The following is a 57,671-nucleotide window of genomic DNA, read 5'->3' on the forward strand; positions in this document are numbered from 1 at the left end:
TTCTACTTGCCCTTCTCATGGATCCTGACCGTTATTCTCATGTTCACTTACTTCGTCCAGAAGCTTTACGATTACGAGAGGAAAAAATCCCTTTTCGATGAGCTCACCACTATTTTCACCGGGACGGCCACCGGTGTCCTCATTTTGGTGGCTATTTTCTTTTTCTACCGTCCCTTTTTCTATTCCCGCCTCCTTCTCATCTACGCTTTCGCCTTCACCGTTGTGCTTCTGAGTCTGATGCGGTTTACTAGGAACTTTGTACTTAAACTGCTCCGGAAAAAAGGCATAGGGGTCACTCGGGTTCTCATAGTGGGGGCAGGGGACATAGGGCGAAAAGTCATGCGCAATATACTGGCCCAGCCTCACCTTGGATACAAAATAGTGGGGTTTGTGGATGATAATCCTGAAAAGGGACATGGCTACATAGGGCGTTTCAAGGGGCTGGGGGAGCTGGATAAAATACCCCAGATCATCCAGGAGGAAGGGGTAGACGAGGTCATAATAACGCTACCATGGATGTATCACCGGAAGATTCTGGGAATTATGGAACAGTGCGAGCGGTACAACGTCAAAGCCAAGATTGTCCCTGACCTTTTTCAGATGAGCCTGAGCCAGATAGAGGTGGATGACCTGAGCGGCCTGCCTCTTATCAGCGTGAGGCCCTTAGCATTCAGGCGCTGGGAGCAATTCATTAAAAGGGCGATGGACCTGGTTATAGCTTCAGTGGCTCTGGTTGTGTTCACTCCTCTCATGCTCATTATAGCTCTGGCTATCAAGCTGGACTCCCCAGGCCCTGTTTTGTTCAAGCAAGTGCGGGTTGGGAAAGGGGGGAAAGAGTTTGTGATGTATAAATTCCGGTCCATGAGGGGAGGAGCTGAGGAGGAACAAGAACAATTAAAAGAACTGAGCGAGGTTGATGGCCCTATATTTAAGATCAAAAACGACCCCCGCTGCACGAGGGTGGGAAAGGTAATAAGACGCCTGAGTCTGGACGAATTACCTCAACTTTACAACGTATTGAAAGGGGAGATGAGCGTTGTGGGACCAAGGCCACCTCTTCCTTCGGAGGTAGCTCAATATAAGGAGTGGCACAAAAGGCGCCTTGCTGTTTCCCCGGGGATGACAGGGCTGTGGCAAGTAAGCGGAAGGAGCCTCCTGTCCTTTGATGAGATGGTTCTCCTGGACCTTTATTATATTGAAAATTGGTCTCCCCTCCTGGACCTTAAAATTCTCCTTCGCACCATACCCAAAGTTATCATCAGTGAAGGAGCTTACTGAAGGAGGTAAAATGCCCTGGCTTTCGCCTTCAGACCAAAAGGCTTTAACGAAATTCCTTCAAGAGTTAGTAATGATCCCAAGCCCTTCCGGCCAGGAGGGTCCCCTGGCTCGGAGGATAGCTGAGGAGATGGAAAATCTCGGTTTCCCCGAGGTAAGGATAGATAAGGTGGGCAATGTAATAGGCAAGATTGGCTCGGGGAAGAGGCCTATCCTCTTGCTGGATGGACATATGGATACTGTAGAGGTCGGGGATCTTTCCCGCTGGACTCATGCTCCTTACGGAGGAGAAATAGAGGGAGGTTTCCTCTATGGGCTTGGAGCTGCTGATATGAAGGGGGGATTGGCCTCCATGGTCTACGGCCTGGGGGCTCTCCTAAAGGCAGGTGTTGAAATCCCCGGCACCGTATACTTTGCAGGAGTAGTTCAAGAGGAGCCTTCTGAAGGCACAGCCCTTAAGATTTTCCTAGAAGAAGAGGGGATCAAACCCGATTACGCTATAATTGGTGAGCCTTCTTCCCTGCGGATAATCCAGGGGCATAGAGGGCGTATGGGAATAATCGTCACTACCAAAGGAAAAGCCTGTCATGCTTCTTCTCCTGAATTGGGTGAAAATGCTATCTACTCCGCTGCCAGGATAATCTTTGGGATAGAGCTCATGTCCTCCCGTTTCCTGAACGACGCTTTCTTGGGGAGAGGCTCCGCCGCCGTGACTTGGATAAAGAGCGAATCCCCAAGCCGCAATGCGGTCCCTTACTTGTGCTCTTTCTATGTAGACCGGAGGCTCACTCTGGGCGAAACGGAGGCTAAAGCTCTGGCTGAAATTCGAAGCATTATCCTAAGAGAAGGGGTGGAGGCGGAAATAGCGGTAAACGAATATGAAGCCTGTAGTTATACCGGCTATACCTGGAAAGTCCGGGAGTATTATCCTGCTTGGCTTATACCTCAGACCCACCCTTTGGTACAGGCAGGCCTCCGGGCTGTAGAGAAAGTCCTTGGTCTCAGTCCTGCCATTGGGCGCTGGAAGTTCTCTACCGATGGAGCCTACACCATGGGCGAAGCTGGTATCCCTACTATAGGATTCGGTCCAGGGGATGAACAATGGGCTCACTCTCCTGATGAGCGGGTTCGGATAGAGGACGTCTTAGTGGCCGCTGAAATATATGCAGAGATGGTCCTGGAAGTGATGAAGATTTAGCAATTGCTACCGTGTTTACCGCAGGCGGGGTTGAGCGACCCCTCGTCCATACAGTGGCTGGAAATGGAGAAGGGCGAAGCCCCATTCCGGGAGCTTGGGGGTGTCCCCCAAAACCTTAAAAAGGGAGCGATCAGCCAACCTTTGCACTTTGCCCACGAGTGGGACCCTGAACCGTGGCGAACCTTAGGCCCACGAGTGGGACCCTGAACCGTGGCGAACCTTAGGCCCACGAGGGTGGGGAAAATTGGGTGGTCCAGGGGGCGAAGCCCCATGGCAGGGGGCCTGGGGGATGTGCCCCCAGAAACCTTAGAGAAGAACAACCACCTGCTTCACTGCCCTGCTACAGGGGTAAAAGAGAGCTTTCTTGAGGCATAAAGCCATGGGGAAAATTTACGCAACTCTTTTCTTTGTATCTGCCGGCTCGTTAGCTTTTCAAGCAACCCTGATCAGGATCTTCTCGCTGGCCCAGTGGTATCATTTCGCCTTCATGGCCATAAGCTTAGCTCTTCTGGGGATAGGCGCCAGCGGTTCTTTCCTGCACGTCGCCCCCTGGCCGGTTAAGAAGCGCCTGGCGGAACTTATCCCCTGGTCAGGCCTAGCTTTCTCTCTGAGTGTTCTGTTCTCTTACCTCGCAGCCAATTTTATACCTTTTGATTCTTACCGCATCGCCTGGGACCCCTTCCAGTATCTCTACCTCCTGGCCTACTTCCTGGCTATATCCCTGCCCTTTTTCTGGAGTGGGCTTCTAGTGGGAGCCAGCTTAACAGCTTTTCCTGCATATTCTGCCACCCTATATGCAGCAAGCCTTGGAGGTTCAGCTTTCGGTTGCCTGTTGCCCCTGGTGACAATGCCAGCGGTAGGTGGGGAAGGCTCGGTAGCAATCTGCGCTCTCCTGGGAATACCGGGATGGTTAACAGGTCTGAGAAAAGGACGCAAAATTCTCGCTTTCCTCTCAGGATTGGCGCTTTTTCTCCTGGCGATCGCTCCTCCCCCCTTCTTTGAAGTTAAACTTTCACCTTACAAAGAGCTATCTCAAGCCCTTAACCAGAAAGGCACGCAGCTTCTTGCGCGCCGCTGGAACGCTTTCTCCAGAGTTGACGTTGTGGAGATGCCCACCCTTCATTCGGCCCCAGGCTTAAGCCTTTCATTTCAGGGCAAACTTCCACCTCAAAAAGCTATTTTTGTTGACGGGAGCGACCCCTCCCCCGTCACTGCTCTGTCAGAATTGAACTTTCTGGAGCATACCCCTTCGGCTTTGCCCCACATCCTTCGGCCTCGGTCCAAAGTCCTTGTTCTGGAATCAAGGGGTGGATTTGAAGTTCTTACGGCCCTCAAAAAGGGAGCCTCTCACATTACAGCGGTGGAAGGGAATCCCCTGGTGATATGGGCTGTTCAGGAGCTCCTTGGAGACTTTTCGGGAAGGATTTATTCTCACCCTTCAGTTAAAGTTGTAAGCGTAGAGGGGAGGAGTTTCCTCAAAGGCACTGAGGAAAAATTTGACCTTATAATCCTGAGCCTGGCTGATAGCCGCAGGGTGATAACCTCGGGGGCTTTCAGCCTTTCGGAAAGCTACATTTACACCCTGGAAGCTTTTGAAGATTACCTCGATCACCTTACAGACACGGGCATTCTGGTGATCCACCGATGGCTTCAGGTCCCTCCCAGCGAGTGCTTGAAGGTTGCAGCACTGGCCGTTAAAGCCCTGGAGAGAGCCGGCATAGAAGACCCTGCATCCCATTTGGTAGCCTTGAGGAGCTGGTCAACGGTTTTGATCCTTGTCAGCAAAAGGCCTTTTACACCGGAGGAAATTGAACAGGTCAAAGCCTTCTGTCAGGGCAGGTTTGATCTGGTCTATTACCAGGGGGTAGAGGAAGAAGAAACCAACATCTACAATGTGCTTCCTGAACCCTACCACTATCGGGCTTTTACTGAGCTAATGCAGAAGGGGGAAGCCTTCATCAAGGCCTATCCCTTTGAAATTTCACCTCCCACCGACGACCGCCCTTTCTTTTTCCATTTCTTCCGGTGGGTTCAAATCCCTTATATCCTCAGAATGATGGGCAAGGTCTGGATGCCTTTTGGGGGGAGTGGCTATCTGGTTCTCCTGATCCTTCTGGGGGTGGCAACTCTGGCGGCGTTTTCCCTGATAATTTTCCCCCTGAGACTGGCTCCTCTACCGGGTAAAATCCCGCCTCAAATATGGGCTGGGGTCTTTTCCTATTTCGGGTCCCTGGGGTTGGGTTACATCCTGGTGGAGGTGCCGTTGATTCAGAAATTTATACTTTTTTTGGACCGCCCCGTTTATGCCTTCTCTATAGTAATTGCTTCTCTCCTGGTTTCATCGGGAGCGGGAAGCCTCCTTTCGAGGAAAGCGCCGTGGGGTTTATCCCTCTTGACGGTCTCAATCCTGGCCTTTATCTATCCCTGGGGGCTTGCAAAAGTGCTCCCCAATCTTATAGGATTGCCTCTGCCTCTGAGGCTTCTCCTGGCAGGTCTGATTCTATCGCCCCTCGGTTTCTTCATGGGCATACCTTTCCCTAGAGGGGTAGGGGAGTTGGGCAAACGCTGGCCTCACCTTGTGCCCTGGGCCTGGGGAGTCAATGGATGCCTCTCAGTTATAGGTTCAATTGTGGCGGCAATGCTGGCGCTCTCTTTTGGCTTCCGATGGGTGCTTACGGCAGGAAGCTTGGCTTACCTGGTGGCCCTTTTAGCTCAGAGACTCCTTAAGAGCCGTTAAAGTCAAAATCCCTGCTGAGATTACCCCCAGAGCCGCCAGAATAAAGACCGTCCTAACATCCATAGCAGCTCCCAGGAGTCCTGAAAGGCCCATGGCTAAGGTAGTTGAGAAGCTTATGGAGGTATTAACGGTGCTTTCTACCCTTCCCCTCTTCTCATTCGGGACTGTCGCTTGGAGGAGGGCGGCCAGAGTTGCCCTGGCAACCACCACACATACTCCTATTAGAGTGGCCAGAATTAAAGCCATTTCAAAGCGGGAAGAGAAAGCAAAGGAAATAATAGCCGCTCCCAGGGCTATCATGGCTGTCCCTGCCAGATAGTGGGGAGAAGCAAAGCGGGAGAAGAAGCCCAGGGAAAGTCCTCCTATCACCATTCCAACCCCCTGAATGGAGTTGAGAAATCCGAAGCTTTCCGCACTCACCCCCAGGTATTTTTCCACATACGCCACTCCCAGGACAGCGATGCTTCCCAGGCTGAGAGTTGCCACCGAAGCTGCCACCATGATTATCAGTATAGGCCTTTTCTTCTTTATGTAACCAAGCCCCTCTTTGAGCTGGGGCCATATTATGCCCTCTCTGGGGGTAGAGTTATTTACTGGAGGGATTTTAAGGGTGAAGATGAGCCAGGCGGAAAGGAAAAACGTGAGGCTATCCAGAATGAATGCGGAAGCCGGTCCCAGGGTAGCGATGATCAAGCTTGCCAGGGAAGAGCCCACAATGATTGCCAGCATCTGGCTGGCTTGGAGAAGCCCATTAGCGGTGAGGAGCATCTCTCTGGAAACAATGCTGGGGATAACGGCATTGCGAGCTGGGCCAAAGAAAACTCCAGCGATAGACATGAAACAGCCCACCAGGGGAAAAAGGTAAAGCTGTTGAGGACTCCTTGCCCCGATCAAAAAGAGGATGGCTATTCCTCTCAGAATGTCCGAAATTATCATAACCTTCTTGCGGTCAAAGCGGTCCGCCATCACTCCTCCCACAAGGCCCAGGAGGAGTGGGGGAAAGGCTATGGCCATGGCTGTAAAACCAAGCCACAGGGTAGAACCTGAAAGCTTCTGAATTACCACCAGAGCGGCTATAAGGGCTAAAGAATCCCCGATCTGGGAGATAAATTGCCCGATCCAGAGGATTCTGAAATCCCTTATCTTGAAAGCCTCTAAAAAGCCCACTGATTATTTTCCTTTTCCTTTCAGGCGGCGTTTCTTACCCTCTTGATTCTGGAGGATGGGTGGAGGGGCTATTGGTTCCGAAGCCAGGGCCACCGGGAGTACCTCTTCCATCCTTTCCACGAAGATGAATTTAAGTTGCCTACGGATCTTGGGAGGTATCTCCACCAGATCCTTCTTGTTTTTCTTGGGCAGGACAATGGTCTTAACGCCGGCACGATGGGCAGCCAGAACTTTCTCCTTTACCCCTCCTATGGGCAGAATCCTCCCCCTCAAGGTTATCTCACCCGTCATTGCTACATCTTTGTGGACTGGCCTGTTGGAGAGGGCGGAGATGAGAGCGGTGGCAATAGTCACCCCGGCCGATGGCCCATCCTTGGGGATAGCGCCCTCGGGCACGTGGATGTGGATGTCCAGGCGGTCAAAATTCCAGTTAGGAATGCCCAGCTCCCGAGCTTTAGAGCGCGCATAGGAGAGGGCCGCTTGAGCTGATTCTTGCATTACCTCTCCGAGCTGACCGGTGAGGATGAGGGTACCCTTACCCTCCATAAGGGTTACTTCCACGGGCATGATATCACCACCCGCCTCTGTCCAGGCGATTCCTGTGGCCACCCCCACTTCATCCTTCTCTTCAGCCATCCCGTAGGAATACTGCGGTGGTCCCAGGTATTTGGGGAGAGAATTAGCCGTTATGTGGAGGGGAATCTTTTTGCCCTCGGCCACCTTGCGGGCCAGCTTGCGACAGATAGAAGCTATACACCTTTCCAGGTTCCGAACCCCAGCCTCGTAGGTATATTCCCGGATGATGCGGCGGAGAGCCGTTTCCGAAAATTTGATCTGTTCTTTGCTCAGGCCATGCTCCTCCAGCTGGCGGGGGATGAGGAAGTAGCGGGCTATGTGCACCTTTTCTTCCTCCACATATCCGGGGAACTCTATAACTTCCATCCGGTCCCGCAGAGCCGGAGGGACGGTATCCAGAATATTGGCAGTGGTGATGAAAAGCACCTTGGAAAGGTCGTAAGGGACTTCAAGATAGTGATCGTAAAAAGCATGGTTCTGTTCTGGGTCCAGGACTTCCAGCAGGGCAGCAGCCGGGTCGCCTCTGAAATCCAGACCGATCTTGTCCACCTCATCCAGCATAAAGACAGGGTTTATAGTTCCAGCCTGGCGCATGGTCTGGATTATCCTTCCGGGCATAGCTCCTATGTAAGTGCGGCGGTGCCCCCGGATTTCGGCCTCATCCCTTACACCTCCGAGGGACATCCTTACAAACTTGCGCCCCAGAGCTTCAGCTATGGAACGGCCCATAGAGGTCTTGCCGGTTCCAGGAGGCCCAAGGAAGCAGAGGATGGGGCTTCGCATCTTGTTGGAAGCCAGCTTCTTTACAGCGATGTATTCAAGAATACGTTCCTTAGCCTTTTCCAGCCCGTAGTGTCTGGAATTGAGGATGCGGGCAGCTTTCTCCAGATCAATTTCATCCTCGGTAGCCTTGGTCCAGGGCAGCTCCAGCAACCAGTCCAGGTAGGTTTGAATTATCCCGATTTCCGGGGAAGCTGGGGGCATTGAAGCGAGCCTCTCCAGCTCTTTACGGGCTTTCTCCTTTACTTCTGGAGGCATATCGGAATTTTCAATTTTACTTTCCAGTTCAGCTATGAGTCTGGATTGGGAATCCAGCTCCCCCAGCTCATCCTGGATGATCCTCATCTGCTCGCGGAGGAAATATTCCCTCTGGGCCCTATCCATTTCCTCCTGGACTTTAATCTTGATCCTGCTTTCCAGCTCCAGGATGTCCAGTTCCCGGGCGAGGAAGATGCTGAGCTTCTGAAGGCGCTCCAGAGGGTTAAAGGTCTCCAGAAGCTCCTGGCGTCGGGCATTATCCAGCTTTACCGAAGAGGCGATGATATCGGCAAGCCAGCCTGGCTCATCAATGTTCATGGCCGCCACATAGGATTCTTCCGGTATCCCCTCATCCAGCTGGACAATTTTCTCAAAGAGGGCCAGGACAGCCCTCATTAGGGCTTCCGTCTGGATGTCCTTTTCCACGGGTTCTTCCTGGATTGGGACAGCCCTTGCTTTAAGGTAAGGGTAAGTTTGGATAAACTCCAGAAGGCGAACTCTTTTCTGGGCCTGGAAAATTACACTGGCAGCCCCATCGGGTAACCTTATGGGGCGGCCTGGGGTAACCTCAACCCCTATTTCGTAGAGGTCTTGAGGAGATGGGTCATCAACGTTAGGGTCCCTCTGGGCAACAGCAATTATTGTGGAACCAGCCTGAACAGCTGCTTCCACCGCCCGGAGGGACTTGTCCCTCCCCAAATACACCGGAGTTACGGTGTTGGGGAAAATGACCTGGTCTCTTATAGCTACAACGGGGCAAACTAATTCTTCCAGCTCTAAAAGTTCCGGCGCACTCAAACCAGGACCTCCGTTTATTTTATTCCCAAAAAATTTTAACCTAAAAGCCAGCGCTCGTCAAAATGCCTGAAAGCCGCTTGAAGGAAAGCCAGAACTGGGCCTTATGTTATTGACTTGCACCCTGTTTTATGCTATCCTATTTCCCAAGGAGGGGCGATATGGGGGAGCGAGTTCTTGTGTGTGTAGCTTGGCCTTACTGCAATGGGGACCTGCATGTTGGGCACATCGCCGGGGCTTACCTCCCTGCCGATATCTTTGCCCGCTACAACCGCCTCAAGGGAAGGGAAGTCCTTATGGTTTCCGGATCCGATACCCACGGAACTCCCATTACCGTCAAAGCCGAGGAGGAAGGAATAACCCCCAGGGAGGTAGTGGATAAGTACCATCCCCGTTTCATTGAAACTTTCCAGCGCCTGGGGATAACCTTTGATATTTTTACCGAAACCGACACCGAAAACCACTGGCGCGTAACTCAGGAAATGTTCCTGAAGCTTCTGCAAAAGGGATACATCTTCAAAGATTGGATGCAGGCCCTCTATTGCCCTTCCTGCCGGAAATTCCTGGCGGATCGCTATGTGGAAGGGACGTGCCCCTACTGCGGTTACCCTGGAGCCAGAGGAGACCAGTGCGATGCTTGTGGCCGAACTCTTGACGCCATTGAGCTCATAAATCCAAGGTGCAAGTTCTGCAGTGGAACTCCTGAAGTCCGACAAACAGAGCATTTCTTCCTGGATCTACCAAAGCTCAATGAGCCCCTCCTCAAATGGGTTGAGGAAGACAAAGAACACTGGCGCCCCAATGTCCTCAACCTTACTCTCACAACTCTGAGAAGTGGAGAACTTCGCCCCCGCCCCATCACCCGGGATATTGAGTGGGGGATACCGGTTCCTGTCAAGGGCTACGAGCACAAGCGAATTTATGTGTGGTTCGATGCGGTAATAGGCTACTGGGCAGCGACTATTGAGTGGGCAAGCATAGTGGGAAGACCGGAGGCTTGGAGGGAATGGTGGCAGGATCCATCGGTCCGAAGCTATTACTTCATCGGTAAAGATAACATCCCCTTCCACACTATAATTTGGCCGGGCATGTTGATAGGCTATGGCGGCCTCAATCTGCCCTATGACGTCCCGGCGAACGAATATTTGAACGTAGAAAGAAGGAAACTTTCCAAGAGCCGCCGGTGGGTGATTGAAATACCGGACTTCCTTTCCCGCTACGATCCCGACCCCCTTCGTTATGCTTTGACAATAAACGCTCCGGAAACCAGCGATGCTGATTTCACCTGGGAGGAATTCCTGCGGCGCAACAACAATGAACTTGTGGCTACCTGGGGCAATCTGTGCTATCGTCTTATAACCTTTGCCCACCGTTACTTTGACGGCAGAGTTCCGGAGCCCGGAGAGCTCGGGGCCAGGGAAAAAGAATTACTTCAGGCTATGGAGCAGGGCTTCCACAAAGTGGGAGAGCTTCTGGACGCCTGCAGGTTCAGGGCGGCTCTCTCCGAAACTATGACCCTTGCCCAGTTAGTAAACCGCTATCTCAACGAGAAGGAGCCGTGGAAACTGGTGAAAGAGGACAGACCTTCCGCCGCTTCGGTGATTTATACAGGCCTCAAGGCGATAGACTCCCTCAAGACGATGTTCTATCCATTTCTGCCTTTCTCTAGCCAGGAAATACACCGGATGCTGGGTTACCAGGATGATCTTCTGGGCAAACAGTACGTTGAAACCATACAGGAAGAACGCAAGTCTCACCTTGTCCTCCGCTACGATTTCAGCAATGTTAAACTTCGCTGGGAACCCGGGAAACTGGAGCCTGGCCAGCCCCTCGGGGAACCACACATACCCTTTAAGAAGCTGGATGAAAAAATAGCCGAAGAAGAGTTAAAGAGGATGCTGGCTTTAGCTGGTGAAGCGGTTTAAAAGGAGCTTCTGGCTTATAATCCTGGCCGCTTTCGCCCTCAGGTTTCTTCCCCTCCGGTGGCATTCCTTCCACCCAGATGAAGCCCTTTATTCCTGGTGGGCCTCCCTGATAGCCAGATGGGAAGATCCTTTCCTTCTTTCACCCTGGGTGGACAAGCCACCGCTGTATCTTTACCTCCTGGCTTTTTCCTTCAAAGTTTTCGGCATTTCGGAGTTTTCTGCCCGTTTCACAGGAATTTTTGCCGGAACTCTTTCCGTAGCTTTCCTCAGGGCGTGGCTGAAAGCTCTCTATGGAGAGAAAGTTTCCGCCATCAGCGCAACCCTTTTCGCTTTCCTCCCCCTACCGGTGCTTTTTTCCCCCACAGCCCTCACTGACCCCTGGCTCTCCATGTTGATTTTAGCATCCATGTGGATGGCCTGCTACGATAAAAAGCCTTCTCTCACAGCCTTCCTGGCGGGCCTCGGGGCAGGCTTGGCCTTAGGAACTAAACAGCAGGGCCTTTTCTTGGCCCCTTTCTCTCTCTTCCTCACTTCCCACTGCAAGAGGAAGGGTTTCCCCCGCTTTTTCTGGCTTTCAGGCTTTCTAATAATTCTTGTCCTTGTTGGGTGGTGGGATTCGCTCCGGTGGGAAACCCGCCCCAGCTTTTGGGACCGCAGTTTTACAACCTACGGTGGACTCAGCCTCGTCCCCTGGCAGGAACTTGGTTGTAGATTTTTAAAGTGGCTTGAGCTTTTGAGCTGGACCGCCGGGGGACCATTTCCAGCGGCTATCCTTACCATTCTGCTCGCTCTATCCTGGCGGGCTGACCCTCTGCGGGCTAAATTTGACCGGATACTCCTGGGATTTGTGGCGTTCTGGTTTGTGCCGCATTGGCTCTTCAATTTTCAAATCTGGGACCGATACGTCTTGCCTGTAACACCACTCCTCGCTGCCCTCTGGGGACGTGGGCTTACTGCCCTCAATAAGCCGGGATGGAAAATTTTCGCTATCGCTTTAATTCTGAGTTTTAGCCTCTTATCCCTCAGGCCCGACGGTCTTCCCGCTGGAAGCAATTATAGCCTCTACGATGGGATCGAAGAATTGGTCTGCTATCTCCGCGAGAACGCCAAACCGATGACTATCCTCTACCACCGTTACCTTGGATGGCATCTTAACTTCTATTTACACAATACAGGGGTGGAAATCCGCTGGTATCCTTCTCCCGAAGGCTTGGTGAGGGACCTGGAAACTCAAGGTGCGGAAGAGAAACTCCTGGCCTTCACTCCTTTTGAAGAGTATGAACCTGTCCTTCAAGCCCTTAAGCAAGCAGACTATTCTCTGGAAAAGACAGCGGAATTTTCCCGTTCGGATGGCAAAACCTTTAAAGTTTACAGGATATTAACACGGCCGGGAAGTTGGGCTCCTCGCTTGCTCAAGCCTTCGCATGGATTGTATAATTAACTCTGGGCAAGAGGGAGGCGATGGGGGATAAAAGGACCGTTGATGAGCTTTCCATAGAAGAGCTGGAGCGCATCCTCCTTCTCAAAAAGATGGAAGCTCGAGCCAGACAGAGGGAACGGCTGGCTCTGGAGGGAAGGCTTGTGCTCCGAAGCGAACAGAATGCGGGGGCGGCCACTTCCCTGCAGCCCAGACCAAAGGCGCTGAAGCGCTGGCAGGAAAACCTCCTTCTTTCTCTGGAAATTATCGCCTTGATAGGCCTGCTGGCCGTGGTTATTATATCTTTCATCAACATCCATTCCCTGAACCAGGAAGTAGCGCAGGCTCTGGGCGCTCCACCCCCAACCCCAACTCCCATCATTGACGTGGTAATCCTGCCGGGGAGGCCACCTCAGCCTTCGGGAGACCTGCCTGCCCGTTACAGGGACATGGTTAAGCCAGCTCCACCTGTAGTTATCCCCACTCCCAGTCCCGGCGCCCCCACGCGCATTGTTATACCCAAAATAGGCGTTGATGCCCCGGTGGTGGAAGGAGACGGTTGGGAAGAATTAAAGCGGGGGGTCGGACACCACATAGGCTCCGCTAACCCCGGAGAAAGGGGCAACATGGTGCTTTCCGGCCACAATGACATCTTCGGGGAAGTATTCAGGGACCTGCACAAGCTTGATCTTGGAGACGAGATAATAGTTTATGCCGGAGAAGTGCCCTATAGATACATAGTTAAAGCCAAAAAGATAGTGGAGCCAACAGATGTCAGCGTTATGGCTCCCACCACAACCCCCATTGTAACCCTGATAACCTGTTATCCCTATCGGATTGACACCCACCGCCTGATTATAGTGGGAGAGCTTTCTCAGTGAGGTTCCGCTTAGCTTTCCTGCTCATGGGTTTTACTTTTACCATTACCCAGGCCATAATGGTCCGGGAACTGCTGGTAGCTTTTCTGGGGAACGAGCTGTCCATTGGCCTCGTTTTAGGATGCTGGCTTATCCTGGAAGCGCTTGGTAGCCTGATAATGGCCCGTTTCATCCTTCGCTTCAGTTCTCCGCTCCTTTACCCTCTCCTTCAGGTCTTCCTGGCTCTGGCTTTACCTCTTTCCCTGGTCTTGGCTTTTTCGGTGCGAACCCTGCTTGGAGCTGTGCCTGGCCAGGGATTGGGTATAGGGGTTATGTCTCTCACCTCCTTTCTTATCCTTTTGCCCATCGGTATAGTTGACGGAGCCATGTTCACTGCAGCTTCTGAAGCTTTCACCCATTCCACACGGAAGGGGATCCCGGCAGTAGGGGAGGTTTACGTTCTAGAAGCGATTGGAGGGATAGCAGGAGGAGTCCTTTTCACATCCTTTTTTTCCAGTCTCCTTTCTCCTCGGACAATCCTGTTTCTTGTGTTGCTTAACCTCATTTCGGCTTTATCTCTGAGCGTAACTGCGGGAAGAAAGGCTTCAGCGGTTATTGGAATCTTTTTATTAGCCACTCTGACTCTCATGTTGCCGGGCCCAGGTTCAGCAATAGAGCGTATCATCATCGGGACGCAATGGAAAGGATACGAGGTGGCCTTCTACGGAAACTCCGTCTACGGCAATGTAACCGTCATCCGCCTGGGGGAGCAGTATACCCTCTTCTCAAACGGCATTCCCATCGTCACTACCCCTTTCCCCGATCTGAACTTTGTCCAGGATTTAGCTCACCTTCCCCTCCTCTTTGTTCAGGAGACGAAGCAATGTCTTATCGTAAGTGGAGGGGCGGGTGGCTTGATCCGGGAACTCCTCAAATACCCGTGGGAACGGATTGATTACGCCGAACTTGACCCTCTCCTCCTCAGGGCACTGCGGTTTATCCGCACCCCCCTTACTGAAGAAGAGCTGGGCAATCCGGCGGTGGAAGTGCACTACCTTGATGGCCGCTTCCTTATTCGGAAAAGGGCCCGCCTTGAGGGTTCGCCCCCATATAACCTTGTAATCATCAACTTACCATACCCTTCAACGCTCCAGCTCAATCGCTTTTACACCCATGAGTTTTTCCTCCTCGTTCGGGAAGTTTTAGCGAAAGAAGGTGTTCTTGTGGTTATGGCCCCAGGCTCGCTTACCTATCTGAGCCCGGCCATGCGTAACCTTAACCTCTCCCTTTATGCCACTCTGAAGGGGGCCTTCCCTTATGTTTTCCCCATCCCTGGCGATGGAGTTAATCTGTGGTTGGCTTCCGAAGGCATTGATTTTGAAAAGATTGGGGTAGAGGAGCTCGTAAGGCGTGCTCAGGAGCGACCCCTCCAGGGGACTGTGGTGGGGGAAAGGTATTTGAGGTTGCGCTTCGATCCAGGTAAACTTTCATGGTTCAGGAGAGAGCTTGAAGGCGGCGAGGCTTCTGTGAACTTTGACTTGAAGCCCCTGGGTCTTTTGCACGGTCTTGCTTACTGGAACGAGGTGTTTTCCCCCGCTTTTGCGAAATACTTTGAAACTCTTCTCCGGTTGCGGTTCTGGCACTTTGTCATTTTTATAACCCCCTTGGCCTTGGTGTTTCTCTCCCTCCTCTTCTTGCGGAAGTTGAAATCCACTGTTCTTCTTCCGCTGGTGGTGGCTTCTACGGGCTTTGGTGGCATGTGTTACGACCTTGCGGTTATCTTTGCCTTCCAGATTTTCTATGGCTACGTTTACCGTGAAATAGCTCTTCTGGTAGCGGCCTTTATGGCTGGCCTGAGCTTTGGGGGATGGTTCATGAGCAGGAGGGCTGAAAGAGTAGGTAAATGGAGCAAGCTGGTGGAGGTAGAAGGAGGGCTGGTAGCTCTTTGGTTCTTTTTCCCGTTGATCCTGGTGGCTATCTACCGTTGGGGAGGGGAAGCCAGCGTGCCGTTGCTCCTGGCCCTTAATGCTCTGGGTGGGTTTATGGTGGGAATAGAGTTCCCTCTGGCCAGCAAGATCTATTCAGAAAGGCACAGGCTAAGCGAGGCAGCTGGTGTTATGTATGGAATGGACCTGGCAGGGGCATTTCTGGGGTCAATTTTGTTCTCGGTAACCCTTCTGCCTTCTCTGGGCCTTGTGGGAAGCTGCTGGCTTGTGGGTGTGATAAAGTTAGTGAGCTTCACTGTAGTCCTGTTAAGCCGGAGTTTAATGAATCAGCAAGCATAAAAGCCAGGGCTATTGTGCTCCAGGGGATACCTTTGAGGACCATTCCGAAAGCCCCGGGCGAGAGGGTAATTTACCAGCTGATGTTTGTTCAAGGGATTCTTCAGGCTCTTCCTGGCGAAAAATGCGCCGGACGCCGGTTGCAGTGCTTAGGTACAATCTGGCACGGAAGCTCCCGCTCTTTGCTTTCTTTGCGCTCCTGTGGTATAATTTTTTGGGTATAAAGGAAAGCTCTTTAAAAGGTTAATTCTACGCTGCTCCCCAGGAGCCTTCAGGCTCTTTAGAAGCTTCTTTTTACCTCTCTTTCCCCCTAAAAAATTCGGGGAGAAAAAAATTTTTCCGGGCCTTAAATAACCCCAAAGGAGGGGTCAAAAATGGCAATTGAAAAGGAAAAGCTTCTCTGGATGTACGAGAAGATGCGCACCATCCGGGCCTTTGAGGAGAAGGTGGGTGAGCTTTTTGCTGCCGGCAAAATCCCGGGCTTTGTCCACCTCTACATTGGAGAAGAAGCTGTGGCCGTGGGTGTGTGCGCAAACCTCCGGGATGATGATTACATTACCAGCACCCACCGCGGGCACGGCCATCTCATCGCCAAGGGCGGCGATCTCAAATTCATGATGGCTGAGCTTTTTGGGAAGAAGACCGGTTACTGCAAGGGCAAGGGTGGTTCCATGCACATCGCTGACCTGGACCTGGGAATCCTGGGAGCCAACGGAATTGTGGGCGGAGGGCTCCCTATAGCCGCCGGTGCTGCTCTGGCCGCTAAATACCTGGGAACCGACCGGGTCGTAGCCTGTTTCTTCGGGGATGGGGCTGCTAACCAAGGCACCTTCCACGAAGCCCTCAATATGGCCTCTATCTGGAACTTGCCCGTTATCTTCGTGTGCGAGAACAACTATTACGCCATTTCCCTCCACCAGCGCAAACACATGCATGTCACCGACATTGCCGAAAGGGCCAAGGCCTACGATATTCCCGGTGTAGTGGTGGATGGCAACGATGTTATCGCCGTCTACGAAGCGGCCGAAGCAGCAGTTAAAAGGGCAAGGGCCGGGGAGGGTCCCACCCTCATTGAGTGCAAAACTTACCGCTACCGTGGCCACTTTGAGGGCGACCCCATGGTTTACAGGACCAGGGAAGAGGCCGAAGAGTGGATGAAGAAAGACCCCATAACCCGCTTTGAGGCCAAGCTCCTGGAGATGGGGGTCCTGACGCCTGAGGACATAAGCAGAATCCAGGAAGAGATCAAAGCCAAGGTTGAAGAAGCCGTCCGCTTCGCCGAAGAGAGCCCCTATCCTGAGCCGGCCGAAGTCTTTCAGGACGTTTATACCGAATGAAAGGAGGCCAAGATGAGGAAGCTTACCTTCGCTCAGGCTTTGAACGAAGCCCTCAGGCAGGAAATGAGGCGCGATCCCACCATTTACGTGGCTGGAGAAGACGTGGGTAAATACGGGGGAATCTTCGGAGTTACGGCCGGCCTCCTGGAAGAGTTCGGGGAGGAGAGGGTGAGGGATACCCCCATCACCGAAAGTGCCATCATAGGCTCGGCGGTGGGAGCTGCAGCGGCAGGGCTGCGCCCTGTGGTGGAAATAATGTTCATAGACTTCATCGGTGTAGCTCTGGATCAGCTTTTCAACCAGGCAGCCAAGATGAAGTATATGTTCGGCGGAAAGGCCAAGCTCCCTATAGTGGTTCGGACCACCTGTGGAGCAGGGATGTGCGCTGCCGCCCAGCACTCCCAGAGCCTTGAAGCCTGGTTCATGCACATACCCGGCCTCAAAGTCGTGGCTCCCTCCACCCCTTACGATGCCAAAGGCCTCCTTATTTCCTCTATAAGGGACGATAACCCTGTCTTCTTCATTGAGCACAAAATGCTCTACGGTCTCGAGGGCGATGTTCCGGAGGAGCCCTACACCATACCCCTGGGCGTGGCTGATATAAAGAGGGAAGGGAAAGATGTGACAGTGGTGGCCACCATGGCTATGGTCCACAAAGCCCTTGAAGCTGCCGATGAATTGGCAAAGGAGGGAATAGAAGTGGAAGTGGTGGACCCCCGCACCCTTTCCCCTCTTGACAAAGAAACCATAATAAACTCCGTTAAGAAAACCCACCGCCTGGTAGTCGTTCATGAAGCGGTGAAGCAGGCAGGGCCCGGGGCTGAGATCGCTGCTATGGTAGCTGAGGAGGCTTTTGATTACCTTGATGCTCCTATCAAGAGAGTAGCAGCACCCTTCACCCCTGTTCCCTTCAGCCCCGTTCTGGAAAGCGCTTACATTCCGAGCAAAGACAACATCATCTCAGCTGTTAGAGAGGTCCTGGGGAAATGAAAGCGCTGGGGGAGGGTCTTTCAGGCCCTCCCCCTAATTTTTGCGGAGGGATAAACCATGCCCGTGGAAAGGGAAAAGCTCGTAGAACTTTACCGCACCATGCTCAAGATTCGCCTCTTTGAGGAAAGGGTGGCTGAAATCTACTGGGAGGGCAAGTCCCCCGTTTTCAACATTGCGGCCGACCCTATCCCCGGTGAGATGCACCTTTACATTGGCGAGGAAGCAGTAGCTACCGGAGTCTGCGCTCACCTCAGGCCCGATGACATGGTGGCTGGAACCCACCGCTCCCATGGCCATTACATAGCCAAGGGAGGAGACCTCAAGAAGCTCATGGCCGAGCTTTTCGGTAAAAAAACCGGGCTCTGCCAGGGCAAGGGAGGCCACATGCACCTTTTTGATGCGGGCCTCCACTTCGGGTGCGGCGGCATTATCGGTGCGGGGATACCCCATGCTGTTGGAGCGGCGCTGGCTTTCAAGATGCAGGGCAAAGACAACGTGGCCGTTAGCTTCATAGGCGACGGAGCTGCTAACATCGGAGCTTTCCATGAATCCCTGAACCTGGCCGCCATATGGAAGCTCCCGGTGGTGATCGTGGTGGAAGATAACCTCTATGCCATTTCCGTTCCGAAGAGCAAATCCACGGCAGTAAAGTCCAACGCTGAGCGCGCCGCTGCCTATGGTATCCCGGGTGTTCTTGTGGACGGCATGGATGTGATGGCTGTTTACGAGGCGGCTGGCGAAGCCATTGCCCGGGCCAGGAGGGGTGAGGGGCCATCCCTTATTGAGTGCCTCTGCTACCGCTACCGCGGTCACTTTGAAGGCGATCCCCAGCTCTACAAGCCGGAAGGCGAAGAGGAGGAGTGGCGCAAGAAGGACCCAATCCCCAACTTCAGGGCCAAACTCATAAGGGAGGGTATCCTCACGGAAGAGGAGGCCAATAAAATCCAGGAAGAGGTGGCTGCTCTGGTGGCAGAAGCCGAGAAGTTTGCCCGCGAGAGCCCCTGGCCTGAGCCAGAAGAGGCCCTTAAGCATGTTTTTCTTTGATGAGGAGGGGTAAAAATGGCCGAGCGAATCATTTCAATGTATGAGGCTATAGCCGAAGCCATCGCTCAGGAGATGGAGAGGGATCCCCGCGTCTTTGTGATGGGAGAAGATGTGGGGTTCTACGGGGGTATCTTCGGCGCCACCACCGGGCTCTGGAAGAAATTCGGCGATGAGAGGGTTAGAGACACTCCCATTTCGGAAATGGGCTTTGTGGGAGCAGCGGTGGGAGCCGCCCTGGAAGGGATGCGCCCCATTGTAGAGGTGATGTTCGTGGACTTCACCGGGGCATGCTTTGACCAGATCCTCAACCATATGTCCAAAATTCAGTATATGTCCGGGGGTCAGCTCAAGGTCCCGGTGGTGCTCATGACAGCCATAGGGGGAGGGTACAACGACGCTGCTCAGCACTCCCAGTGCCTTTACGGCCTCTTTGCCCACCTCCCCGGCCTCAAGATTGTGATCCCATCCACCCCATACGATGCTAAAGGCCTGATGATCCAGGCCATCCGGGACGATAACCCAGTGATGTATTTCTTTCACAAGGGCCTGATGGGTCTTCCCTGGATGACCATCATAGAAGCCACCTGGGCTCCTGTCCCGGAAGAGCCCTACACCATCCCCTTCGGTGTGGCTGATATCAAGCGGGAAGGGAAAGATGTGACGGTCGTGGCGGTAGCTATGATGGTTCACAGGGCCCTGGAAGCCGCTCAGAAGCTGGAGAAGGAAGGCATAAGCGTGGAAGTAATAGACCTGCGCACCCTTGTGCCTCTGGACAGAGAAGCCATCATCAATTCCGTCAAGAAGACCCATCGCCTCCTGGTGGTGGATGAAGATTACCTGAGTTACGGGATGAGCGGGGAGATAGTGGCTATAGTGGCTGAGAATGCCCTTGAATACCTGGATGCTCCTCCTAAGCGCCTGGCTGTTCCGGATGTCCCTATTCCTTATTCCAACACCCTTGAAGATTTCGTAATTCCCTCCGCTGACCGTATTGCGGAGGCAATAAAGGAACTTGTAAGCTGAAGAAAACCAATTTGGGGTCTCCTCTGCCCTGGACGGGGGCTGGGGAGGCCCCTTTTAATCGGGAAGGAGGGAACATGGCTGCCCAGAAAGTTGTCAAAGTAAACACTTTCACAGGAGGCCTTATAGGCCCCAGTATCCCGATGTTGGGCCCTGTGGAAGATGGTGGGACTATAATAGCCGAAACTGCTCCTGGCTGCTGGGGCCCCATGATCACGCCCTCTTTCAAAGGCGGACATGAAGTTACCACGCCGGTGGCTGTGGAAGGGGCAGAGCCAGGAGATGCTATCCTTATCCGCATCAAGAAAATAAAAATCACCTCTATGGCCACCTCCTCAGGGGTCATGAGCATAATGGAAGGACGATACAGAGGCGATCCCTTCGTTGCGAGGTATTGCCCCAACTGTGGCGCAGAGAACCCACCCACTCGCCTTGAGGGCATCGGGCAGGAAGCCGTGAGGTGTGCTAACTGCGGGGCTGAGGTGAGTCCCTTCAGGGTAGTTCACGGATATACCATGGTCCTGGACCAGGAGAAGGGCATAGCCCTCACAGTAAGCCCCGAGGTCGCGGAATCTCTAGCTAAGGATGCGGCTAAGATGATGGCTTTGCCCGAACATTCAGCCCAGCATCCGATTCTGGCTTTCTATCCTGCCCATATGCCGGGAGTTGCAACTCGAATCCGCCCCTTCATAGGCAACCTCGGCACCACTCCCAAAGTAGACATGCCCGACTCTCATAACGCTGGAGATTTCGGTCAATTTCTCGTGGGAGCTCCGCATCAGTATAATCTTACCCGGGAACAACTGGAAGATGCTCGCACTGATGGGCACATGGACATAGACTCCGTTCGGGAGGGAGCCATCTTGATTTGCCCGGTTAAAGTTCCCGGGGGCGGGATCTACCTGGGCGATGTCCACGCCATGCAGGGGGATGGAGAACTGGCTGGGCATACTACTGACGTTTCCGCTGAAGTAACGCTGGAAGTAAAAGTGATAAAAGGGCTAGGCATTGAAGGGCCGATATTGCTTCCGCCTGTGGAGGACCTTCCACCTCTGGCTCGCCCTCTCACCAGAGCAGAAAAGGAGGCGGCGAAGGCACTGGCGGAGAAATTCGGCCAGAAAGAAATTGAAGAGGCCTGGCCCATCCAGATGGTGGGCTCTGGCCCTAACCTCAATGAAGCTACCGAAAATGCTATAAACCGGCTGGCCAAGCTCTTTAACATGTCCAAAGAAGAAGTGATGAACCGTGTTACCATTTCCGGAGCCGTGGAGATAGGAAGGCTACCGGGCGTGGTAACCGTAACGATGCTTGTCCCTGAAAGCAAGCTGGCCGCCGTCGGATTGGCTGATATTGTCAAAGAACATTATTCAACCTAAGGAGGGGTTTTGTCGGAAACAATTGTAGGCATCATCGCCAACCCGGCTTCAGGGAAAGACATAAGAAGGCTTGTAGCTTACGGTTCCGTTTTTGATAACCAGGAAAAAGTGAACATAGTCCGAAGGGTCCTTCTGGGCTTGGAAGCTGCTGGGGTGGAAAAAGTCCTCTACATGCCCGATTACTTTGGAATTGTGCCCAAAGCCCTCAATGCAGTAAAGCTTTCTATGGAAGTATGTCCCCTGGACATGCCAGTATACGCCGATCAAAGGGACTCCATCCTGGCAGCTTCCCTCATGGCTGAAGCCGGAGCAAAATGCATCGTAACCCTGGGAGGCGATGGCACCAACAGAGCTGTGGCCAAAACCTGCGGAGATGTTCCCATCGTCCCCATCTCCACTGGAACTAACAATGTCTTTCCCTTTATGGTGGAAGGGACCATAGCGGGGCTGGCAGCGGGAGTTGTGGCTGTGGGCGCTGTGGAGCCCGAAAAAGTGGTCAGGCCCTCCAAGAGGCTGGAGATAGAGGGAGAAGACGGAAAGCTCGTGGACATAGCCCTTGTGGATGTCGTGGTTTACGATGATGTTTTCATTGCCTCCCGGGCCATCTGGGATATGTCCAAAGTGCGGGAGATAATCCTGGCCAGGGCCTCCCCGGGGAACATAGGCCTCTCTTCCGTAGGAGGCTGCCTTTACCCCAATGCTCTGGACGAGGGGCATGGCGTGTATATAAAATTAGGGCCAGGGCGAAGGGTTCTCGCCCCTATTGCCCCGGGGTTGATAGAGGAAGTCCAGGTAGAAAGCTGCGCTCTCCTAAGCCTTGGGGAAGCTGTGGAAATCCGCTGGAAGCCTTCCATCCTGGCGCTGGATGGGGAAAGGGAAGTGGAGGTAGGACGCAATGCCAGCCTGTGGGTTCGTCTTACGGGTAACGGACCTAAGGTGGTGGATATACCACTGGCTCTGGAGGAAGCAGCCAGGAATGGCTTTTTCACTGGAGGAAAAGCATGGCCCTGAAAAAGTTCATTGTGGAAATAGGCCAGGGCATTGATCAGCACGGGCAGGACCCCACCAGGGCCGCCCGCAAAGCCGTGGTCGATGCCATATCCCGAAGTTGCCTGTGCGGCCTTGTAGAGATACTTGGCCTCAGGGATCTGAACCAGGTGGAAGTGGAAGTCCTTGTGGCCTGCCCTTACCCTGAGAAGGTCAGGGCTGAAGAAGTGTTGGAAGCAATCCCCTTTGGCCAGAAGAGGATTGAAGTCCGGGAAGGGGGGATGATTGCCAGAGGGATATACCAGCCAGAGCTTGGGGACAAATCCGACGAAATCCTGGTGGCCAATGCGGCCGTGACTGTCTGGGTAAAGGAGGGATAGGATGGCAGTAAAGGTTATCATGCCCAAACTCGGGATGGCCATGACTGAAGGCACCGTAGTCAAATGGCTCAAGCCTGATGGGGCCAGGGTGGAAAAGGGAGAACGCATCGCTGTAGTGATGAGCAAAAAAATCACCTATGAAGTAGAAGCTCCCGCTTCGGGGATCCTGCGCCATGCCGCTGCAGAAAAAGAAGTGAAACCGGTCGGAGAGGTCATAGCTTACATAGCAGAACCTGGCGAGGTGATACCGGAGCTGGAGAAAGTCCCTGCAGCTCCTCCCGTGGCTGAAGCTCCCGCCCCGCCGCCGAAGGAAATCCTTGCCACTCCGGCAGCCAAGAGACTGGCAAAAGAGCACGGCATTGATCTTGCCCAGGTCACTGGCACTGGACCTGGAGGTCGTATCACTGAAAAGGACGTTATGGCCTTCATAGAGGCCCGCAAGGCGCCGCCACCTCCCCCTCGTCCGCCTGCTAAAGTCATCCCCTTCATTGGGATGCGCCAGGCCATAGCCGAAAGGATGACCCAGAGCCTCCAGACCATGGCCCAGGTCACCATAACAGCTGAAATTGATGCCACCGAACTGGTCCGGATGAGGGAGCAGCTAAAAGGCGAATTTGAACTCACATATACCGATATGGTGGTCAAAGCGGCAGCCATGGCCCTCAAGAAACATCCGCTTCTCAACTCTGCTTTGATAGGGGAAGAAATCCACCTGCTGGAGGAAATCCACATAGGGGTAGCTGTAGCCCTGGAAGGTGGGCTCATAGTTCCGGTGGTGAGGGATGCTGACAAAAAGTCCCTTAAAGAGATAGCTTCCGAAACCCGCAGGCTTGCTGAAGGGGCCAGGGCTGGCACCCTTACCGTTGATGAAGTCACCGGAAGCACCTTTACAGTGACAAACCTTGGAATGTATGGAGTGGACATCTTCACCCCCATCATCAACCCGCCTGAGGTGGCCATCCTTGGAGTGGGCAGGATTGTGGAGAAGCCTGCCTGCTATCAGGGGCAAATCGTCTCCAGGGCTATGATGCACCTGAGCTTAACTTTTGACCATCGCATTGTAGATGGTGCGCCCGCAGCCGAGTTCCTGCGCACAGTTAAAGAACTTCTGGAAAACCCTTACCGCCTTCTGCTTTAGCCAACGGTCCACCCAAACCGTGGCGAACCTCGCGGTAATGGGTATGGGGTTCAAGAATTTTTAAAGGAGGGGAAACGATGGCAAGCTTTACCCAGGAACTCTGGGCAAGCATTGAACCTATTTACCAGGCCATTCTCTCCCATCCCTTCCTCAAAGGCCTGGCCGATGGTTCCCTTCCCGAAGAAAAATTCCGCTTCTACGTTATTCAGGATGCCCTTTACCTTAGAGATTTTGCGCGAGCTCTGGCGGCAGCTGCCTCCCGTTCTCCCAAGGATGAATGGACGGAGTTTCTCTCCCGCCATGCCCGGGAAACCCTTGTAGCCGAGCGCGCCCTGCACGATAGTTTCTTCAAAGATTGGGGGCTCACCCCTGAACAGGTATACTCAACCCCTATAGCCCCTACAAACCTCGCCTATACCTCTTACCTCCTCAGGGTAGCCTACCTGGGCTCCTTCGAAGAAGCTGTGGCTTCACTTCTGCCGTGCGATTGGATTTACCTTATGGTAGGGAGGGAGCTGGAGAAAACTGGTTCTCCTCACCCCCTCTACAAGCGATGGATTGAGACCTATTCCTCCGAAGAATTCTCGGCCGTAGTGGAAGAGCTGCGGAAAATCGTGGAGACCGTTTCGGCGTGGGCAGGCCCTGAACTTCAGGGGATCATGAGGGCCCATTTCGTTACTACGAGCCGTTACGAATGGATGTTCTGGGATATGGCCTGGCGGATGGAAAGCTGGCCCATATAACCATAGGCTAACCGAACCCGCCTTTCTAAGGAGGCCTCCATGAAAGTCTATATCTCCTGCGACATGGAGGGTATTTCAGGAGTGGTAAACCCCGACCAGGTGGGGGAAAACAGGGAGGAATACAATCGTTTTCGCAAACTCATGACCCTTGAAGTCAACGCTGCTGTGGAGGGAGCGCTGGAAGGAGGCGCTACTGAAATCCTCATCAACGACGCCCATGGTTCTATGGATAACCTTCTGGTGGAAGAAATCCACCCCAGAGCCTGGCTCGTCAGCGGCTCCCCTAAACCCCTGGAAATGATGGAAGGCATAGATGGGAGCTTTGATATGGTCTTCTTCATCGGCTATCACTCCATGGCCGGGACTCACGCGGGCGTTATGGACCACACCTATATGGGCAGGGTTGTCTACAACGTTTACCTCAACGGAAAACTTATGGGAGAACTGGGGCTGAATTCGGCACTGGCCGGAACCTTCGGTGTTCCTGTGGGCCTGGTGACCGGAGACGATAAAGTTGTGGAAGAAGCCCGCCGCCTCCTGGGTGAAATTCAGACGGTGGTAGTCAAAGAGGCGGTGGGACGATACTCAGCCCGCTGCCTTCCCCCTGCTGAAGCCCGGGAAAGAATTAAGAAGGCTGCTACCGCTGCCCTTAAGCAAGGGGGTAAACTCTTCCGGCCGGAAGGCCCCTTCACCATCCGGGTAGAATTCATAAACAGTGCTTATGCCGACCTTGCTGAACTCATCCCCGAAGCGAAAAGGATAGATGCACGCACTCTGGAATTTACCCACCACGATTACCTAACCGTTTACAAAGCTTTCAGGGCCATGGTCGGGTTGGCGAGGATGGCGCTAAAATGAAATAAGATGCCTGAGGATAATTATTGCTGCTTCCTTATCCAGAGGCTCATTGTTGTTCCCACACTTCGGGCTCTGAATACAGGAGGGGCAACCGCTTTCGCAGGGGCAGCTTGCTACAAGTTCCAGAGTAACTTCCAAGAGGCGAGGCAGGAGCTCAAAACCCTTCTCAGCTATTCCCACCCCTCCGGGGAAAGCATCATATATGAAAATCTGAGCTTTACCGGTATCGGGGTGGCAGGGGGTTGAAAGCCCGCCTATATCCCACCGGTCGCACATGGCAAAGAGGGGGAGCATCCCTATAGAAGCGTGCTCTACAGCGTGAAGCCCCCCGTGCCAGTCCAGCCTTTTAGCTCTTACCTCCTCCAGCGCTCTGAAGGGAAGATCAAACCACAACCCTACTGTATCAAAGACTGAGGGTGGTAGGTCCAGAAATTCCACCCCGATAGTGGCTTCAGTATACTGGCGGATTTTCTTATAGGCGATGACCTGCTGGTAAACCCTCAGATGACCAAGGTAGGCCATCACTCCTTTTATTTCGCGATGTTTTACCGACTTTATTATGCTTACTTCATTTATCTCCCTAGGTTCGGTGTAATAATCCACATCTACAGGTTTGAGCAAAGCTACCCCTTCCTCCAGGTCAAGTTCGGTCACCAGATAGGTTTCCCCCTGATGCAGGTAAATGGCTCCGGGATGAGCACGATACGGCGCAGAGGAAGCTTCAATTTCCTCCAGAGTTATGCCCCGGCTTTCATCTATGAGGCGGACGCTTTTGCCTCCCACTGAGCGGAGGCTTACAAGTTCGGCTGGATAATTCCGGAGCACGTAGAAAAGGCGACCGTGGCGGTTTTGAAGGGCACCCTGTTTTTCCAGTTTATCCACTGCCTCACGATAGCCAGGCCCGAAGAGGCTTTCATCGGAGCTTTCCAGGGGACGTTCATAAGCCGCGCAGGCCAGGTGCTGTTCCAGGATATAAGGATTATCGGGGTCAATGAGAGCATGCTCGTGGCTTCTCCCAAAGAACTCCCGGGGATTACGCATGAAAAACTGATCCAGAGGATTGTCAAGGCCAATGAGGATGGTGAGAGCTTGCTTGACCCCTCTTCCTGCCCTGCCTGCCTGCTGCCAGGTACTGGCAATGGTCCCGGGGTATCCCACCAAGACGGTAGCGTCCAGGGAGCCTACGTCAATGCCCAGCTCAAGAGCATTGGTAGCAGTAACCCCCAGGAGTTTCCCTCCGAAAAGCTCGCGCTCAATCTGACGCCGTTCTTCGGGTAAGTAACCGGCCCGATAGGCCTTTATGAGAGGTATCAACTCAGGCGAATCGCGGGCAAGGATTTCCCGGGCATAGCGGAGTATAAGCTCGGCTACTTTGCGAGCCTTGGCAAACACTATGGTCCTTATGCCCTGCTTTACCATTTCCACAAAAAGGGCCGTAGCCTCAGAGTTAGGGCTGCGGCGGACGGTGCGAGCTATGTCAATGAATGGAGGGTTCCAGAAGACGAAATCCCTCGCCCCTCGGGGAGCTCCATCGTCCTCTATAACCGTGACAGGAAGCCCTATAAGTTCCTGAGCATGCTCCTGGGGATTTGCAATGGTGGCGGAGCAGAGGATGAAGATGGGATTAGACCCATAGAACCGGCAAAGGCGCCTCAACCTCCTCAACACGCAAGCCACCTGGGACCCGAAAACTCCGCGGTATACGTGGGCTTCGTCAATAACCACAAATTTAAGGTGAGTTAAAAATGAGCTCCAGAGATTGTGGTTTGGCAGGATTCCAACGTGAAGCATATCGGGGTTAGTAAGGATTATGGAAGCGGTTTTCCGCAGCCGGTTCCGGGCCGACTGAGGGGTATCTCCATCGTAGGTGCCAAAGGGTATTGGGCTGAAGCGAGTCAGTTCAACCAAGCTGCGGAGCTGGTCCTGAGCCAGGGCTTTGGTGGGAAAGAGGTAGAGGGCTCTGCTCCTACGGTCCTGAAGTATGGATTCCACAACCGGAATGTTATAGATAAGGGTTTTGCCGCTGGCGGTTCCGGTGGAAACAATTACGTTTTCCCCCCGTCTTATGGCATTTATAGCCTGAGCTTGATGGGAATAAAGGGCCTTTATCCCAATTTCTTCCAGGGCTTTCTGGACCAGAGGATGCAGGGGCTTATCAAGTTCTCCATAGCGGGGTTTTCGCTCCGGAATGCGTTCAATATGCACTATTTGCCCCCGGTAAAAGGGCGCTCTGGTTATCTGCTCCAGAAAAGAAGGCGAGTAAGGCATAGACTTTCACCTGTTCTCCAGCCCTTAAAGCCCCATAGATTAAGATAACACAAACGCAGCTCCGGAGCAATTTCCCGCTGAAAACCGGCGGTATACCTCGAGCGAAGCCAGACTATCAGCAGTTTCAGAGCCTCCAGGTTCATCTGAGGGAGAACTTTCGTCGCCCCGGAATGTTTGAATCAGGCCGTTGAGTTCTATTCGCAGCTATTTAACAACCCTTCCCCCGCTTTTGAAAGCCATGAGGGCGATGCCTGTCAGCAAAGAGGCAAGGGAAAGAATTTGAGACCAGAACCGCAAAGGGGTATCCTCAAAACGGAGAAGAACCCTGTGCTGGCCGTCGGGAACTTCCAGGGCGATAAGGCCATATTTGCCTTCTGGGCGAATGGGAACAGGCTTGCCGTCCACGTAAGCTCGCCACCCAGGGTAATAGTAGGTGTAAAAAAGGAGGGTGACTTCTCCTTCCGCTGTTACTTCCACTTCCTCCGACCTGCCCCCGTGTCTGAGGGGGATAACAGAACCGCGGCCTCTTATAATCTGAGCCTTGCGGAGGGTTTCACCTTTCAGGTACTGCTCTATGAGGGGCGATTCCTTCGGAAACTCCCGGGTCCAGGCTGTCATTCCGCGCATATCGGGGTAATCCAGCTCAAAGTCTATTACCGCCACCGGCTTTTCAGCCCTGGGGGAAAGCTCAGTATGCTGAGGGAGAGTGTACTCAAAAGAAGAAATTATCACCAGAAGGCTGAGCAAATGCTCCCTTTCCCCCAGCAACTCTCCCAGAAGCCCACCCACGAGGGAAAGGGATACCACCGCCAGGGCGAGAAATCGCCAGGGGAATTGCACCAAAGGGAACAGGGGGACTTTCTCCCAGATAAACATGGAAGCTGGAAGGGTCAGGAAAAGGGAGATAAGAGACCAGAGGGCCCAGAAAGCCAATCTTCCCCTGTTTTCCTTCAATCTCCACCCCAGCACCAGTGCCCCAACGCTGCTGCCCAGGAGCAAAATCCCAACCTGAAGGGGCATGCCATCTTCGGGGCCTGCCACAGCGTGGCCGTAACCCCACTCAGGGGCGAGGAGCTGAAAGAAGTAAACAAATTGCTCTCGGAAATTGTATTTGGCCATCATCCACTGCTCTTGAACGATGAACTTCCTTTCGGCCAGGGCTGGGATCCAGTAAGCTGCGCTAAACCCCAGGGAAAGAAGTCCCGCCAGGGAAGATGGGATAAAAGCCCGGAAATTCCTGCTCCTCAGCCCTTCGTAGAGCACAAAGGTCACCAACATCGGAAGAAATATTAAGGCTGTGATCTGGTGGGCAAGGATTATAGCTCCCAGAGAAAAGCCTGCCATCGCTACAGCTTTCGGACGGGGGTTCTCCATAAGGTGCTGGAAAGCCAGCAAGCCCAGAGGCATGAGGGAGAAGGCGAGGAATTCCGCCAGAGCACAGCGGACGTAAATATCCACCAGGTGGTAAGGGGCATAAGTGAAAAGGAGGGAGGAAACCAAGCCACCCCTTTCGCCCCACAGTTTCCGTCCCAAAAGGTACATCCCAATTGCCCCAAGCCAGAAGCTCAGGAGAAAGGTCAGCTTGATAGACCAGGTTACGCTCAGGCCCGCAAGGTGAAAAACCTCGGCTATAAAATAAGCCAGGGGAGCATAGAAAATGAAGAGGGGATAACCATAGCCCACGGCCTGGTCCACAGCCCAGCGTGGATACCACGCTCCATCCTTTAAGGCCTGATCAAATTCCACCAAGAAGAAAAGGGTGTGGCGGGCATCGTGGGCCTTCAGAAAATAGCCGGGAGCCAGAAGAGGCCACCAGGCAAAGGACGTGAGAAGGAGAACTAAAGCGATCCTGCGCATCGTCCTCTCCGTCTGAGCCATGCCCTCAGGAGCCAGACCCCACTGCAGAAAGCGACGCTTATCCATGTTATGGTGCATCCCAGTTTCCTCACGGGTGTATCCTCAAAACGCACCAGGACATAATGCAACCCTTTGGGGACTTTCACCGTTACCCTGCCCAGGGGACCATCTTCCGGAGCGATGGGGAGCTTTTTTACTATCCTGTATTTCTCGCCTTCTTTTTCCAGTAGGTAAGCGGTCCAGCCGGGGTAATAGAAAAGGTTGAGAGTAACAGTTAAATCTTCTCTTTCGGTCAGATAGCCGAACAGTTCGGAAGCTGTGCGCCATTCCAGGGTTGAAATCTGGGTATCTGGGGGGATGGAGGTATAATCTATGCGGGTTTTAACCTCAATCCCGGCTATGTGGAGGTCGGCAAAGGGGGACCAGCCTGGTATCTCTTTAACCCAGGCGGTAGAACCTGTCATCTCGTTAGAAGTGCGCTGAAAGCGCATCAAGCCTGCCAGGGATACGCCTCCTTCCGGGGGCTTCCCTGGCTCAGCTTTAATGTAAGGGTAACTGCCTGCAATGACCATAAGGCCAAGGAGCAGGGGCAGAAAAGGCCTGTTCCTCTCTTCTGCCAAGATGAGGGAGGAGAGAAAGGCCATGGAAAAAACCGGAATGAGAAGCCACCTCCAGGGAAATTGAGCGAACCGCACAAAGCTTACCTTTTCCCACAGAAGCGTGGAGGCATGAAGGGACAGGAAAACAGTGAGGGCTGTGGCCAGGAAAAAGAAGATGGCCTGAGCCCGAAGGCTTCCTTTCAACCGGGGAAGAACCAGGAGCGAGAGAACCGTCAGCCCGAAGGGAACGATCCCCAACTGAAATCCCAGATTATCGTTGGGCCCAGCCACACTTATGCCGAAGCCCCATCGGGGTGAAAAGAGCTGGAAAAAGTAAACAAAGTGGTCCTGATATCGGTAGTAACCCCCCATCCATTGGTCAGTCCGCACATATTTGAACTCAAAGAAAGCCGGAAGCCAGAAGAAAGCGCAGAGGGCAAGCCCTAAAAGCAAGCCAGAGGCAGGGGGTATGGAAACATGGATGAACTCTCCAGAGCCCATGATGGCATAGGGGAGAGAGAACCGCTCGCGAGGGAATCCACTGAAAGCCTTCAAGCCCGTCAGAAGGAGCAGGTAAAGGGCCAGCATGGGCGTAACCACCAGGGCCACCAGATTGCTGGTAAAGAGAAGCAGGGCATAGGCAATGGCTGTCCCAGCTACGGCGTTCCAGCGGGGCCTTTCCACGCTTTCGTAAATACCCCAGAAAACCAGGGGAATGAAGACCATAGAGACCGCCTCGGCCAGGGCTGCCCGAACGTAGAGGTCAAAGATGTGGTAGGGAGCGTAGAGGTAAACCATTGCGCCCAAGAAAGCTGCCCCCGGGCCCATCACCTTTCTCAGGAACAGATACATGGCTGAACCCGAAAGGAGGATGGAAAGGCCGAAAACAATTTCAACCGATGTTGGGATATCAAAACCCAGGAGGTGAAAGAGCTCTCCCAGGTAAGAAGACAGGGGACCGTAAATGTTGAAGAAAGGGTAACCGTAGCCAAAAGCAAAGTCCGGCGACCACCTCGGGTAGAGAAGGCCATCTTTGATGGAGCGGTCCAGCTCAAAGATGAAGAAAACGTTGTGGCGGGCATCGTGAGCGTTCCAGAAATAACCGGGCATGAAGAGAGGACCCATGAGGGGTATGGCGAAAAGGAAGGTAAGGATAAGGTAAGGTTCAACGCTTCGGCGCATTTCTCCCCATCCAGAGCCAGAGAATTGCTATTCCCAGCAAAGTAGCGATAGTGCCCGAAAGCCCTCCCTCAGGGCCGAAGGCTCCTCCCGAAAGGATGAAATTTCCGGAGCGGATTTCCAAATTCAGGATGCTGGGAAACGCGATGCCACTCACGGGGAAGCCAAAGACAGGCCCCTGGAAATAATTCCAGGAAAAATGCAGGACCGTGGGAAGCCACAGGTTGCGGGTCAAAAGGTAAGCTACCGCAAAAAGCACTCCTGCAAGAGCAATATTGATAAAAGCAAGCCGTGAAAAATGAGGGTTGAGGAAGTGAAAGAGGGAGAAGATAATGGAGGAAACGGCCACCGCCCAGGCAGTTCCAAAAGCTTCCTCCAAGTTCTGCAGGAAATACCCACGGAAGGCCAATTCTTCGTTCAAAGCAGCGGTAAGCAGGAAAAAGAAAGAGAGGACAAGGACCTGAAGGGCTTGCGACAAAGGAAGAATTTGACCCACCGCAGCCCATCCGAGCGAAACGTGTAGAGCAAAAACCAGGGCCATAAGGAAAAATCCCAGAGCTAACCCAAGGCCTGCATCCGGTAACAACCTTCTGCCCACCTCAAAGCCGAGGCTTCTAAAACTTTTGCCGTCCACAAAACGCCTCATAACGAAAACCAGAACCACCAGGGCTCCTGTAATCACCAGTTCCAGCCCGATTAGAAAGACCGAAGGAGGGCGAATCTCGGGAATCCTGCGAGTTGGGAGGTAAAAAGCAAGGATAAAGGCCGCTCCCGTGGCGGTTTGTGTAATAATGTATAGAGGCAGGAAGAGGAAAGCCCGCCACCCAGGGTGAAGCCTGCCGTCTTTCAGTAAAAACCTCTGCCAGCTCATCGTCGCTTCCCCTCCAGAAGTTCCTGGTAAAAATCCAGCACTTTGCGGGTCATCTCCTCCACCGAAAAGGAGCGGGCGTAAAGACGAGCCTTCTCGCCCATCTGGAAACGAAGGGGCTCGTTCTCCAGCAAAAACTTTACAGCTCTGGCCAGGGCTTCCGGATCGCGTGGGGGGACCACAAGCCCGGTTTCTCCATCTCTATTTATCCAGGAGGTTCCGGTTCCCAGTTCGGTGGAAATGACAGGTTTGCCGGCCGCCATCGCTTCTATAAGGACTGTGCCAAAGGCCTCGCTCCGGTGAGAAGCGGGCAGGACGAAAAGGTCGCAGGCATGGTAAAAAGCGGGAAGCTTCTCATCCTCCACTTCGCCCAGGAAAAAGACTTTCCCATCAAGCCCCATTTCCGATGAAAGCTTTTTCCACGCCTTCCCCATCGGCCCCGAACCCACGATCAGGAGTCTGGCTTCCAGATTTCTCATAGCCTCCAGGAGGTAGGGGATGCCCTTGTAGTAGCGGAGCTTGCCCACGAAAAGGATAAGAGGATGACCGTAGCGATGGCGGATAGCGGACACCTCCTCTTCGGAAGCGGAGGCAAAGCGTTCCACTTCTACTCCGAGAGGGATCACAGCACATTTTTCCCGGAAAAGCTGCAGAAAGGGCGAAGAATCCAGGTAACGGGGACTTGTGACAATGATGCCATCAATTCGGCTGAGGATGCGCAGAAGGAGGGGATAGTAAAGAGCCAGGATAAACCTCTGTCGAACTACATCGCTGTGGTAGGTTAAGACAGAAATTTTCCCCCGTCCTCTGAGAAAGTTGGCCACTTCTCCCGGGGGGTAAGGGAAATGGAGATGCACAACTTGCGCCGGAATTTTCCCCATAAGGCGGAAGAAGGAGATACTCAATGGGGTTGAGGCAACATGAGCCAGGCGTGCTGCCTTTATAACCCTGACCCCTTCCCGTAGCTCTTCCACAGTCTTGGGCTTAAGGTTCGTAACCAGCACCGTTACATCGTGGCCGCTGCGGGCCTGTTCCCGGGCCAGAAGGCGTATGTGATTTTCTATCCCCCCAGTGACGGGAAAATAATCCTTGTAGACGTGAAGGATACGCATGGCTTAACTGGTGAGCCCTTCGGCCAATTTCTCCCAATCAAAATGGGGACCGGGGTCCGGCTTAGTATCATCCAGAGCGCAATGCCCCAGGATTCCCCTGAAAGAAGCTAAAACGCCCGCATCCTGATGGTAATTTCCTGGTCCTTCGGGAGGATAATTGGGAGGTATGGAGTGCTTCTGGCAGAGGTAACGGATGAGCTTTATCAGGGTCTGGTACTGCGCTTCGGTGTAAGGCTCCCAGTAACTTTCCCCAAACTCTAGGACTTCACCCTGATAAAGCTTCCCATTCCAGGTCAAAAAGCCCCCATTGGTTTTCCTGAGGGACCCCCAGTTATCTATCTCAATTCCGATGCTTCTCTGGTTGGGGCGGATTATCCTGGCCCTCTCCTCTCGCTTCCGGTTCTCTTCCACCGATAGGCCGGGCCTTGGGGGTATACCTGCATGCCAGGCGGTATCTTCATCTCTGACAAACTGGTAAATCGTGCCATCCCTGGCCACAAGATAGTGAGCACTGGTCTTCGATCGCGGATTCTTGAACCAGGAGATGGTGCTTTCAACGCTTCCCCCTGCTGTATAATGCAGGACAATGAGGTCTATCGGGTTGCCTCCTCTTCCAGGGGTGAAGTTGGGGGTTGGCCCAGCATGGACTATGGGAGGAGCTTCTATTTCAGGGATAGGAGGCAGGGTGATGCCCAAAATTTGAGCCAGGAGCCTGCGCTCCTCCAGGGTTAACCCGGTCAAGGATTCCACTGGAGGGCCTGAATAGAACTCATAGCGCTTGTTGACCAGGTGGGTGAGGCCTGCCCTCTTGAGCAGAGCCCAACCGTTTTCCCCGCGGCTCTCGGCCAACTTGTAAATCGCATTGATGAGATCCTGGTTCGTAAAGGGATGTGGGATGGCTTCTTCGGGTATTTCCAGGGTATATTCCCCAGGGGTGAGCTTCTCCGGGGGGCCATATTTCTCCCTCAGAAGTTCAAGGTATTTCTGGACTTCCTCGGGAGTAAATCCCTGAGCTTTCAGAAGCTCCTCAGCGCTGGGAATCTTGATAGTTATAATCTTAAGGGGCATTTTTCCCTCCGGGGCAGGTTATAAACAAGCCATCTCTTCTGGCCAGTCCAGCATCATAACCTTAACTCTGGAGCCAGCCTCAGCTTTTTTCCAATCTTCGGGGATTATGGCCAAGCCGTTGGCTTTGACCATGGAAGTGAGAATGCCTGAACCTTGCTCTCCTGTAAGGCGAGCGTACCATTCATTACCTCTTTTTTCCACTGTAACCCTTACGAAATGCCTGCGCTCATCTTTACTGGTTATTTCGTCCAGGAGGATGGCTTCAATAGTGGGCTTTTCCAGGCATGTTTTGCCCTGCATCTTCAGGATGGCAGGCCTGGCAAACAGTTCAAAGGACACCATCACCGAGACAGGGTTCCCCGGAAGGCCCAGAAGGGGTACCTTACCGCCTAAGATTCCAAACGCAATGGGTTTGCCCGGCTTCATCCTTACCTGCCAGAACGTGATTTCTCCTTCCACAGCAAGGACCTCTTTGACCAGATCGAAGTCCCCTACTGAAACCCCTCCTGAGGTCAGAATCAAATCTGCGCCCCTCTCAATCCCTTCCCACAGTTTAGCCGCCAGCTCCTCTCTCCGGTCCCTTGCGATTCCAAGAATTATCGGTATCCCGCCGTATTTCACAACCTGAGCTGCGTTGGAATAAGTATTAGTGTTGCGGATCTTTCCGGGGCCTGGAGTTTCATCCAGATCCACCAGCTCATCCCCTGTAGCCAGAATAGCCACTCTGGGCCTGCGGATAACTTTGACCCTCTTTTTCCCGAGGGCTGCCAGCATGCCTATCTCAGCAGGCCTTATGACCGAGCCTCTGCGGAGCTTGAGCTCGCCCTTTTTGACGTCCTCTCCAGCCCTGCGGATTTCAGCCCCGGGCTTTACCTCTTTCATGACGTAAACCACGTCCCCTTCACGGCGTGTATCTTCAAAGCGGATTACCGCATCGGCCCCTGGAGGTATGGGAGCACCAGTCATTATGCGGATAGCGGTTCCTGGCTCCACGGTCTTCTCACTTATGTACCCTGCAGGGACTTCGTGGATAATGCGTAAAGGACGGGGGTTTTGGGGAGAAGCCCCTCTCGTATCTTCAGCCCTCACAGCATACCCATCCATAGCACTGTTATCAAGAGGGGGTATATCCATATCGGCGAACACATCTTCTGCCAACACCCGGCCCAGAGAATCCAGCAGCTCCACCTCTTCAGGCTCAAGGGGATGGAACATAGAGAGGACTTTTTCCAGTGCTTCCTCAACACTAAGCATGGGATAAAAGGCCTCCATAACGTTTTCCCCCAGAATTTTTTGTCATTATACCAGAGGCAAGGGAAAGCGCCAAGAAATGACCAACTCCGGCCCCCGAGGGACTCTCACCGCCTCAGCGCTCCGAAGCCCGCGGCCCCCACCAATCCAGCACATGTTCGCTGACGAAATCGTAGCGAAATTCCAGGGAGCCCAAAACCTCTGGCAACAAAGGCTTTTGCCCGGAACCATCGGACTTCATCACATACACTTCCCATTTCCCATTGCGGTCGGTTAAAAACACGATGAATTTGCCATCCGGGGACCAAGCAGGAGCCACGCTATTGTATGGTTTCTCCAGAAGACCAGGGGCGGTAAGTCTGGTCCTTCTTGTTCCATCGGCATTAACCGTGTAAATTTCCCAGTGGTCGTGCTGGTGGTGCATGAAGGCCAGACGTGTGCCATCAGGGCTCCATACAGGATAAGTATCGTCAGGGTCATCGGTAAGCTTATAAGCTCTGGTGCCGTCAGCTGAGACCACAACAATGCCTGTATCGCCATCGTAGGCTATGAGCCGACCATCGGGAGACCAGGAAGGAGAAAAGCTGTGGTCATCGCAGGGCAACTCGTGGAATCTGCCCGTAGCGGGCTCCACAACCCCAAGCTTCCAGAAGGGGTCGGCCGGAATGGTGAAACATCGCCCCATATAGCATCGGGTCTCTTCAGGCTTACCGCCGTGCTGGCGGGTGAAGACTATTTTATCTCCATCGGGAGACCAATCGGGGGATTTGGCATGGGGATGAATGAAGACAGGCCATTCCTGAAAGTTTTCCAGGTCAAGAACCCATATCCCCTTGCGGTCTCCCTCCCATCGGGCAAAAGCGATGCGTTTACCATCGGGGGAAAAGGAGGGGTCCATGCCTGCTGTTATCCTTTTAAGCTCCATGGTGGTCAGGTTGAGGATGTAGATATCACCTCCGCTGGAAAGCTGGAAAACCAGCTTACCGGTGAAGGGAGGAATGGGCGTTGCAGTAGGAGTTGGGGAAGGGGGAAGGGGCGGAACCTCGGCTACGGGGATGGCCTCTATAGGGCCTGGGAAATCAAGGTAAGAAGCAGCTGCCCAGCCTTCCAGACCTTCTTCTGTAACCACTTTTAACCAGAACCCCCTTTCGTCCCTTCCCATTACCTTTACTTTCTGCTGATATTTCAATCCCGCCACAATGGGATAAAGGGCATCTGGACCTGAACGCAGGGCCAGGCTTTTCACCTTTACCAGCGCTACAGGCTCGGGCGTTGGGAAGGGGGTAAAAGTGGGACTTGGAGCAGGGGTCGGGGTTTGTGTGGGAGTAGCTGTAAAAGTAGGAGAAGGAAGGGCAGGAAGAGTAGGAACAAAAGTTGGGAGAGGAGTGGGGGTCGGGGTGCACCCCCAGAGGAGCAAAAGCAGGGCTAAAGTTGCCATCGATCGTTTCATCTGCATCCTCCTTTTAGCCCTCCGGGCTATTCTCCTGGTATTTTAAACCCTGCTGGACAGCCAGGCAAGGCGAAAAACTCTTTGCATTAAAATCACGAAACTTTTATAATTACCTTTGGAGGGTAAAAATGGAGAGAGACCTCAAGACCAAAGGGGTGCAGCCTCCGGAAACCCGTCCCTATTCCACCTTAGAGCCTGGCACTCTTCTCCAGGGGCGCTACGAAATACTGGAAGTCCTCGGGGTCGGGGGCATGGGGGCTGTGTACAAAGCCAGAGATAGGCGCTTTGAAGGGGTTGAAAGGATCTGTGCTGTTAAGGAAATTTTTTCTGAGCTTTCCCCTTCTGTTCATCAGGAAAGTGTGGCCAGTTTCAACCGGGAAGCCCAGATTTTGGTCAGCTTGAACCATCCTGCCATCCCCAAAGTTTACGACTATTTCACCGAAGGCCAGCGGAGCTACCTCGTGATGGAGTTCGTGGAAGGGAAAGACCTGGAAACAATTTTGCAGGAAACCCCCTCTTTTATTCCTCTGGACACAGTAGTGGACTGGGCCCTTCAGCTCTGCGATGTCCTCCATTACCTGCACAACCACAAGCCGAACCCCATAGTCTTCAGGGACCTCAAGCCTTCCAATATAATGCTTACCCACCAGGGAAGAATAATGCTCGTGGACTTCGGAATCGCCAGAGTTTTTCAGAAGGGACTAAGGGGCACTATGGTGGGGACCGAGGGATATGCCCCTCCTGAACAGTACCGTGGGGTGGTGGACCCAAGGAGCGACATTTATTCTCTGGGTGCTACCTTACATCACCTTCTGACCAGGGTAGATCCCAGGACCGAGCCTCCGTTCTCTTTCCACGAGCGGCCCATAAGGGCCATAAACCCCCTGGTTCCACCCGCTCTGGAAGCAGTCATTATGAAAGCCTTGGAATACGAGATGGATAAGCGCTTTTCCTCGGCCGAAGAGATGAAGGCGGCCATAATAAAAGCTCTGGGCGGCAGAAAGCCCCTGACAGTACCAATATTCCAGAAGGAAGAGGTCCAGGAAGTTAAACCCCTCTGGGTTTTCCAGTGTGAGGATGAAGTTCGCTCTTCCCCTGCAGTAGCTGCTGGTGCTGTCTACATCGGCTCTTACGATTACAATCTCTATGCCCTGGATGCCACAACAGGCAAAATGCTCTGGAAATACCCCACCAAAGGGGGTGTGGTTTCCACGCCCTTCCTTTGGAGGAGGATGGTTTTCTTCGGTTCAGAAGACGGCAACCTCTATGCCCTTGACCTCTCTTCCGGGCGAACATTATGGGTTTTCTCCACCGCAGGTAAAGTCCGGTCTTCCCCCAAAGTCTACGGAGAGCTCGTATTTTTCGGTTCCGATGATGGCAATTTCTACGCTGTGGAGGCAACTTCAGGCAGGCTGAAATGGTTTTTCACTACCGGAGCAGCGATAAGGTCCTCCCCGGCCCTGTTTCAGGATAGGATAATTTTCGGCTCAGATGACGGCTTCATTTACGCCCTGAAAGTGGCCGATGGCTACCCCATCTGGCGTCACTATTGTGGGAGGAGGGTGGTTTCCTCGCCTGTGGTTTCTGAAAACCTCTTCTTTATCGGAGGCTTTGATTTTTACGTCTATGCCTTCAATGCCCTATCGGGGTGGGTAGTGTGGCGCTACAAGACCCGAAAACCCGTTGTTTCCACACCCGCTGTGGTTGAAAATACCGTCTATATCGGCTCTGCGGACGGCCACCTCTATGCCTTCAGAGCGGAAGACGGCAAGCTCCTCTGGAAATACGCTACCGGTGATCAAGTTGTCTCCTCCCCGAAGGTGGAAGAAGAAAGGGTTTACTTCGGTTCTGTAGATGGTTTTGTATATTGCCTGAGCGCTTCAAAAGGGGAGTTGCTCTGGCGCTTCCTAACCGGAGGGCCAGTAGTTTCTTCAGCCGCTCTGGCAGGAGGTGTGGTATACATAGGTTCCTGCGACGGCAAACTTTACGCTTTGCCTTCTATCCCTTCCCAAGGAGTTTAAAAAGTGGCGGAAAGATTCAGGCCCGATTATTACCAGACACTGGAAGTATCACCTTTCGCCTCTCAGGAAGAAATAGAGAGGGCTTACAGGCGTCTGGTGAAGGAGTACCATCCTGATGTCCTCAAGGCCTTTAAAACCGCCTTCCTCTTTCGCCAGCTTCAGGAGGCCTATGAGGTCCTCAGGGATCCCGAACGCCGTAAGGTTTACGACGAATGGCTTAAATCTCAAGGCCTTTACCCCGAAAGAATCTTCTGGGTTGAAGTTCTTCTAAGCCATAGGGCTTTGCCCCCGTTGTCCGAAGCTCAGGCCTGGTACGTCCTTTTCACCCTGCACGCTGAAAGCAATCATGTGGTACCGCCAAAGCCCATCAATCTCTGTTTGCTCATAGATACAAGCACTTCCATGAAAGGACCGAAGCTGGAAAGTGCCGTTAAAGCCGCTGAACTGGTCCTGCGAAACTTGAAGAAAGAAGACACTTTAGCAGTGGTTAGCTTCAACGATAGAGCAACGGTGGTCCTGCCGGCCTCCCATCAATATGACCCCAGGAAGGCCCTTTCTTTACTGAAGAAAATGAAAGCCGAGGGGGGCACGGAGATGTCCTACGGTATTTCTGCCGGCCTTTCGGAGCTTTCCAGAGCTGGCAAAACAAAGGAAAACATAAACCACATGATCCTTCTTACCGACGGTAACACTTACGGCGATGAGGAAGAGTGTATAAGGCTTGCCAGAGAAGCTAAAGCCAGAGGGATATCAATAACGACCATTGGCCTTGGCACGGCCTGGAACGAAGAGCTTCTGGAAACCATAGCCCAAGCAAGTGGGGGAATGAGCCTTTACATCCCTGGGCCTAAAGAGTTACCCAGAGCCTTTCAGGAGAGGGTTGAAGCTTTAGCCAGGGCTCTTTCCTCCTTCTTCGGGAAAATTGAAACCTCACATGTATCATTGAAAGGCTTGTTCCGCCTGGACCCTCAAACGAGCAGGGTGACGGTGGACGATAGCCCCTTCTTCCTGGGCCCCTTCAGTGGGTCAATCCGCCTGCTGGCAGAGCTCGTGGTGCCACCGCTCCCGGTTGGAGAGCATTCCGTCCTCAGGTGGGAATTTACGGATGTAAAAGGTGAATTCTCAGCCCGTGGAGAGATTTTCCTCGCCATACTGGAGGGAACCGGAGAGCAGGCGATACCCCATGAAATCCTCACAGCAGCCGGGCAGGTAGCTATTTTCAAGCTCAGGGAAAAGGCATGGCAGGAAATAAAAACGGGGAAAACGGCAAAAGCAAGCGGCAGTCTCCTGCTCCTGGCCAGGCGCCTGGAAAGCATAGGGGAAAAAGAGCTGGCCCTCCTGGCCCGAAAGGAAGCCCAGATGCTTCCTGAAGTGGGAGGCCTCTCGCCTGAGGGACGCAAAAGGCTTTACTACGGCACAAGGCTTTTAGCTCTAAAGCCCCCGGAGGAGAAATGATCCGTTGCCCTGCCTGCGGAGCAGAGAATTTGCCCAATACCCTTTTCTGCGAAGAATGCGGTGAACCCCTTATGCACGGGGGGAAACTCAGCGTCAGGATAGTTTCCCTGACGGAAGGATGGGAGGTAAAATTGCCAATAGAAAGTGAGATAATCATCGGCAGAGCGGACCCGTCAGCGGGTTTCAGGCCCCATCTTGATTTATCCGATAGGGGAGGGCTTGAAAAAGGGGTTTCCAGAAGACACCTTCGCCTTTTTCGGCAGGGCAAAAGGGTTTATGCTGAAGACCTGGGCAGTTATAACGGCTCCTTCATCAATAACAGCCGCCTTCTGCCCTTTGCCCCTCAAGTCATCGCTTCAGGGGATGAGCTGCGCCTGGGAGGAGAAATCTTGAAAATTTATCTGGAGGAGGGGTGAGAGCTATGGCCTATACCGTGGTAATCCACCTGGTTGGGGAGGAACCAATAATGGCGGAAATGGAAAAACTGCCTGATCCATCAGATAACTGCGTTATCTGTACTGGTGTCCGCAGAAGGGATGGGAAACCTGTGGAGTACGTGGAAGCCAATGTAGATATAGTCATATTTCCTTGGCACAGGATAAGCGTCATAGAAGTTCTGCCTTCAGTGGAAGAGGAAGTGGTGGAATTTTTCAGGGAATAGAGAGGCGGAAGCCGTGTCCCCTCACCGTTTCAATGAATTTTGTATCGGGGTCAAGGGAAGCCAGGCGCTCCCTAAGCCTGTGGACGACGGCATCTATAGCCTGGTCTGTTATGCCACCTCTGGCTTCTGGCCAGAGGGTTTGGGCTATTTCTTCGCGCGTAACGACACGCCCTGAGGCATCGTATAAAAGTTCCAGAAGGCGAAACTGAAGAGGTGAAAGGGGTGGGGTTAATTCCTTACCCTTTACCCATACTTTACGGGAAACTTTATCTAACCTTAAAAGAGGTTCGCTTTCAATGGTAACAGGTGCAGTTGCTCCAGCGTCCACGAACAGAAGCTTGAAGGCAAACGCTATAGCTATCTCATCGCCGTCCCTCAAAGTGTGGGGTGCGGACAGGGGAATGCCGTTGACAAAGGTGCCATTTTTGCTTCCCAGATCTTCCAGGACGAAATCTTTTCCCTGGCGAGTTATACGAGCGTGGAAGCGTGAAACCCGGCGGTCAAAGAGGGGGATATCGCAGGACTCGTGGCGACCTATAGTTATCACCTCCTGCTTTAATTCCCAGCGTTTCCCCCGTTCTGGCCCTTCCGTTAAGATTAAAATTGGCCCTTCCCAATGGGCAGGAGGTTCGTAGTCTTCGGACATGTTAGAGCTGGCCAAACCCCTTACCCCTGGAACCATTTTACGCTCCCGTTACAAAATATTGGAACTGATCGGGAGAGGAGGGATGGGCTCGGTTTATAGAGCCGAAGACCTCCTTCTCAGAGGGCGTTTTTGCGCCATCAAGGAAATAATTCCCCACCTCGCTCAGGATCCGAAAGCCATAGAAGAACTGAAAGGTCAATTCTATCAGGAAGCCAGCGTTCTGGCTCGCCTTGACCACCCCAACCTCCCCAAAGTTTCTGATTATTTCACCGAGGGCGATAGAGAGTACCTTGTTATGGATTTTGTCCCTGGTAAGGACCTGAAAACCATTGTAAACGAAGCAAGGGCAGCGGGCAAATTCCTGGATGAAGAGATAGTGCTTAAATGGGCCGAGCAACTTTGCTCTGCCCTGGAATACCTCCATAACCAGAGCCCACCCATCCTTCACCGGGACATAAAACCCTCTAACATAAAACTCACTCCCGCAGGAACTGTTAAACTTGTGGATTTTGGCCTTGTAAAGCTCCTTTACTCCGATGAAGAGAGAACCATAACAGTGCTGGAAGGGAGAGGAACCTTACCTTATACTCCTCTTGAGCAATACGCAGGGGAATCGGGCACAACGGATACCCGCTCAGACATTTACTCGCTCGGGGCAACCCTCTACCATCTCCTTACCGGTCAGCCGCCCCCTGATGCTAAGATGCGTTTCCTGAAGCCGGGATCCCTTATTCCACCCCGGAAGATAAATCCTGCAGTTTCACCCCACGTGGAAAAAGCTATCCTTTGGGCTATGGAGCTCCACCCTGATAACCGCCCACCTGATGTGCGAACTTTCGCCTCTGCCCTCCTGGGCCCATATAAAGGGGAGCCTGGAGAAAAGGAGGAGAAATGGGCTGATGCTCTTATAGCCAACTGGCCCTTTATCCTTCTGGCTTTGCTTCTGACTCTGGTGGCTCTTTTTTTGAGCCTCTCCTTCTGATCATTCCCCCTCCCAGGGCCGCTAAACCCAGCATAAACATAACGGTCCTTATCCCCAGAAAGTCAGCCATGCTTCCGCTGAAAAGCATGATCCCTATTGAAGAGATATTCACCACCAGATATTGAGTGGAGAAAACCCTTCCTCTCAAGTTGGCGGGAGGTCTTTCCTGAAGTAGAGTTTTAGCGGGCACGAAAATCAGAGCCATCCCTGCCCCGCAGGCCATAGCCGAAAGGCTCAAGAAACCAGGGAGTTTTCCTCCAAAAAGGGCCATTGCCGAGATAGAGGCTCCAAGGCCCAGAAGGCCATAGCATATCCAATCCTCATGAACCAGGAAGCGGGAACAGCGGTTCAAAAGAAGTAACCCCACCACAAAGCCTATCCCAACAGGTATCACCACAAGCGGAAATCTTGAAGCATCCCACCCCATCGTCCTGTAGATAAACCCGGGCAGGAGAGTGGAGATAGAAAGCATTATGAGGGTGGTGAGGCTCAACTGAAAGACAGCGGTTCTGGTTAGCCTATCCTTAGCGATCCATTCCCACCCATATTTTAGTTCTTCCCAGAAATTCATCTTTGCCGCAGTAACAGGATCATGGGCCCCCTTAGGGAGAAGGAAAGCATTAATCGCAGCTATAACTGAGAAGACCAGGGCTACGAGGGGGACGTTCTGAAGGCCCAGAAATTTTATGAGCACAGGGCCCAGCAGGAGAGCACCTGTTCCCTGGGCTACAACAGAACTGATCTGGAAAACCGAGTTGGCCCTGATGAGATCCCTGCGCCTGACCAGTGCCGGGAGGAGGGCTGCTTCTGCGGGGGAGATAAACTGGTTTAAAACCGATAGAAAGACATTAACAAGATAGGCAGAAAGCAAAAGCGGGAATCCCTTTAAAAATCGCAGAGCCAGGAAGAAAAGCCCCGCTACTGTGCCCTTGAACAGATGCGCAAGCACCAGAGTTACTCGTCGGTTAAACCTATCCACAAGAGGTCCAGCCACCAGGCTGGCTATGGTTCCAGGCACCGTTATAGTTAAAATAACAACACCTGTTTGGAGGCTGGAGCGGGTTTCAAGCTCTACCAGAACCACCGTATTCAGGTTGAGCGCATAAACTGCTGAAAGGGAGAGGAACTGGGCAGCCAGAAGTCGCGCAAAAGAGATATTTTTAAAAAGCGAAAGAGCTTCTACCATGGCCTGGTTCCTCCAGCTAATGATACCACACCCCGGATAAGGCAGGCAAAGTCTTTTTCCACGAAGGTGGTGAATCTGAGAGCGAAAATCAGGCGAACATAGACTAATCTTGTCCTGGGAAGTGCACTATGGCGGCTGTTATTCCCCGCTTGCCTGACTTGGAAAAGAACCAATCGAAAGACCGGAGGCCTGTCCCCACTAAAGTAGAAGTCCACCGCTGCCGACCTTGTTAAGCACTGCCCTTGAGGAGTCGCGCGGGCAAATCAAGGGCATCTGAGAGCGACCTTGTGAACAACAGTGCCTGAGCTTGATAGAGGCACACTGCTGGATGGCGAGACGTTCTGGAATGGCCGAAGAAAGGGGAGCTTCAGGAAGTTGAAGGAAGTGGAAAATCATGGTATACTTTCCCCAAAAAGAGGAGATGAAGATGAAATGGAGCATCTGGCGGCCTTTCTTTTCCTTTTGGTCCTTTTTCTCTTTGCAGCTAAAGCAATGAGCTGGCTCTTCATAAGGTTGCATCTTCCGGCCATCTTGGGAGAACTTCTTGCCGGAATTATCCTTGGGCCAAGCTTGCTGAATGTGCTTCACCAGCCCTTCTTCAGCCACGAAGAGTTTTTCCCCATAATAATGGCTCTCGCCGAATTAGGTGTAATACTTCTCATGGGAATAGCCGGTATAGAAATTGAGCTGGAAGAATTCCTCAAAACCAGAAAAGTAGCCCTTTTAGCTGGAGCCCTGGGCTTCTTCCTCACCATGACCACAGGGACGGTAATAGCTTACCTGTTCCGTCAACCCTTTATACCCTCTCTTTATCTGGGGCTTACCCTCAGCGTTACCAGTGTGGGCATTTCTGCCCAAACTCTCCTGGAGCTAAAGAGGCTCAATACTCGAGAAGGTATGGGCCTTTTGGGTGCAGCGGTAGTGGATGACATACTGGCTTTGCTCGGGCTGGCAGTCTTTACAAGCCTTATAGTCCAGGCGGGCAACAATTTCAGCGTTGTGTTTTCTTTAGCAAGGGCATTGCTTTACATAGTTGTGGCCTTTTTCCTGGCTCGCTGGCTCATCCCTGCTATCTCCAGATGGGTTCAGCGTCAGCCCCTGGGTGAGAGCATTGCTTCTTTAGCCTTTGTCACTTTCTTTCTTTTCTCGGGAATAGCAGAGGAATGGGGAGGGCTGGCAGCCATCACGGGAGCTTTCATCGCTGGTTTGGGATTCGGAGCATCCCCCATAAGGCATTCTGTAGTGGAAAAACTTCGTCCTATAGCTTACGGCTTTCTGACACCTTTGTTCTTCATCAGTATAGGATTAAGGGCTGATGCACGGGGATTTTCACCTCAAATAGCAGCTTTGTATTTATCGCTTGCCCTGGGAGTGATGCTTTCCAAAATTCTGGGGTGTGGCCTGGGCGCCTGGGCTGGTGGTTTTTCGCCTTCTGAAGCCTTTAAGCTGGGGATTGGGATGATGCCTCAGGGAGAAGTGGCTTTAATCCTGGCCTCTTTAGGGCTTACAGCGGGCTATATGGAGCCCAACAACTTCGTGGCAGTTATCGGCGTGATCCTGACCACGGTCCTCCTGACGCCCATTCTGCTCCGGATAGCTTTTGAACCGCCGGCCTTTTTAAAGGAGGCTTTCAGAAAGCGAAAAATAGAAGAACAACCTGCTTCGGAGGGATAATTTATGCCTAAATGTGTTGTCCTTATCATGACCAAGCTTGACAGGCTTTACGATGTTATCCGGGCTTGGGAAAACCTTGGGATACCAAGCCTCACCATGGTGAATACAATGGGGATGGCTTCTCTTAAGACCTGGGTTGGAAGAGAAGATGTCCCCCTTATCCCTTCCATCCGTTCAATTTTAGAGTGTGAAGAGCTGACCTTTTCCCATCGGACTATCTTTTCAGTGGTTCCAGACGATTTTGATGTGGAGAAATTGATAGAGGAGACGGAAAAAATTACAGGTTCGCTTGACGAACCTGAAACAGGCTTCTTCTTCGTGTTTCCGGTTCTGATGGCGCGGGGACTGAAGAAAAAGAGCTGAAAAGTTTTCCCTCAGGCCCGCTTTTCCCAAAAGGCGAAGAATTAAAACTTAGCCTGGTTTGCTTTTTCGAGCTCTTCTGGTATAATTAATAAAAACACAAAAGCGATGATGGAGACGAGTAGGCAGGAGGTACCGCTCAGAGAGCCCGGGGAAGGTGGAAGCCGGGTGTGGGAGGCCTGCTGAAAATCCCTCCGGAGCTGCCAGCCGAAAGCCAGGAACAAACCTGGTCAGTAGACCTGGCCGGATTCGCCGCCCGTTATAAGCGGCGGGGGTATGAAGGTACCCCTCAGGAGCGGGCTATCCTTAGCCAATAAGGGTGGTACCGCGGGAGTGAGAAGCTCCCGTCCCTTAAGACGGGAGCTTTTCGTTTATCAGGACCTAAGAGGAGGAAGCTTGACTTTCAAAATAGAACCGGATTGGGAAGGAGAAGCTCATTACACCATAATCTTTGACGGAGGGAGCGAGGGAAATCCTGGCCCCGGTTACGGAAGCTATGCCATAATCACTAAAACAGGCCGGAAAAGGTTTTATCGTCTCACTTTCGGGGAAATGTCCTCCAACGAGGCAGAATACAGAGCCTTAGCTTCCGCACTGTCTGAACTGATAAGCATTATAGAGGGAGCTGGCAGAAGTCCTGAGGAATTCACACTGGAAGTGCAGGGCGACAGTGCTCTGGTCATAAATCAGGTCTTGGGGTTGTGGAAAGCGCGGGAGCAAAACCTAAAAGAGCTCCGGGATGAAGTCCGCAGGCTCCTCGGCCGCTTTAAGGCCTGGAGGCTCGTCAAAGTTCCAAGAACCCAGGTCAAGAAAAAGTTAGGACATTAAATCCAAAAGGGAGGTGGGTATGGCTTTTAAAGAAGTATCCCCAAAAGTCAATCTTCCCCAGATGGAAGAAGAAGTGCTGCGCTTTTGGAAGGAGCATGGAATCTTTGAAAAAAGCCTTGAAAAACGCAAGGATGCCCCCCGCTACGTATTCTACGAAGGACCACCTACCGCCAATGGCCTTCCAGGAGTCCACCACGTCCTGGCCAGAGTGTTCAAGGATCTGTTCCCCCGCTATAAAACCATGAAAGGATATTACTGCTTGAGGAAAGGAGGATGGGATACCCATGGCCTTCCTGTGGAGCTGGAAATTGAAAAAGAGCTCGGCTTCACATCCAAGAGCCAAATAGAAGAGTTCGGCATTGCCGAATTCAACCGCCTCTGTAAGGAAAGCGTGTTCCGCTATGTGAAAGAGTGGGAAGAGCTCACTGACCGCATCGGCTTCTGGATTGACATGAAAAACGCCTACATAACCTTGAGCAACGAATTCATAGAATCGGTCTGGTGGATTTTGAAACAATTCTGGGACAAAGGCCTCATTTACAAAGGTTATAAATCCGTGCCCTATTGCCCCCGCTGCGGGACACCCCTTTCCGACCATGAGGTGGCTCTGGGCTACAAAGAGGTAGAAGATCCATCTATCTACGTGCTCTTCCCCCTCAGAGATGAGCCGGGCACTTATTTTCTGGCCTGGACCACAACCCCCTGGACCCTTCCGGGCAACGCCGCTCTGGCCATTCATCCGGAAGTAGAATATGTTGCAGTGGAACAAGTTAGGGACGGGAAAACCGAGCGTTATATCCTGGCCAAACCCCTTGTGGGAGATGTAATCCGTGGTGAATACCGTGTTGTCCGGACATTCCATCCCCAGGAGCTGGCCAGAAAATACTATATCCCCCTTTACTCCTTCCTACCCCTGGATAAAGATGCCCATTACGTGCTCCTGGCTGATTTTGTCAACATTGAAGAGGGAACTGGCATAGTCCATATCGCCCCCGCTTTCGGCGCCGAAGACCTGGAAGTGGGCCAGAAGTACGACCTGCCTATAATTCAAACCGTAGATCCTGACGGTCGGATGGTTGAAGCCGTTACTCCCTGGAAAGGCCTTTTCGTGAAAGAGGCAGACCCCCTCATCATTAAGGACCTGGAGGAAAGAGGGCTCCTTTACCGCCGGGAACTTTACACTCACACTTACCCCTTCTGCTGGCGGTGCGGGACACCTCTGCTTTACTATGCTCACCCCACCTGGTTCATCCAGACTACCCGCTACCGTGACCTTATGGTTTCCCTTAACAAGAAGATAAACTGGGTGCCAGAGCACATAAGGGACGGTCGGTTTGGCAACTGGCTTGAGAACAACATTGACTGGGCTTTGAGCCGGAACCGCTACTGGGGAACACCTCTGCCCATTTGGGTTTGCGAAGGTTGCGAGGATATGACCTTTATCGGAAGCTACAAAGAACTTAGGGATAGAGTGGAAAGTTCCGGCTACACCTGGCCTGACCCTTGGGATCCCCACAGACCTTATGTGGACCAGGTGGTTTTCCATTGTGAAAGGTGCGGTGGTCTGAAGCGCCGCGTCCCCGAAGTAATTGACTGCTGGTTTGATTCGGGAGCTATGCCTGTGGCTCAATGGCATTATCCCTTTGAGAACCAAGAAATCTTTGAGGATCAGTTTCCGGCCGATTACATCTGCGAAGCTGTGGATCAGACCCGAGGCTGGTTCTACAGCCTCCATGCTATCTCCACCATGCTCTTTGAAAACCTTTGCTTCAAAAACGTAATCTGCCTGGGCCTCATTCTGGACGAGAAAGGCGAGAAGATGTCCAAATCTAAAGGGAACGTAGTTGACCCTTGGTCAGTCATAAACCAGTATGGGGCTGATGCAGTGCGCTGGTATCTTTTCACCGCTGCCCCGCCTGGTCAGGAACGCCGCTTCTCCCAGGCCCTAGTGGGTGAAGTGGTGAGTAAATTCATGCTCACCCTCTGGAACTCCTATGCTTTCTTCGTAACCTATGCCAACATAGACGGTTTCAACCCACGGGAAAACTATGTGCCTCCGGCCGAAAGAGCATCCCTGGACCGCTGGATCCTTTCCGAATTGAACCTCCTGGTCAAGAACACTACCGAAGCTATGGAACGTTACGACGTACCAGGGGCTGCCAGGCCTATAGAGGACTTCGTGGACAATCTTTCCAACTGGTATATCCGGCGGAGCCGCCGCCGCTTCTGGAAGAGCGAAGCCGACCAGGACAAGCTCTCCGCCTATCATACCCTTTATGAAACCCTGGTAACCCTGTCCAAACTCCTGGCGCCTTTTACTCCCTTCATAGCCGAGGAAATCTACCGCAACCTGGTCCTGAATGTTGACCCTTCCGCGCCTGAAAGCGTCCATCTCTGCGACTATCCGGTGGCTGATGAAAGCCTCATAGAGCAGGACCTTATGGTTGATACTCGTCTGGCAATGCGGCTGGCAAGCCTGGGGCTGGCAGCCCGCAACAAGGCCCGCATTAAAGTCCGCCAGCCTCTGGAAAAAGTGCTGATCAAAGTGCGCTCGGAAGAGGAAAAGGCCAGGGTCCTGCGGATAGCAGATCAGCTCCAGGACGAGCTTAACGTCAAAGAGGTGGAGCTTATTGATGATGAGACCACGGTTACTTCCTACCGACTGGACACGGTGCCTGAACTTCTGGGCAAAAAACTCGGCAGCCTCTACCCCAGAGTAAGAGAACACCTGCAAACCATCACCGATCCTCAGGTAGCTCGCAGGCTCCTTGCGGGTCTCCCGGTAGAAATTGAACTGCCTGAAGGCTCCTTCACCCTTTCTCCAGAAGAAGTTACAGTGGAGCTGGTGGACAAAGAAGGTTATGCCTCGGCCTTTGAAGCTGGCTACCTGGTGGCTGTCACCACGACTATAACCCCTCAGCTCCGGAGGGAAGGCCTGGCCAGAGAACTGGTGAGGCGCATCCAGAATATGCGCAAAGAGGCTGATTTCCGCATCGAGGATCGCATCTACACCTTCTACCAAGCAGGACCAGAGCTGCGGGAAGTTCTCATTCTCTTCGCTGATTACATAAAGAGGGAGACCCTTTCCCTGGAACTCATAGAAGGAGCACCGGAAGAGGGAGCATACACTTCAACTTTCGAACTGGAGGTAGACAAGGGCCTCAAAGAGAAGATCACCCTGGGAGTAAAGCAGGTCCGCTGAATTTCGCACCTATGACTTCAGGGGGTGGGAGTGCATTTCATTCCCACCCCCTTTGCTTTTGTGTATTTTATGTAAAATCTAATTTCGTTGTTTTTGAAAACGCCATAAATAAAGGCCAGAGGCCGAAACCGTGCCAAACCCCGTGGGTTTTTATTAAAGGACTTGTTCACCTTTGCTGCCCCCTTCGGTTAGTGTATAATATAGCCGGGGGAGTCATGGATAGACAAGTGGAAGAGATTTTGAGGATACTTAAGGAGCCGGGTGTCCTCACGGATGAGCTTAAGCGTGAGCTTGTGGAGCTTCTGGTTTTTCCGCCGGAGAAAAAAAGAATGGCTTACGAGGAGTTTCTGGAGTGGGCTAATGAGGACACTCTGGCCGAGTGGGTGGAAGGGGAAGTTGTGCTGTATAGTCCTGCCTCCGCTTCGCACCAGAATTTGCTTCGGTTTTTAGGGACTCTTCTGAGCCAATATGTAGAATTTCGCAACTTGGGAATAGTTCTTCTCCCTCCTTTTCAGATGAAGCTTCCGAGGTCGGGCAGGGAGCCTGACCTTTTGTTTGTGGCGAGGGAGAATGTTGGGAGGCTTAAGGGCACCCATCTTGAGGGTCCGGCGGACTTGGTGGTGGAGATAGTTTCTCCGGAGAGTGAGAGGAGGGATAGGGGTGAGAAGTTCTGGGAGTATCAGGAGGGTGGGGTAAGGGAATACTGGCTCATTGATCCTGAAAAAAGGAAGGCTGAATTCTGGGAGCTATCGTCCACTGGGAGGTTTCAGCTTAGGATGGAAGGTAGCGAGGGAAGATACGAAAGTGGAGTGATAGAAGGGTTCTGGCTCAGGATAGAGTGGCTGTGGAGTTTACCCCCGATCCTGGAAGCTATTAAAGGGTTGGGGATTTTATAAGACAAATTGAACCGAACAGGGTTTGGAGGTAAGTGGCGAAAGCCCGTTTTATTTTTTGACGGGGGTAACCGTTGGCCGTATTATTGCAGGCAAAGCCAAGCAATTTGCTAATTGCCCCTGAGGGTTTTTTATTACACTTTGCTTGCGGCACGCTTTGTCGCCTTGGAGAAACGTTAAAGGGATGCCCTCTTTGGAGCACAGGCAAACAATCGCTGCGGAGGAAAAATGGACTACAAAGAAGAAATTTACCGTAATTTGGACAACCCTGAAGGCCTGGAGAAAATTTACCGCCAAGCCCTGAAAAACGGGGAGGCTGGGCTCTTCGCTGAAGCCATAGAAAGCCTCTTTTCCACCTATCCCCAGAACCTCCTCCTGGCTGCCTGGCATTACCGGCTGAGGGAAGAAACCGTTGTGGGCGCAGTCCCTGGCCGGACCCCTCTGCATTGGTTCTTAGCTGTGCTTCTGGCCATACCCAATGGCCTTATCTTCTGGTGGTTAAGTGATTTTCGGCTGATGGCTCGTCAGTTTCAACCCCTCTTCATCATTTATTGGGCCCCGATAGCCGCCGCTTTCATCCTCCTTTACCTTTTCTTCAACCGCCGGCAATTTCCGAGACGGCTCGCTCTGGTTTTGGTCGCCCTCGCTTTCATCAGCTTTTGGGTTTACTGGGCTGATTTCCTTATTAAGGAGGAAATCTTCTGGAAACAATATCTTACTCTGGGAGCAATCCACCTCATTTTCCTTTCGTGGGCTGCCATAGGCCTTTACGTTTTGAAGGAACAATACGATGTGGAAAGCCGGTTCGCTTTCCTGGCCAAATCCCTTGAAGCCCTGGTTATGGGCGGACTCATGGGCATAGTCCTCGGGATTTTCACGGGCATTTCCATGGGCCTCTTTTCCACTCTTAGCCTTTATATTCCCGATCCCATTTTCCGGATTTTCTATGGCGGGGCAGGCTGCATTCCCGTCCTTGCTGTGGCCTCAGTCTATGAGCCATTACGTCGCCTGAGGGAACAAAGCTTCGCCGCTGTATTCCGGTTCACCACCCTTTTGCTCCGCTTTTTCCTCTTCCCCTCAATCCTGATTCTACTCATCTATATCATCCTCATCCCCTTTAACTTCATGGAGCCTTTCTACAATCGCGAAGCTCTTGTAGTTTATAACATCATGCTCTTTGCTGTCGTGGCGCTTCTCCTTTGGACTACCCCTGTGGAAAGGGTGGAGCTTTCTGAGAGGTTAAGCCGCTGGCTGAAGTATGGACATATAACCCTGACTTCGCTGGCTATACTTGTGAGCCTGTATGCTTTCTCGGCCATAATTTACCGGACCTGGTGGGATGGCTTGACCCCCAACCGGCTTACGGTGATAGGTTGGAATACAATAAACACCGCTCTCCTAATAATCCTTCTCTGGCGCGAGGCTAAAGCGGGCAAAGACTGGGTTGCTGCAACCCATAAAACCTTCGCCCAAGCAATGCCAGTCTATGCCGGGTGGAGTTTCCTGCTCCTTCTGGCTCTGCCTTTTATCTTCATAGGAGGATAAAATGAACCGGGGCCTTTACTTTGAAGACATAACTGAAGGGATGGCTGTCCGCTCTCCGGGGCGCACAGTCACCGAAGCAGATATTGTTATGTTCTCGGCTCTCTCAGGGGACTGGAACCAGCTCCATACCGATGTCGAATACGCTAAATCCACCCCCTTTGGCGAGAGAATAGCCCACGGCCTTCTGGGCCTTGCCATCGCCTCAGGCCTTGCTTCCCGCCTTGGATTTCTGGAAGGCACTGTGGAAGCTTTCCTGAGCCTTGACTGGAAATTCAAAGCTCCTATAAAGATTGGCGACACCGTCTATCTGGAAGCCTCCGTGGCCCGAAAAAGGGCCATGCCTGGCCTCGGAGGCGTCGTGGTCTTTGACGTGGCTCTCCTTAACCAGAGAGGCGAGGTGGTCCAGAAAGGCCAGTGGACTGTTCTGGTCAAGAGAAAACCTTAAGGAGGTTGGCCATGGATCTCTACGGGAAGGATCTGATTTGCACTCAGGAATGGAGCCTGGAAGAGCTCTGGGCTGTCCTTGACCTGGCGGCCAAAATGAAAAGGGAGCGCTTCTCTCCCCGCTGGAGCGAAGCCCTCAAGGGCAAAACCTTCTTCATGCTTTTCTATAACCCTTCAGTTCGCACCCGTATATCCTTTGAAGCTGCCATAACGGAACTCGGGGGGCATGCCCAGTACCTCGTGCCTGAAACCATGCGCCTTAAGACCGAAAAGACCGCTGGCGAAACCATTGAGGATGCCGCCAAAGTTATGAGCCGATATGGTGTAGGCCTCGGCATCCGCATCTTAGAGGACAAAGTTCCTTATTATGGAGCTGGTAATGAGCTGATAAGGGAATATGCCCGCTACGCTGATATCCCCGTCATCAACATGGCCGACGACAAATTCCACCCTTGCCAGGGCTTGGCTGATATAATGGGGTGGATGGAGTGGTGGGGGAACGGCGTGGGTAAACCCCTGGACCCCGAATCCATTCGCGGAAAGAAACTCCTGGTCGTTTGGGGGCATGGGGCTCTGGCCCGCTCCTGGTGTTCAGTTCAGGAAGCCCTCCTCATAGGCTCCCGTTTCGGTATGCATGTAACCCTTGCCTATCCCGAAGGTTATGACCTGGATCCCGAAGTAATTGAACAGGTGAAAGCTAACTGTCGGGCCAACGGCACCACCTTTGAAATCGTCCACGATCCCATCTCCGGCTATGAAGGAGCCCATGTGGTCTATTCCCGCCACTGGATGAGCCCTCAGGCCTATCGGGATGGGGTTTTCCACAAACAAGAAGAAATTGAGAAAGCGCTTCGTTACCCCGAATGGATATGCGACGAAGAAAAAATGAAGCGCACCGCCAACGCTATATTCACCCATCCCATGCCAGTGGACCGGGGACATGAGGTTACCGATGGGGTGGCCAGTGGGCCTCGTTCCTGCATCTACGACGTGGCTGAAAACCGCCTTCACGTCCAGAAGGCGATAATGGTCCTGACCATGGCTAACTGGTAAAAATCCTTCAAGGAGGATAAGAGTATGGGTAGAAAGGGCTTAGCAGTTGTAGCTATAGGGGGAAACTCTCTTATAAAGGACCCCCAGCATCAAACCGTTCCTGACCAATTTGCTGCAGCTTGTGAAACAGCCTGGCATATAGCTGAGATGATAGAAGATGGATGGGATGTGATCATAACCCATGGCAATGGCCCGCAGGTGGGCTTTATCCTGCTGCGCTCCGAACTGGCTCGTCACGTTCTCCATACAGTCCCTTTAGACTCCTGTGGAGCTGATACTCAGGGAGCTATCGGTTACATGCTTCAGCAATGCCTCTACAACGCTTTCCTCAAGAAAGGGATGAAGAAACAGGCCGTAACGGTGGTTACTCAGGTGGTGGTGGACCGGAACGACCCCGCCTTCCAGAACCCTTCAAAGCCCATTGGGCCTTTCATGAGCAAAGAAGAAGCCCTCAAGCGCAAAGAAGAGGACGGTTGGGATGTAATGGAGGATGCTGGTCGGGGCTGGAGGCGGGTTGTCCCTTCCCCCTATCCACTGGAAATTGTGGAACTTGATGCCATAAAATACCTCGTGGACCAGGGCTTTGTGGTTATAGCGGTGGGCGGAGGGGGTATACCGGTTATAAGACTGGATGATGGTACCCTCAAGGGAGTTGAAGCAGTAATTGATAAAGACCTGGCCTCGAGCCTCTTAGCCGTTGGCATAAAAGCCGACCTCTTCCTCATAAGCACTGCTGTGGAGAAAGTAGCCCTGAATTACAAAAAGCCCAATCAGGTCTGGCTGGATAGAATAACCCTTGAAGAAGCAAAGCGGTATTACGATGAAGGCCACTTCCCACCCGGGAGCATGGGCCCCAAGATACAGGCCATAATTAACTACCTGGAGCAGGGTGGGAGAAAAGCCATAATTACCAGCCCTGAAAATATAACCAGAGCCTTGAGGGGCGAAACAGGCACCCACATCGTCCCCTGATTACACTGATTCATATTAAAATAGCAAATCCTGCCCACAAACCTCCAACCCTGAGCGGACGAGGAGGTACCCTTTGCTTTTGTTACTAAACTATAGTATAATTAGCGCAAAACAGGCAGAGGATATTTCTAATGAAGAACCTGCCCATTCAAGCCTGGCTCGACGGAATAGCGACGGCCATATTGGTCATCTCGCCTCAGGGTGAGATAACCTTCGCCAACCGAAAGGCCCTGGAAATATTGGAATCTACCCTTGAAGGAGTGGTGGGCAAACCGATAAGTTTTTTTGTGAAAAATTTTGACGAAAAGACTATTGAAGCCCTGGCCAAAAGAACCGCACCAACAACCTTTGCCTTCAAAACCTTCATTATATGCCCGAGCGGGAAGAAAATCTCCGTTTTAGTTACCCCTTCCCTGGTATGGGATAACGGGGAACTAAGAGCCTTAATTCTAACTCTTGAGAAAGCTCCCCCGTCTCCTCCGCCTGCTCAATATCTGCCCATCTTGGCTTCTGTAGCCAGAGCAGCCTCCTCTTCACTTCACCTTGAAGAGATAGCTGAAGCTGTCTACAAAGAATTGGCCAAAGCCATCCCTCTGGATGCTTTCTATATCGCTCTGTATTACCCGGAAACAGAAGAGCTGGACTTTATAATTCGGGTGGATGAAGGGATAAAGGAGCCCAGGGAGCGCCGGAAGCTGGCCCCAGGACTTACCCAGATCGTCCTGAAAAATACAGCCCCTCTGCTTATTGCAGACCTGGAGAAAGAGCCTTATCCCTTTACTCTCTGGGGAACTGGTAAGGTCCCCCGCTCTTACCTCGGGGTCCCGATGATTGCTGAGGACAAAGTAATGGGGGTTATATCGGTCCAGTCTTATACCCCCGCCTCCTACTCCTGGGAAGATGTAGAAATGCTCATGACAGTAGCCTCTCATCTGGCTTTAACTTTTCGCAACGCCCTCCTTCACGACCAAATCGTCAAATTGGCCAATAGGCTTTCAATTTTGAACGAAATAGCCCGCCACACCATTATCCTCACTGATATTGAAAACATATTGCAGAAAATAACTCAGATTATCTGGGAAAAGCTCGGCCATTATGGGGTATTGCTCTTCCTGGTGGAAGGAGAAGAAGCTGTCTTGAGAGCTGTCGCTGGGGAGCTTGCCCGGGTGGCAGGGCCTGGATACCGTCAGCACCTATCCCAGGGGATAATCGGCTGGAGCATAACTCGCAACGAAATTACCCTCTGCAATGATGTTTTAAAAGACTCCCGCTATATACCCGGGCCCGTTCCCCTGGGTCTGGTGAAATCCGAATTATGCGTTCCCATAAGCTTCAAAGGAAAAACCATAGGAGCTATTGACCTTCAGGATACTCAGCCCGGAGCCTTTTCCCCTGAGGATGCTACAACTCTCGAAGCCGTCGCTTCCCTGGTAGCAATAGTCCTTCACAATGCCAGGCTCTACCAATCATTGCGGGAAGAAAGGAAACTGCTTCGAACTTCCGCTGATGCCCTTCCTTTAGAAATAATGGTCTTGAACCAGGACATGATGATAGTGGCGGCTAACAGAACTCTACTCGAAAATTACAAACTCACCCTTGGAGAAGTTATAGGGAAACCTTGGCGCGATGTTCTGAAAAGCTCAGAAATTGAGGCCAGAGTGCAGGAAGCTTTCAGGGAAAACAGATTGGTTGTGTGGGAAGAAAAAGAGGGGGAAAAGGCTTACCGGGCCTTCGTTACCCCTGTTCCGGAAACTCCCTGGGCAGTCCTGGGGCGCCAGGATATAACCTCTGAGAAAGCCTTAGCCGAGAAACTGAAAATAATCCACAAGTTGGGCCGGGAATTGGTTATGGCTCAGGATGAGGATTATGTAATCCAGGCTGTCCTGGAAGCTGCCTATTCGGCCCTGGGGTTCAAAACTGTAGCTTACTTAGAAGTAGACCGAACGGAAAACATCATCCGCCTTCGAGGCATTAAAGGTTATGAACTTTCAAGAGATTTCTCCCTTCCTCTGGATGGGGAGAAAGGCCTTACAGTTGCTGCTGTCCGCTCCGGTGAACTTCTGTACGTGCCGGATGTGACAAAAGACCCTCGCTTTGTACCGGGGCCCAGAGAACTTAACACCCGCTCCGAAGTGGATATCCCAGTCAAAGTAAGGGGCGAGGTTACGGGCGTTTTAAACGTTGAGGACGAGAGAGAAGACGCCTTCAGCCCTGAAGACATCCGCCTCCTCACGACTCTGGCCGATTACATGGGCATTGCCCTGGAAAATATCCGCCTTTTCCAGGCCGAAAAGAAATCCCGTATTCTGGCCGAGGCCCTTTCCCGCGCCGTTGTAAGGCTGAGCTCAACCCTTGAACTTGAAAGCATCCTGGACCTGATCCTGGAGCAAGTTAGCTCCATAGTCCAGGGCGATGCCTTTAACATCCTGTTTGTGGAAGGAGATAAAGCTAAAGTAATACGCGCCCGTGGATATGAGAAGTTTGGGTTAGCAGAGATGGTGCAGGGGCTGATTTTACCCCTTTACCCCAACTTGAGGCGCATGATGGAAACAGGCCAGGTTGTCCTCATCCCCGACACCGAATCCGAGCCTGAGTGGGTTAAGATCCCCGGCTTTGAATGGCTGCGTTCCTACGTGGCTGCACCCATCCGACTGGGCTCTGAGACCATAGGATTCCTCTGCGTGGATGGAACCGTCCCAGGGCAATTTTCCTATGAGGATGCTCGCCGGCTTGAAATTTTTGCGTCTGCTGCAGCTGTAGCCATAAACAATGCCCGCTTGACCTACGAGCTTAAAGAATCAGAAGCCCGCTATCGTTCCCTTAGCGAGGAATGGGAGCTTACGTTTAACTCCATAAACGACGCTGTATTTATTGCAAGCAATGATTTCACTATCTTAAGGGCTAACAAGGCTACCGCCAAACTTCTGGGATTCTCTTCACCTGAAGAGCTAATAGGT

Annotated in this window: 44 protein-coding genes and 1 other annotated feature (1 of these 45 running past the window's edge); of the genes, 32 read left to right on the forward strand and 12 right to left on the reverse strand. The window is 52.6% G+C overall.

Translation table 11 applies throughout. From position 1 onward, the window contains the following. The 3 genes from NZ653_01905 to NZ653_01915 all read left to right on the forward strand — a co-directional run. The coding region (locus NZ653_01905; protein MCS7285885.1) for an undecaprenyl-phosphate glucose phosphotransferase at positions 1-1,278 on the forward strand (1,278 nt) is incomplete at its 5' end. Between the two features lie 10 nt (positions 1,279-1,288). After that, positions 1,289-2,473 carry a YgeY family selenium metabolism-linked hydrolase gene (locus NZ653_01910; GenBank protein MCS7285886.1) on the forward strand — a complete coding sequence of 395 codons (1,185 nt, stop codon included), beginning with the start codon at positions 1,289-1,291 and terminating at the stop codon, positions 2,471-2,473. A gap of 379 nt (positions 2,474-2,852) precedes the next feature. Beyond that, the gene (locus tag NZ653_01915) at positions 2,853-5,210 is read left to right on the forward strand and encodes a hypothetical protein (GenBank protein ID MCS7285887.1); all 2,358 of its coding nucleotides are present in this window, start codon (positions 2,853-2,855) and stop codon (positions 5,208-5,210) included. Here NZ653_01915 and NZ653_01920 read toward each other — a convergent pair. Next, complete coding sequence (locus NZ653_01920; GenBank protein ID MCS7285888.1) at positions 5,181-6,377, reverse strand: MFS transporter; 1,197 nt, start codon at positions 6,375-6,377, stop codon at positions 5,181-5,183. The two genes, NZ653_01915 and NZ653_01920, sit on opposite strands and share 30 nt — an antisense overlap. A 3-nt stretch (positions 6,378-6,380) precedes the next feature. Next, positions 6,381-8,789 carry an endopeptidase La gene (gene lon, locus NZ653_01925; GenBank protein MCS7285889.1) on the reverse strand — a complete coding sequence of 803 codons (2,409 nt, stop codon included), beginning with the start codon at positions 8,787-8,789 and terminating at the stop codon, positions 6,381-6,383. A gap of 158 nt (positions 8,790-8,947) precedes the next feature. Between lon and metG the strand changes: the two genes are divergently transcribed. From metG to NZ653_01995, 14 genes are all read left to right on the forward strand, one after another. Further along, the gene (gene metG, locus NZ653_01930) at positions 8,948-10,711 is read left to right on the forward strand and encodes a methionine--tRNA ligase (GenBank protein ID MCS7285890.1); all 1,764 of its coding nucleotides are present in this window, start codon (positions 8,948-8,950) and stop codon (positions 10,709-10,711) included. After that, on the forward strand, positions 10,698-12,152 hold the full coding sequence (locus NZ653_01935) for a glycosyltransferase family 39 protein (GenBank protein ID MCS7285891.1): 1,455 nt from the start codon (positions 10,698-10,700) through the stop codon (positions 12,150-12,152). The genes metG and NZ653_01935 overlap by 14 nt, the downstream gene beginning before the upstream one ends. A 20-nt stretch (positions 12,153-12,172) precedes the next feature. Beyond that, positions 12,173-13,009 (forward strand): sortase, encoded by an 837-nt coding sequence (locus NZ653_01940; protein ID MCS7285892.1) that lies wholly within the window; start codon positions 12,173-12,175, stop codon positions 13,007-13,009. Continuing rightward, positions 13,006-15,270 (forward strand): hypothetical protein, encoded by a 2,265-nt coding sequence (locus tag NZ653_01945; GenBank protein MCS7285893.1) that lies wholly within the window; start codon positions 13,006-13,008, stop codon positions 15,268-15,270. Before NZ653_01940 ends, NZ653_01945 begins: the two co-directional genes overlap by 4 nt. A 371-nt stretch (positions 15,271-15,641) precedes the next feature. After that, entirely contained in the window at positions 15,642-16,604 is a 963-nt protein-coding gene (gene pdhA / locus NZ653_01950) for a pyruvate dehydrogenase (acetyl-transferring) E1 component subunit alpha (GenBank protein ID MCS7285894.1), read from the forward strand. Between the two features lie 12 nt (positions 16,605-16,616). Continuing rightward, the gene (locus NZ653_01955; protein MCS7285895.1) at positions 16,617-17,594 is read left to right on the forward strand and encodes an alpha-ketoacid dehydrogenase subunit beta; all 978 of its coding nucleotides are present in this window, start codon (positions 16,617-16,619) and stop codon (positions 17,592-17,594) included. A gap of 57 nt (positions 17,595-17,651) precedes the next feature. Next, positions 17,652-18,638: a thiamine pyrophosphate-dependent dehydrogenase E1 component subunit alpha gene (locus tag NZ653_01960; GenBank protein ID MCS7285896.1), complete on the forward strand. Its 987-nt coding sequence runs from the start codon at positions 17,652-17,654 to the stop codon at positions 18,636-18,638. Between the two features lie 15 nt (positions 18,639-18,653). Then, the gene (locus NZ653_01965; GenBank protein ID MCS7285897.1) at positions 18,654-19,661 is read left to right on the forward strand and encodes an alpha-ketoacid dehydrogenase subunit beta; all 1,008 of its coding nucleotides are present in this window, start codon (positions 18,654-18,656) and stop codon (positions 19,659-19,661) included. Between the two features lie 74 nt (positions 19,662-19,735). After that, positions 19,736-21,034, forward strand: a complete 1,299-nt coding sequence (locus NZ653_01970) for an acetamidase/formamidase family protein (protein ID MCS7285898.1) — start codon at positions 19,736-19,738, stop codon at positions 21,032-21,034. Positions 21,035-21,043: 9 nt separating this feature from the next. After that, positions 21,044-22,045, forward strand: a complete 1,002-nt coding sequence (locus tag NZ653_01975; protein MCS7285899.1) for an NAD(+)/NADH kinase — start codon at positions 21,044-21,046, stop codon at positions 22,043-22,045. Then, positions 22,036-22,401 (forward strand): Lin0512 family protein, encoded by a 366-nt coding sequence (locus tag NZ653_01980; GenBank protein ID MCS7285900.1) that lies wholly within the window; start codon positions 22,036-22,038, stop codon positions 22,399-22,401. The genes NZ653_01975 and NZ653_01980 overlap by 10 nt, the downstream gene beginning before the upstream one ends. A gap of 1 nt (position 22,402) precedes the next feature. Next, positions 22,403-23,539, forward strand: coding sequence for a 2-oxo acid dehydrogenase subunit E2 (locus NZ653_01985; GenBank protein MCS7285901.1), 1,137 nt, complete (start codon positions 22,403-22,405; stop codon positions 23,537-23,539). 77 nt (positions 23,540-23,616) lie between these two features. Continuing rightward, positions 23,617-24,282: a thiaminase II gene (gene tenA, locus NZ653_01990; GenBank protein ID MCS7285902.1), complete on the forward strand. Its 666-nt coding sequence runs from the start codon at positions 23,617-23,619 to the stop codon at positions 24,280-24,282. A gap of 39 nt (positions 24,283-24,321) precedes the next feature. Continuing rightward, positions 24,322-25,140 (forward strand): M55 family metallopeptidase, encoded by an 819-nt coding sequence (locus NZ653_01995; GenBank protein MCS7285903.1) that lies wholly within the window; start codon positions 24,322-24,324, stop codon positions 25,138-25,140. On the opposite strand, the gene NZ653_02000 is transcribed toward NZ653_01995, so the two are convergent. The 8 genes from NZ653_02000 to NZ653_02035 form a co-directional block, all read right to left on the reverse strand. Continuing rightward, entirely contained in the window at positions 25,132-27,408 is a 2,277-nt protein-coding gene (locus tag NZ653_02000) for a DEAD/DEAH box helicase (GenBank protein MCS7285904.1), read from the reverse strand. The genes NZ653_01995 and NZ653_02000 overlap by 9 nt on opposite strands. A gap of 204 nt (positions 27,409-27,612) precedes the next feature. Beyond that, positions 27,613-29,265, reverse strand: a complete 1,653-nt coding sequence (locus NZ653_02005) for a 6-pyruvoyl-tetrahydropterin synthase-related protein (protein MCS7285905.1) — start codon at positions 29,263-29,265, stop codon at positions 27,613-27,615. Beyond that, a complete protein-coding gene (locus tag NZ653_02010) occupies positions 29,247-31,046 on the reverse strand; it encodes a glycosyltransferase family 39 protein (protein MCS7285906.1) in 1,800 nt (599 codons plus the stop codon). Before NZ653_02010 ends, NZ653_02005 begins: the two co-directional genes overlap by 19 nt. Then, positions 31,030-31,914: a CPBP family intramembrane metalloprotease gene (locus tag NZ653_02015; protein MCS7285907.1), complete on the reverse strand. Its 885-nt coding sequence runs from the start codon at positions 31,912-31,914 to the stop codon at positions 31,030-31,032. The genes NZ653_02010 and NZ653_02015 overlap by 17 nt, the downstream gene beginning before the upstream one ends. Next, on the reverse strand, positions 31,911-33,023 hold the full coding sequence (locus NZ653_02020) for a glycosyltransferase (protein ID MCS7285908.1): 1,113 nt from the start codon (positions 33,021-33,023) through the stop codon (positions 31,911-31,913). The genes NZ653_02015 and NZ653_02020 overlap by 4 nt, the downstream gene beginning before the upstream one ends. Before the next feature lie 3 nt (positions 33,024-33,026). Then, positions 33,027-34,091, reverse strand: coding sequence for an N-acetylmuramoyl-L-alanine amidase (locus tag NZ653_02025; GenBank protein ID MCS7285909.1), 1,065 nt, complete (start codon positions 34,089-34,091; stop codon positions 33,027-33,029). A gap of 18 nt (positions 34,092-34,109) precedes the next feature. Continuing rightward, positions 34,110-35,363 (reverse strand): molybdopterin molybdotransferase MoeA, encoded by a 1,254-nt coding sequence (locus NZ653_02030; protein MCS7285910.1) that lies wholly within the window; start codon positions 35,361-35,363, stop codon positions 34,110-34,112. 94 nt (positions 35,364-35,457) lie between these two features. Then, on the reverse strand, positions 35,458-36,792 hold the full coding sequence (locus NZ653_02035) for an SH3 domain-containing protein (protein ID MCS7285911.1): 1,335 nt from the start codon (positions 36,790-36,792) through the stop codon (positions 35,458-35,460). 128 nt (positions 36,793-36,920) lie between these two features. Here NZ653_02035 and NZ653_02040 point away from each other — a divergent pair, with 128 nt between their 5' ends. The 4 genes from NZ653_02040 to NZ653_02055 are packed head-to-tail and all read left to right on the forward strand — an operon-like array spanning position 36,921 to position 40,929. After that, positions 36,921-38,813 (forward strand): serine/threonine-protein kinase, encoded by a 1,893-nt coding sequence (locus NZ653_02040; protein MCS7285912.1) that lies wholly within the window; start codon positions 36,921-36,923, stop codon positions 38,811-38,813. A gap of 3 nt (positions 38,814-38,816) precedes the next feature. Next, entirely contained in the window at positions 38,817-40,268 is a 1,452-nt protein-coding gene (locus NZ653_02045; GenBank protein ID MCS7285913.1) for a VWA domain-containing protein, read from the forward strand. Continuing rightward, positions 40,265-40,684, forward strand: coding sequence for an FHA domain-containing protein (locus NZ653_02050; protein MCS7285914.1), 420 nt, complete (start codon positions 40,265-40,267; stop codon positions 40,682-40,684). Before NZ653_02045 ends, NZ653_02050 begins: the two co-directional genes overlap by 4 nt. A 5-nt stretch (positions 40,685-40,689) precedes the next feature. Then, positions 40,690-40,929, forward strand: a complete 240-nt coding sequence (locus NZ653_02055; protein MCS7285915.1) for a hypothetical protein — start codon at positions 40,690-40,692, stop codon at positions 40,927-40,929. Here the strand turns inward: NZ653_02055 and NZ653_02060 are convergent. Then, positions 40,919-41,611 (reverse strand): FHA domain-containing protein, encoded by a 693-nt coding sequence (locus tag NZ653_02060; GenBank protein ID MCS7285916.1) that lies wholly within the window; start codon positions 41,609-41,611, stop codon positions 40,919-40,921. The two genes, NZ653_02055 and NZ653_02060, sit on opposite strands and share 11 nt — an antisense overlap. On the opposite strand from NZ653_02060, the gene NZ653_02065 reads away from it, so the two are divergent. Next, positions 41,574-42,557 carry a serine/threonine protein kinase gene (locus NZ653_02065; protein MCS7285917.1) on the forward strand — a complete coding sequence of 328 codons (984 nt, stop codon included), beginning with the start codon at positions 41,574-41,576 and terminating at the stop codon, positions 42,555-42,557. The genes NZ653_02060 and NZ653_02065 overlap by 38 nt on opposite strands. Here NZ653_02065 and NZ653_02070 read toward each other — a convergent pair. Then, entirely contained in the window at positions 42,499-43,743 is a 1,245-nt protein-coding gene (locus tag NZ653_02070) for an MFS transporter (GenBank protein ID MCS7285918.1), read from the reverse strand. The genes NZ653_02065 and NZ653_02070 overlap by 59 nt on opposite strands. 384 nt (positions 43,744-44,127) lie before the next feature. Between NZ653_02070 and NZ653_02075 the strand changes: the two genes are divergently transcribed. The 10 genes from NZ653_02075 to NZ653_02120 all read left to right on the forward strand — a co-directional run. After that, positions 44,128-45,417, forward strand: coding sequence for a cation:proton antiporter (locus NZ653_02075; GenBank protein MCS7285919.1), 1,290 nt, complete (start codon positions 44,128-44,130; stop codon positions 45,415-45,417). 3 nt (positions 45,418-45,420) lie between these two features. Further along, the gene (locus NZ653_02080) at positions 45,421-45,780 is read left to right on the forward strand and encodes a hypothetical protein (protein ID MCS7285920.1); all 360 of its coding nucleotides are present in this window, start codon (positions 45,421-45,423) and stop codon (positions 45,778-45,780) included. Between the two features lie 96 nt (positions 45,781-45,876). Next, positions 45,877-46,132: a binding site (T-box leader), on the forward strand. Positions 46,133-46,173: 41 nt separating this feature from the next. Continuing rightward, positions 46,174-46,605, forward strand: coding sequence for a ribonuclease HI family protein (locus NZ653_02085; GenBank protein MCS7285921.1), 432 nt, complete (start codon positions 46,174-46,176; stop codon positions 46,603-46,605). Positions 46,606-46,624: 19 nt separating this feature from the next. Continuing rightward, positions 46,625-49,807: an isoleucine--tRNA ligase gene (gene ileS / locus NZ653_02090; GenBank protein MCS7285922.1), complete on the forward strand. Its 3,183-nt coding sequence runs from the start codon at positions 46,625-46,627 to the stop codon at positions 49,805-49,807. A 215-nt stretch (positions 49,808-50,022) separates the two neighbouring features. Then, the gene (locus NZ653_02095; protein MCS7285923.1) at positions 50,023-50,703 is read left to right on the forward strand and encodes a Uma2 family endonuclease; all 681 of its coding nucleotides are present in this window, start codon (positions 50,023-50,025) and stop codon (positions 50,701-50,703) included. A 225-nt stretch (positions 50,704-50,928) separates the two neighbouring features. Continuing rightward, a complete protein-coding gene (locus NZ653_02100) occupies positions 50,929-52,245 on the forward strand; it encodes a hypothetical protein (protein ID MCS7285924.1) in 1,317 nt (438 codons plus the stop codon). A gap of 1 nt (position 52,246) precedes the next feature. Beyond that, entirely contained in the window at positions 52,247-52,690 is a 444-nt protein-coding gene (locus NZ653_02105) for a MaoC/PaaZ C-terminal domain-containing protein (GenBank protein MCS7285925.1), read from the forward strand. A gap of 11 nt (positions 52,691-52,701) precedes the next feature. After that, positions 52,702-53,742, forward strand: a complete 1,041-nt coding sequence (locus tag NZ653_02110; protein ID MCS7285926.1) for an ornithine carbamoyltransferase — start codon at positions 52,702-52,704, stop codon at positions 53,740-53,742. A 24-nt stretch (positions 53,743-53,766) separates the two neighbouring features. Further along, positions 53,767-54,714 carry a carbamate kinase gene (gene arcC, locus NZ653_02115; protein ID MCS7285927.1) on the forward strand — a complete coding sequence of 316 codons (948 nt, stop codon included), beginning with the start codon at positions 53,767-53,769 and terminating at the stop codon, positions 54,712-54,714. Between the two features lie 131 nt (positions 54,715-54,845). Next, positions 54,846-57,671, forward strand: the 5' portion of a protein-coding gene (locus NZ653_02120; GenBank protein MCS7285928.1) for a GAF domain-containing protein. 1,350 nt of this gene lie beyond the right edge of the window; the window shows 2,826 of its 4,176 coding nt (coding positions 1-2,826); its start codon is at positions 54,846-54,848; the stop codon falls past the right edge of the window.

The organism is Anaerolineae bacterium (assembly GCA_025062375.1).
Lineage (GTDB): Bacteria > Chloroflexota > Anaerolineae > SpSt-600 > SpSt-600 > SpSt-600.

What these genes read in the sequence shown, in the direction of transcription:
- NZ653_02080 (MCS7285920.1), top strand. Translation starts at nt 45,421, where the DNA reads ATGCCTAAATGTGTTGTCCTTATCATGACCAAGCTTGACAGGCTTTAC.
- metG (MCS7285890.1), top strand. Translation starts at nt 8,948, where the DNA reads ATGGGGGAGCGAGTTCTTGTGTGTGTAGCTTGGCCTTACTGCAATGGG.
- NZ653_01960 (MCS7285896.1), top strand. Translation starts at nt 17,652, where the DNA reads ATGCCCGTGGAAAGGGAAAAGCTCGTAGAACTTTACCGCACCATGCTC.
- NZ653_02105 (MCS7285925.1), top strand. Translation starts at nt 52,247, where the DNA reads ATGAACCGGGGCCTTTACTTTGAAGACATAACTGAAGGGATGGCTGTC.
- NZ653_02030 (MCS7285910.1), bottom strand. Translation starts at nt 35,363, where the DNA reads ATGGAGGCCTTTTATCCCATGCTTAGTGTTGAGGAAGCACTGGAAAAA.
- NZ653_02015 (MCS7285907.1), bottom strand. Translation starts at nt 31,914, where the DNA reads ATGAGCTGGCAGAGGTTTTTACTGAAAGACGGCAGGCTTCACCCTGGG.
- NZ653_02020 (MCS7285908.1), bottom strand. Translation starts at nt 33,023, where the DNA reads ATGCGTATCCTTCACGTCTACAAGGATTATTTTCCCGTCACTGGGGGG.
- NZ653_02100 (MCS7285924.1), top strand. Translation starts at nt 50,929, where the DNA reads ATGGACTACAAAGAAGAAATTTACCGTAATTTGGACAACCCTGAAGGC.
- NZ653_01970 (MCS7285898.1), top strand. Translation starts at nt 19,736, where the DNA reads ATGGCTGCCCAGAAAGTTGTCAAAGTAAACACTTTCACAGGAGGCCTT.
- arcC (MCS7285927.1), top strand. Translation starts at nt 53,767, where the DNA reads ATGGGTAGAAAGGGCTTAGCAGTTGTAGCTATAGGGGGAAACTCTCTT.
- ileS (MCS7285922.1), top strand. Translation starts at nt 46,625, where the DNA reads ATGGCTTTTAAAGAAGTATCCCCAAAAGTCAATCTTCCCCAGATGGAA.
- NZ653_01940 (MCS7285892.1), top strand. Translation starts at nt 12,173, where the DNA reads ATGGGGGATAAAAGGACCGTTGATGAGCTTTCCATAGAAGAGCTGGAG.
- NZ653_02055 (MCS7285915.1), top strand. Translation starts at nt 40,690, where the DNA reads ATGGCCTATACCGTGGTAATCCACCTGGTTGGGGAGGAACCAATAATG.
- NZ653_02005 (MCS7285905.1), bottom strand. Translation starts at nt 29,265, where the DNA reads ATGCGCAGGATCGCTTTAGTTCTCCTTCTCACGTCCTTTGCCTGGTGG.
- NZ653_01980 (MCS7285900.1), top strand. Translation starts at nt 22,036, where the DNA reads ATGGCCCTGAAAAAGTTCATTGTGGAAATAGGCCAGGGCATTGATCAG.
- tenA (MCS7285902.1), top strand. Translation starts at nt 23,617, where the DNA reads ATGGCAAGCTTTACCCAGGAACTCTGGGCAAGCATTGAACCTATTTAC.
- NZ653_02060 (MCS7285916.1), bottom strand. Translation starts at nt 41,611, where the DNA reads ATGGTTCCAGGGGTAAGGGGTTTGGCCAGCTCTAACATGTCCGAAGAC.
- NZ653_01955 (MCS7285895.1), top strand. Translation starts at nt 16,617, where the DNA reads ATGAGGAAGCTTACCTTCGCTCAGGCTTTGAACGAAGCCCTCAGGCAG.
- NZ653_01910 (MCS7285886.1), top strand. Translation starts at nt 1,289, where the DNA reads ATGCCCTGGCTTTCGCCTTCAGACCAAAAGGCTTTAACGAAATTCCTT.
- NZ653_01995 (MCS7285903.1), top strand. Translation starts at nt 24,322, where the DNA reads ATGAAAGTCTATATCTCCTGCGACATGGAGGGTATTTCAGGAGTGGTA.
- NZ653_01985 (MCS7285901.1), top strand. Translation starts at nt 22,403, where the DNA reads ATGGCAGTAAAGGTTATCATGCCCAAACTCGGGATGGCCATGACTGAA.
- pdhA (MCS7285894.1), top strand. Translation starts at nt 15,642, where the DNA reads ATGGCAATTGAAAAGGAAAAGCTTCTCTGGATGTACGAGAAGATGCGC.
- NZ653_02000 (MCS7285904.1), bottom strand. Translation starts at nt 27,408, where the DNA reads ATGCCTTACTCGCCTTCTTTTCTGGAGCAGATAACCAGAGCGCCCTTT.
- NZ653_02065 (MCS7285917.1), top strand. Translation starts at nt 41,574, where the DNA reads ATGTTAGAGCTGGCCAAACCCCTTACCCCTGGAACCATTTTACGCTCC.
- NZ653_01915 (MCS7285887.1), top strand. Translation starts at nt 2,853, where the DNA reads ATGGGGAAAATTTACGCAACTCTTTTCTTTGTATCTGCCGGCTCGTTA.
- NZ653_02035 (MCS7285911.1), bottom strand. Translation starts at nt 36,792, where the DNA reads ATGAAACGATCGATGGCAACTTTAGCCCTGCTTTTGCTCCTCTGGGGG.
- NZ653_02025 (MCS7285909.1), bottom strand. Translation starts at nt 34,091, where the DNA reads ATGCCCCTTAAGATTATAACTATCAAGATTCCCAGCGCTGAGGAGCTT.
- NZ653_02010 (MCS7285906.1), bottom strand. Translation starts at nt 31,046, where the DNA reads ATGCGCCGAAGCGTTGAACCTTACCTTATCCTTACCTTCCTTTTCGCC.
- NZ653_02040 (MCS7285912.1), top strand. Translation starts at nt 36,921, where the DNA reads ATGGAGAGAGACCTCAAGACCAAAGGGGTGCAGCCTCCGGAAACCCGT.
- NZ653_02095 (MCS7285923.1), top strand. Translation starts at nt 50,023, where the DNA reads ATGGATAGACAAGTGGAAGAGATTTTGAGGATACTTAAGGAGCCGGGT.
- NZ653_02070 (MCS7285918.1), bottom strand. Translation starts at nt 43,743, where the DNA reads ATGGTAGAAGCTCTTTCGCTTTTTAAAAATATCTCTTTTGCGCGACTT.
- NZ653_01965 (MCS7285897.1), top strand. Translation starts at nt 18,654, where the DNA reads ATGGCCGAGCGAATCATTTCAATGTATGAGGCTATAGCCGAAGCCATC.
- NZ653_02050 (MCS7285914.1), top strand. Translation starts at nt 40,265, where the DNA reads ATGATCCGTTGCCCTGCCTGCGGAGCAGAGAATTTGCCCAATACCCTT.
- NZ653_02110 (MCS7285926.1), top strand. Translation starts at nt 52,702, where the DNA reads ATGGATCTCTACGGGAAGGATCTGATTTGCACTCAGGAATGGAGCCTG.